The organism is Maribacter cobaltidurans (assembly GCF_002269385.1).
Taxonomy (GTDB): Bacteria; Bacteroidota; Bacteroidia; order Flavobacteriales; family Flavobacteriaceae; genus Maribacter; species Maribacter cobaltidurans.
This window is the reverse complement of record NZ_CP022957.1, coordinates 822,320-879,990: the sequence shown is the minus strand read 5'-3', so window position 1 is coordinate 879,990 and position 57,671 is coordinate 822,320. Positions and strand designations below refer to the sequence as shown.

At 39.5% G+C, this 57,671-nt stretch carries 51 protein-coding genes (1 of these 51 cut by a window edge); 29 read left to right on the top strand and 22 right to left on the bottom strand.

The window, feature by feature from the left end; all coding sequences use genetic code 11:
- Positions 1–84 precede the first annotated feature (84 nt).
- The 7 genes from CJ263_RS03875 to CJ263_RS03845 all read left to right on the top strand — a co-directional run bounded on the left by CJ263_RS03875 (position 85) and on the right by CJ263_RS03845 (position 7,395).
- Positions 85–741: a CBS domain-containing protein gene (locus CJ263_RS03875; protein ID WP_094996059.1), complete on the top strand. Its 657-nt coding sequence runs from the start codon at positions 85–87 to the stop codon at positions 739–741.
- Between the two features lie 89 nt (positions 742–830).
- Positions 831–1,712, top strand: coding sequence for an NAD kinase (locus tag CJ263_RS03870; protein ID WP_094996058.1), 882 nt, complete (start codon positions 831–833; stop codon positions 1,710–1,712).
- Positions 1,713–1,824: 112 nt separating this feature from the next.
- Complete coding sequence (porG, locus tag CJ263_RS03865) at positions 1,825–2,514, top strand: type IX secretion system protein PorG (protein WP_094996057.1); 690 nt, start codon at positions 1,825–1,827, stop codon at positions 2,512–2,514.
- Between the two features lie 6 nt (positions 2,515–2,520).
- Complete coding sequence (locus CJ263_RS03860; RefSeq protein ID WP_094999092.1) at positions 2,521–3,264, top strand: isoprenyl transferase; 744 nt, start codon at positions 2,521–2,523, stop codon at positions 3,262–3,264.
- 4 nt (positions 3,265–3,268) lie between these two features.
- Complete coding sequence (gene bamA / locus CJ263_RS03855; RefSeq protein ID WP_094996056.1) at positions 3,269–5,890, top strand: outer membrane protein assembly factor BamA; 2,622 nt, start codon at positions 3,269–3,271, stop codon at positions 5,888–5,890.
- A gap of 104 nt (positions 5,891–5,994) precedes the next feature.
- A complete protein-coding gene (locus CJ263_RS03850; protein ID WP_094996055.1) occupies positions 5,995–6,837 on the top strand; it encodes an OmpH family outer membrane protein in 843 nt (280 codons plus the stop codon).
- Positions 6,838–6,885: 48 nt separating this feature from the next.
- The gene (locus CJ263_RS03845; RefSeq protein ID WP_094996054.1) at positions 6,886–7,395 is read left to right on the top strand and encodes an OmpH family outer membrane protein; all 510 of its coding nucleotides are present in this window, start codon (positions 6,886–6,888) and stop codon (positions 7,393–7,395) included.
- 51 nt (positions 7,396–7,446) lie between these two features.
- Here the strand turns inward: CJ263_RS03845 and CJ263_RS03840 are convergent, their stop codons facing one another.
- The 4 genes from CJ263_RS03840 to gcvP all read right to left on the bottom strand — a co-directional run bounded on the left by CJ263_RS03840 (position 7,447) and on the right by gcvP (position 12,916).
- Positions 7,447–8,301, bottom strand: a complete 855-nt coding sequence (locus CJ263_RS03840; protein WP_094996053.1) for a glycosyltransferase — start codon at positions 8,299–8,301, stop codon at positions 7,447–7,449.
- Between the two features lie 9 nt (positions 8,302–8,310).
- Positions 8,311–8,841, bottom strand: a complete 531-nt coding sequence (locus tag CJ263_RS03835) for a class I SAM-dependent methyltransferase (protein WP_094996052.1) — start codon at positions 8,839–8,841, stop codon at positions 8,311–8,313.
- Between the two features lies 1 nt (position 8,842).
- Entirely contained in the window at positions 8,843–9,898 is a 1,056-nt protein-coding gene (locus CJ263_RS03830; protein ID WP_094996051.1) for a 3-oxoacyl-ACP synthase III family protein, read from the bottom strand.
- A gap of 168 nt (positions 9,899–10,066) precedes the next feature.
- Entirely contained in the window at positions 10,067–12,916 is a 2,850-nt protein-coding gene (gene gcvP / locus CJ263_RS03825; protein WP_094996050.1) for an aminomethyl-transferring glycine dehydrogenase, read from the bottom strand.
- Positions 12,917–13,042: 126 nt separating this feature from the next.
- Here gcvP and CJ263_RS03820 point away from each other — a divergent pair, with 126 nt between their 5' ends.
- Positions 13,043–13,867 carry a UbiA prenyltransferase family protein gene (locus tag CJ263_RS03820; RefSeq protein ID WP_094996049.1) on the top strand — a complete coding sequence of 275 codons (825 nt, stop codon included), beginning with the start codon at positions 13,043–13,045 and terminating at the stop codon, positions 13,865–13,867.
- A 220-nt stretch (positions 13,868–14,087) separates the two neighbouring features.
- Here the strand turns inward: CJ263_RS03820 and CJ263_RS03810 are convergent, their stop codons facing one another.
- A complete protein-coding gene (locus CJ263_RS03810; protein ID WP_094996047.1) occupies positions 14,088–14,648 on the bottom strand; it encodes a sigma-70 family RNA polymerase sigma factor in 561 nt (186 codons plus the stop codon).
- Between the two features lie 93 nt (positions 14,649–14,741).
- Between CJ263_RS03810 and CJ263_RS03805 the strand changes: the two genes are divergently transcribed.
- A complete protein-coding gene (locus CJ263_RS03805; protein WP_094996046.1) occupies positions 14,742–15,104 on the top strand; it encodes a rhodanese-like domain-containing protein in 363 nt (120 codons plus the stop codon).
- A gap of 50 nt (positions 15,105–15,154) precedes the next feature.
- Here CJ263_RS03805 and CJ263_RS03800 read toward each other — a convergent pair whose 3' ends face one another.
- From CJ263_RS03800 to CJ263_RS03790, 3 genes are all read right to left on the bottom strand, one after another.
- On the bottom strand, positions 15,155–17,176 hold the full coding sequence (locus CJ263_RS03800; RefSeq protein WP_094996045.1) for a M3 family metallopeptidase: 2,022 nt from the start codon (positions 17,174–17,176) through the stop codon (positions 15,155–15,157).
- Between the two features lie 63 nt (positions 17,177–17,239).
- Complete coding sequence (purE, locus tag CJ263_RS03795) at positions 17,240–17,728, bottom strand: 5-(carboxyamino)imidazole ribonucleotide mutase (RefSeq protein WP_094996044.1); 489 nt, start codon at positions 17,726–17,728, stop codon at positions 17,240–17,242.
- A 3-nt stretch (positions 17,729–17,731) separates the two neighbouring features.
- Positions 17,732–18,886: a 5-(carboxyamino)imidazole ribonucleotide synthase gene (locus tag CJ263_RS03790; RefSeq protein WP_094999091.1), complete on the bottom strand. Its 1,155-nt coding sequence runs from the start codon at positions 18,884–18,886 to the stop codon at positions 17,732–17,734.
- A gap of 102 nt (positions 18,887–18,988) precedes the next feature.
- Here CJ263_RS03790 and CJ263_RS03785 point away from each other — a divergent pair, with 102 nt between their 5' ends.
- The 8 genes from CJ263_RS03785 to CJ263_RS03750 all read left to right on the top strand — a co-directional run bounded on the left by CJ263_RS03785 (position 18,989) and on the right by CJ263_RS03750 (position 25,504).
- Complete coding sequence (locus CJ263_RS03785) at positions 18,989–20,095, top strand: adenylate kinase (protein ID WP_094996043.1); 1,107 nt, start codon at positions 18,989–18,991, stop codon at positions 20,093–20,095.
- Positions 20,096–20,367: 272 nt separating this feature from the next.
- The gene (obgE, locus tag CJ263_RS03780; RefSeq protein ID WP_094996042.1) at positions 20,368–21,369 is read left to right on the top strand and encodes a GTPase ObgE; all 1,002 of its coding nucleotides are present in this window, start codon (positions 20,368–20,370) and stop codon (positions 21,367–21,369) included.
- Between the two features lie 11 nt (positions 21,370–21,380).
- Positions 21,381–22,091 (top strand): ion transporter, encoded by a 711-nt coding sequence (locus CJ263_RS03775; RefSeq protein WP_094996041.1) that lies wholly within the window; start codon positions 21,381–21,383, stop codon positions 22,089–22,091.
- A gap of 31 nt (positions 22,092–22,122) precedes the next feature.
- On the top strand, positions 22,123–22,644 hold the full coding sequence (locus tag CJ263_RS03770; RefSeq protein WP_094996040.1) for a DUF4136 domain-containing protein: 522 nt from the start codon (positions 22,123–22,125) through the stop codon (positions 22,642–22,644).
- A 248-nt stretch (positions 22,645–22,892) separates the two neighbouring features.
- Positions 22,893–23,090 carry a hypothetical protein gene (locus CJ263_RS03765; protein WP_094996039.1) on the top strand — a complete coding sequence of 66 codons (198 nt, stop codon included), beginning with the start codon at positions 22,893–22,895 and terminating at the stop codon, positions 23,088–23,090.
- Positions 23,091–23,117: 27 nt separating this feature from the next.
- Positions 23,118–23,477, top strand: coding sequence for a hypothetical protein (locus CJ263_RS03760; protein WP_158657073.1), 360 nt, complete (start codon positions 23,118–23,120; stop codon positions 23,475–23,477).
- 225 nt (positions 23,478–23,702) lie between these two features.
- Complete coding sequence (locus tag CJ263_RS03755; protein WP_094996037.1) at positions 23,703–24,773, top strand: sensor histidine kinase; 1,071 nt, start codon at positions 23,703–23,705, stop codon at positions 24,771–24,773.
- Complete coding sequence (locus CJ263_RS03750; protein WP_094996036.1) at positions 24,770–25,504, top strand: LytR/AlgR family response regulator transcription factor; 735 nt, start codon at positions 24,770–24,772, stop codon at positions 25,502–25,504. The genes CJ263_RS03755 and CJ263_RS03750 overlap by 4 nt, the downstream gene beginning before the upstream one ends.
- A 1-nt stretch (position 25,505) precedes the next feature.
- On the opposite strand, the gene CJ263_RS03745 is transcribed toward CJ263_RS03750, so the two are convergent.
- From CJ263_RS03745 to CJ263_RS03725, 5 genes are all read right to left on the bottom strand, one after another.
- Positions 25,506–26,522, bottom strand: coding sequence for a transglutaminase domain-containing protein (locus CJ263_RS03745; protein ID WP_094996035.1), 1,017 nt, complete (start codon positions 26,520–26,522; stop codon positions 25,506–25,508).
- On the bottom strand, positions 26,522–27,250 hold the full coding sequence (locus CJ263_RS03740) for a carboxypeptidase-like regulatory domain-containing protein (RefSeq protein WP_094996034.1): 729 nt from the start codon (positions 27,248–27,250) through the stop codon (positions 26,522–26,524). The genes CJ263_RS03745 and CJ263_RS03740 overlap by 1 nt, the downstream gene beginning before the upstream one ends.
- Positions 27,251–27,362: 112 nt before the next feature.
- Complete coding sequence (locus CJ263_RS03735) at positions 27,363–33,464, bottom strand: alpha-2-macroglobulin family protein (RefSeq protein WP_094996033.1); 6,102 nt, start codon at positions 33,462–33,464, stop codon at positions 27,363–27,365.
- Positions 33,465–33,555: 91 nt separating this feature from the next.
- Complete coding sequence (locus CJ263_RS03730; protein WP_094996032.1) at positions 33,556–34,341, bottom strand: SDR family oxidoreductase; 786 nt, start codon at positions 34,339–34,341, stop codon at positions 33,556–33,558.
- A 13-nt stretch (positions 34,342–34,354) separates the two neighbouring features.
- Complete coding sequence (locus CJ263_RS03725; RefSeq protein WP_094996031.1) at positions 34,355–34,672, bottom strand: cupin domain-containing protein; 318 nt, start codon at positions 34,670–34,672, stop codon at positions 34,355–34,357.
- A gap of 100 nt (positions 34,673–34,772) precedes the next feature.
- Between CJ263_RS03725 and CJ263_RS03720 the strand changes: the two genes are divergently transcribed.
- The 8 genes from CJ263_RS03720 (at position 34,773) to CJ263_RS03685 (ending at position 42,115) form a co-directional block, all read left to right on the top strand.
- On the top strand, positions 34,773–36,131 hold the full coding sequence (locus tag CJ263_RS03720; RefSeq protein ID WP_094996030.1) for a UDP-N-acetylmuramate--L-alanine ligase: 1,359 nt from the start codon (positions 34,773–34,775) through the stop codon (positions 36,129–36,131).
- A 68-nt stretch (positions 36,132–36,199) separates the two neighbouring features.
- Positions 36,200–36,388: a hypothetical protein gene (locus CJ263_RS03715; protein ID WP_094996029.1), complete on the top strand. Its 189-nt coding sequence runs from the start codon at positions 36,200–36,202 to the stop codon at positions 36,386–36,388.
- Between the two features lie 70 nt (positions 36,389–36,458).
- Complete coding sequence (gene radC, locus CJ263_RS03710; protein WP_094996028.1) at positions 36,459–37,157, top strand: RadC family protein; 699 nt, start codon at positions 36,459–36,461, stop codon at positions 37,155–37,157.
- Positions 37,158–37,205: 48 nt separating this feature from the next.
- The gene (locus CJ263_RS03705; RefSeq protein WP_229702333.1) at positions 37,206–38,453 is read left to right on the top strand and encodes a polysaccharide deacetylase family protein; all 1,248 of its coding nucleotides are present in this window, start codon (positions 37,206–37,208) and stop codon (positions 38,451–38,453) included.
- Positions 38,446–39,135, top strand: coding sequence for a YjjG family noncanonical pyrimidine nucleotidase (locus tag CJ263_RS03700; RefSeq protein WP_094996026.1), 690 nt, complete (start codon positions 38,446–38,448; stop codon positions 39,133–39,135). Before CJ263_RS03705 ends, CJ263_RS03700 begins: the two co-directional genes overlap by 8 nt.
- 55 nt (positions 39,136–39,190) lie before the next feature.
- Positions 39,191–39,736 carry a hypothetical protein gene (locus CJ263_RS03695; RefSeq protein WP_094996025.1) on the top strand — a complete coding sequence of 182 codons (546 nt, stop codon included), beginning with the start codon at positions 39,191–39,193 and terminating at the stop codon, positions 39,734–39,736.
- Positions 39,733–41,166, top strand: coding sequence for a DUF5723 family protein (locus CJ263_RS03690; RefSeq protein WP_094996024.1), 1,434 nt, complete (start codon positions 39,733–39,735; stop codon positions 41,164–41,166). Before CJ263_RS03695 ends, CJ263_RS03690 begins: the two co-directional genes overlap by 4 nt.
- Before the next feature lie 58 nt (positions 41,167–41,224).
- Positions 41,225–42,115 (top strand): hypothetical protein, encoded by an 891-nt coding sequence (locus CJ263_RS03685; protein WP_158657072.1) that lies wholly within the window; start codon positions 41,225–41,227, stop codon positions 42,113–42,115.
- Here the strand turns inward: CJ263_RS03685 and CJ263_RS03680 are convergent.
- On the bottom strand, positions 42,112–43,389 hold the full coding sequence (locus CJ263_RS03680) for a replication-associated recombination protein A (RefSeq protein ID WP_094996022.1): 1,278 nt from the start codon (positions 43,387–43,389) through the stop codon (positions 42,112–42,114). The genes CJ263_RS03685 and CJ263_RS03680 overlap by 4 nt on opposite strands.
- A gap of 136 nt (positions 43,390–43,525) precedes the next feature.
- On the opposite strand from CJ263_RS03680, the gene CJ263_RS03675 reads away from it, so the two are divergent.
- Positions 43,526–44,278: a rhomboid family intramembrane serine protease gene (locus CJ263_RS03675; protein WP_094996021.1), complete on the top strand. Its 753-nt coding sequence runs from the start codon at positions 43,526–43,528 to the stop codon at positions 44,276–44,278.
- On the opposite strand, the gene rlmB is transcribed toward CJ263_RS03675, so the two are convergent.
- The 8 genes from rlmB to CJ263_RS03635 form a co-directional block, all read right to left on the bottom strand.
- The gene (gene rlmB, locus CJ263_RS03670; protein WP_094996020.1) at positions 44,275–45,015 is read right to left on the bottom strand and encodes a 23S rRNA (guanosine(2251)-2'-O)-methyltransferase RlmB; all 741 of its coding nucleotides are present in this window, start codon (positions 45,013–45,015) and stop codon (positions 44,275–44,277) included. The genes CJ263_RS03675 and rlmB overlap by 4 nt on opposite strands.
- 74 nt (positions 45,016–45,089) lie before the next feature.
- Positions 45,090–46,415: an aryl-sulfate sulfotransferase gene (locus tag CJ263_RS03665; protein ID WP_094999090.1), complete on the bottom strand. Its 1,326-nt coding sequence runs from the start codon at positions 46,413–46,415 to the stop codon at positions 45,090–45,092.
- Between the two features lie 41 nt (positions 46,416–46,456).
- Positions 46,457–47,677, bottom strand: coding sequence for a hypothetical protein (locus CJ263_RS03660; RefSeq protein WP_094996019.1), 1,221 nt, complete (start codon positions 47,675–47,677; stop codon positions 46,457–46,459).
- Between the two features lie 3 nt (positions 47,678–47,680).
- Positions 47,681–48,250 carry a redoxin domain-containing protein gene (locus CJ263_RS03655; protein WP_158657071.1) on the bottom strand — a complete coding sequence of 190 codons (570 nt, stop codon included), beginning with the start codon at positions 48,248–48,250 and terminating at the stop codon, positions 47,681–47,683.
- 286 nt (positions 48,251–48,536) lie between these two features.
- On the bottom strand, positions 48,537–49,277 hold the full coding sequence (locus CJ263_RS03650) for a hypothetical protein (RefSeq protein WP_094996017.1): 741 nt from the start codon (positions 49,275–49,277) through the stop codon (positions 48,537–48,539).
- Between the two features lie 178 nt (positions 49,278–49,455).
- Positions 49,456–50,412, bottom strand: a complete 957-nt coding sequence (locus CJ263_RS03645; RefSeq protein WP_094996016.1) for a hypothetical protein — start codon at positions 50,410–50,412, stop codon at positions 49,456–49,458.
- Between the two features lie 17 nt (positions 50,413–50,429).
- Entirely contained in the window at positions 50,430–52,175 is a 1,746-nt protein-coding gene (locus CJ263_RS03640; RefSeq protein ID WP_094996015.1) for a SusD/RagB family nutrient-binding outer membrane lipoprotein, read from the bottom strand.
- Positions 52,176–52,190: 15 nt separating this feature from the next.
- A complete protein-coding gene (locus CJ263_RS03635; protein ID WP_094996014.1) occupies positions 52,191–55,484 on the bottom strand; it encodes a SusC/RagA family TonB-linked outer membrane protein in 3,294 nt (1,097 codons plus the stop codon).
- Positions 55,485–55,885: 401 nt separating this feature from the next.
- On the opposite strand from CJ263_RS03635, the gene rpsL reads away from it, so the two are divergent.
- The 3 genes in view from rpsL to fusA are tightly spaced (at most 23 nt apart) and all read left to right on the top strand, a layout consistent with a single transcriptional unit that may run on beyond the window.
- A complete protein-coding gene (gene rpsL / locus CJ263_RS03630) occupies positions 55,886–56,260 on the top strand; it encodes a 30S ribosomal protein S12 (RefSeq protein WP_027078345.1) in 375 nt (124 codons plus the stop codon).
- A gap of 23 nt (positions 56,261–56,283) precedes the next feature.
- The gene (gene rpsG / locus CJ263_RS03625; RefSeq protein ID WP_047246278.1) at positions 56,284–56,760 is read left to right on the top strand and encodes a 30S ribosomal protein S7; all 477 of its coding nucleotides are present in this window, start codon (positions 56,284–56,286) and stop codon (positions 56,758–56,760) included.
- A 5-nt stretch (positions 56,761–56,765) separates the two neighbouring features.
- Positions 56,766–57,671, top strand: the beginning of a protein-coding gene (gene fusA, locus CJ263_RS03620) for an elongation factor G (protein WP_094996013.1). It continues 1,224 nt past the right edge of the window; 906 of the gene's 2,130 nt are visible here — the first part of the coding sequence; the start codon lies at positions 56,766–56,768; its stop codon lies beyond the right edge, outside the window.

Sequence of the window (57,671 nt, the reverse complement as noted above, 5' to 3'; positions counted from 1 at the left end):
TTGTACATTAAAAGGACTCCAAAAATACGAATTAGGCATGCCTTTTGATATTATTAATTGTTATTTTGCGTTATAATTTAGGCTATGAATATTCAACAACATATAATTTCCAATCTTCCTGTTTTTGATGTCAGTACCACTTGTGGGGAGATTATGGAATTTTTTAAGGAGAATACATATTCCCATATTGCCATCATGGAGAAGGATAGGTTTTTAGGTGTCTTTTCGGAAAATGATATGGATGTGGTTTCCTCCGATTCCAAAATGAACGAATACCGATATGACCTGGAAACATTTTTTGTGCGTAAGGAAACAAGTTGGTTGGACGTCTTGGAGGTGTTTGCTCGAAACGAGGCCAATCTTGTGCCCATTTTGGACGAAGTAGAAAGGGTAGAGGGATATTATGATTTGACGGATATCGTAGCTGTCTTCATCGACACCCCGTTCTTTACAGATCCAGGTAATATTCTAGTTGTCGCCACGGGGATTAAGAATTATTCCTTTAGCGAGATTTCACAGATTGTAGAAAGTAATAATGCCCGATTCTTAGGTGGTTTTATTACGGATATGCAAAATGATGTGGTACAGGTCACCATTAAAATCAGTACATCGAACTTTGACAAGGTCGTACAGACTTTTAGGCGTTACAATTACCAAATTATTTTTGGAAATAGCGATGACCAGTTTATAGAGGATTTAAAGAATAGATCAGACTATCTTGATAAGTACCTAAATGTCTAGTGAGAAATGAGCCATTGTAATCCTAAATACCCACCCGGATTTTGAATGGCGAATTACATCTGACCATTTAAAAAATAAAAATTGAACAGATGAAAGTTGCCATTTACGGCCAAACATACCAGGACAATGCCATAGAATATGTGCAGGAACTTTTGAATGAACTTCATAAGGCATCTGCAGAAGTTTTTGTGGAAGAGGAGTTTTATGCTCTGTATAAGGAGAAAAACGGTCCCGGTAATTATCCTACGTTCACTCCCGATTATGGTCTGGATGCTTCCTTCGATATGTTCGTGAGTTTTGGCGGAGACGGCACCATTTTAAGGGCTACCACTTTTGTTAGGGACTTAGGTATACCTATTGTAGGGGTAAATACGGGAAGACTTGGGTTTTTGTCCACTTTTAAGAAAGAAGAAGTTAAAAAGGTGGTTCAAGAATTTTTGAAAGGGGACTATACCATTGTGGAAAGGAGCTTGGTTCAAATTAGTGCCAAGGCATTGAACGCTGAATTTGGAGATTTGAATTTCGCCCTCAACGAAATTACCGTAAGTAGAAAGGATACGACTTCCATGATTACGGTAGAGACTTATTTAAACAATGAATATTTAACCTCCTACTGGGCCGATGGGTTAATTATTTCTACCCCAACGGGGTCTACCGGGTATTCATTGAGCTGTGGAGGACCTGTAATAGTGCCCACGGCAAAATCGTTGGTATTGACACCTATAGCACCACATAATTTAAATGCCAGGCCTTTGGTCATTTCAGATGATACAGAAATACGATTAAAGGTTTCTGGCCGGGAAGAAAACCATCTGGTTTCCTTGGATTCAAGAATTGCTTCTTTGGAGAATGGGCAGGAAATAACCATAAGTAAGGCGCCGTTTACCATAAGAATGATTGAGTATACCTCAGAAAGTTTTTTAAAGACCCTAAGGAACAAATTATTATGGGGCGAAGACAGAAGAAATTGAACTTTCCGTTAAACAATAATTACCATTAAAAACTGTTTACCTTGTGAGAATGAATGTGTAGGTTTGCACACTTTTTATGCGAGTCTTACATAGTTGTAAACGATTGTAATATATGATACGTAGCATATTTCTGCTGGCATTTTTTTCGGTTTCCATTGGTCTAAATGCCCAAACCTACGAAGTAGGTGTTTTTGCCGGTGGGGCGAATATGATAGGGGATGTTGGTAGAACCAATTACATTTTGCCATCGGGTTTGGCTTTTGGGGGCTTGTTCAAATGGAACAAGAGCAAAAGATATGCATGGAGGGGTAGCCTTACCTACGGTAAGTTTACCGCAGACGATAATAAATCCAGTACTACTGCTAGACAACAAAGGGGATATGTAGTGGATAACAAGGTTCTTGAAGCATCCGCTGGACTGGAGTTTAATTTTGTTGAATACAATCTACATAAATTAGGCCCTGCATTTACACCTTACCTGTATACGGGAGTGACCTATTTTAGGTATGATTACAGCTATTTCAATGGAGGGGTTTTACAGGATATTTCACAAACGGACGGATCTTTTGCCGTACCAATGACGGTAGGTTTTAAGTATCGTATCAACCAGTTTCTTATTTTTGGGGCAGAAATTGGGGCCAGATATACCTTTACGGATAATTTGGATGCCAGTAATCCCAAGGGTTCCAATTTTGAGGAATTTAAATTTGGAAATATTCTTAGCGATGATTGGTACGTTTTTTCCGGGGTTACCTTAACGTATACATTTGGAAGAAAACCATGCCGAGATTGCTTTCAATAATAAATGATGGATAGTAAGATAGAGGATATTGTAGACCAAAATTTGCCGCAGCACATGGCCATTATCATGGACGGTAACGGTAGGTGGGCCAAGGAACGTGGTAAATTGCGTGTTTTTGGCCACGAGAACGGTGTGCGAACCGTTAAGTCTACCGTAAAAAGTTGTGCCAAACTTGGTATAAAGTATCTTACCCTTTATACTTTTTCTACTGAAAATTGGAATAGGCCAAAGCTGGAAGTGGAGACCTTGATGCGACTTTTGGTTTCTTCCCTAAGAAAGGAATTGGCTACTTTTTGTGAGAATAATATCAAACTAAATACGATTGGAAATATTTCTGCATTACCAAACAAGGCCCATGAGGAGCTTTTGGAAGTAATGAAAAAAACAAAGGATAATACGGGCATGACACTTACCCTTGCCCTGAGTTATGGCTCTAGGGAAGAGCTTCAATCCGCAATGAAATCAATCGCATTCAAAGTTAAAAATAATATAATTTCGCCTGAAAATATTGACGAAACCATTATTAATAACCATCTTTACACGCAAAATTTGCCAGACGTAGACTTGCTAATCCGAACGAGTGGAGAACATCGGGTCAGCAATTTTTTATTATGGCAGATTGCATATGCCGAATTATATTTTATTGATGTATTTTGGCCCGATTTTAGTGAGCATCATTTGGTAGAGGCCATAAAAAATTACCAGAACAGAGAACGAAGATTTGGAAAAACTAGCGAACAACTCATTTAGCGATATGACCAGGTTCATATCCTTGAACCAATTACTAACATCCCTGCTCCTTTTTATTTTCTTTGCCAATGCCTACTCTCAGGAGCCTAGCCTGGATAGGGATAAAACCTATATCTTAGGAGGTATTGAGGTAACTGGCCTGGAAAGTTATAACGAGCAGACGGTCAAGACCTATACGGGTTTGAGAATAGGGCAGCCTATTACGCCTTCCAGTGAACAGTTAAGTGATGTAATCAAAAAATTATGGGGACTGGAGCTGTTTACCTCTATTGAATTCTTTGTTACCAATATTGAGGATAACAATATTTTTCTTGAACTCAATATTGTTGAACGGCCTACATTGACAGATGTAACCTTTAATGGGGTGAAACCGAGAAAGGTAGACGAATTAAGAGACGATACGGACCTAAAAAAGGGGAAAAAGATAACGGAGAGCCTTATTTCAAATACCAAGAACTACCTTACCAATAAGTACAAAAAACAAGGATATCTAAATACCAAAGTTAATATTATTACTGCTGTGGATACTTCTGAAACCAATGCCAGAAGAATGGTGGTAAATGTTAATAAGGGCGACAAGGTAAAAATCAAGGATATCATTTTTGAAGGAAATGAACAACTATCGGACAAAAAGCTTAGGAAATCATTGAAAAGTACCAAGCGAAAACGATTTGGCCGTTTCTGGAAAAAGTCCAAGTATATTCAGGACGATTATGAGGAGGATTTGGACTTATTGGTGGATAAGTACGCGGAGAACGGTTTTAGGGATGCCCGGGTAATTTCTGATACCATAGAGAAGTTGGACGAGAACAATATTCTCTTAAAAATTAAAGTCGAGGAAGGAAATAAATATTATTTTGGAGATATTGATTTTGTTGGGAATACCGTGTATACGGATCGCCAATTGCAACAGGTTTTGGGGATTAAAAAAGGAGCTACCTATAACGGTGTTTTGCTAAGGGAAAGAATTGCGGACAACTCCAAACCGGAGCCCAATGATATCACCAGTCTTTATCAAAACAACGGTTATTTGTTTTCTACTATCAATCCAGTTGAGGTTTCTGCGGCCAACGATACCATTAATTTTGAGATAAGAATTATAGAAGGAAAGGAAACCTTTTTAGACCATGTAACCGTTTCCGGAAATGATAGAACAAATGACCATGTGATTTTTAGGGAATTGCGTACGCGTCCAGGCCAAAAGTATAATAAGTCCGATATTATTAGAAGTATTAGGGAATTGGGGCAACTTGGATTTTTTGATGCAGAACAGATAAAACCAGATGTGTTAAATGCTAATCCGAACGAAGGAACGGTGGATTTGGCCTGGAGCCTAGTAGAATCCGGATCAAGTCAAATTGAACTGCAAGGCGGTTATGGAGGAGGAGGATTCATAGGTACTTTAGGTCTTTCCTTTAGCAATTTCTCCATTCAGAACCTGTTCAAAGGGGAAGCTTACAGGCCCGTACCTATGGGAGATGGGCAAACCTTTGCACTCCGGTTGCAGGCAAGCCGAACCTTTAGGGTATACAGTTTAAACTTCTCCGAACCTTGGATGGGGGGTAAAAAACCGGTTAGGTTCAATTTGAACGTTTCAAGAACACAACAGTTTGCGGCATCCTACACCAATAGGGGAATCAAGGTGAATAAAGATCAACAGTTTTCCATTACGGGGGTGAGTTTGGGATTGGCCAAAAGGGTACAATGGCCAGATGATTTCTTCACCATCTCACATTCCTTGGGATATCAATTATATGATTTTAGAAATTATAATATTGGTCTCTTTAATTTTGGTAACGGAAAGGCCAATTCTATAGCCTACACCTTAGGTATCAATAGAAATGCAACTTTGGGAGGCCGAATATTTCCTCGTGGAGGATCTAATTTTGAAATTACCGCCAAGTTTACACCACCCTATTCCCTGTTTAGTAACAAGGATTTTGGGGCCTTGAAAAATCGTAGTGAAGAATTGACTGAAAAGCGGTATACTACCCAAGAGGGTTTGACTGCCGCAGAAATTACAGAATTAGAGGACATAGACCAGGAGCGATTCAGGTTGTTGGAATATTATAAGATCAAGTTCAAGGGGGACTGGTATACCACTTTGGTAGGCAGTGCAGACAAGTCTTTGGTACTGAGGACAAATGCGGAGTTTGGATTCTTGGGCAATTACAATAGTGCTACTGGTGACGTACCCTTTGAACGGTTTTTTGTAGGTGGGGATGGTCTTAACAATTTTACATTGGATGGAAGGGATATTGTGCAGCTAAGGGGATATGAAAATCAATCCTTGACTCCAATAGACCCTATTACGAGGCAACAGGAGGGTGGATTGATCTACAATAAATTCTCCATGGAACTACGATATCCGCTTACCTTGAAACCTTCTGCCTCCATTTACGGACTCACCTTTTTGGAAGCAGGTAATTCGTTCAACAATTTTCAGCAGTTTAATCCGTTTCAATTAAAACGATCGGCCGGTGTGGGGCTTCGCATCTTTATGCCAGCGTTTGGTTTATTGGGAATCGATTTTGGTTATGGATTCGATGAGGATTTAAGACCACAATCCATAGGCAATGGTCCAAGCGGATGGCAAACGCACTTCATAATTGGTCAACAGTTCTAAATTTAAATTGAAATTACAGTATCTGTGCTTATGCTAACCCTTTCATTTTAAAAGTTTTAGTAATTTTGGCACGATATTTTCTATTAGATTAAACGATATCAAAAATGAAGTCAAAAGCAAAAGTTCTTTTATTTCTTGTTACCATCTTAATGGGATTGTATTCCATGGCCCAAAGAGGAGTTAGAATAGCCTATGTGGATATGGAATACATCTTGGAAAATGTTGAGGAATATAGGGATGCAAGTGAGCAATTGGATACTAAGGTCCAAAAATGGAAGGTGGAAATAGAACAAAAGCAAAGTGTTCTGGAACAGATGAAGAAGGATTTAATGGCGGAAAAGGTGTTGTTGACCCCTGAGCTCATAGAAGAGCGGGAAGAGGAGATTCAAATCCTTGAAAAGGAGATGATCGAGTACCAGCAGGATAGATTTGGTCCCCAAGGAGATTTGGTGCTGCAGAAAAGAAGGTTGATACAGCCTATACAAGATCAGGTCTTCAATGAGGTGCAAAAATTGGGAGCCAATAAAAAATATGATTTTATTTTTGATAAATCTGCGGATGTTGTAATGTTGTACTCCGAAAAAAGGCACGATATTAGCGACTTGGTTCTCAGGGGAATTGCAAGAACCAGAAAAATAAGCAAACCCAAGGGAGGAAAAGATACTAGAAGTAGATTGGAAGCTTTTGAAGGTGATGATGAAATTGAACAAGAAGAAGAGGTAAGCGAAGCCCTTCAGGAGCGAATCGACAGGGCCAAGGAAGCCCAGGAGGCAAGAGAGAAAACGGCAGCCGAAAAGCGGGAAGAGCAATTAAAATTGCGCGAGGAACGTAAGAAGGCCTACGAGGAAAGAAGAAAGAAACTCCTTGAAGAAAGGGAGGCTAAGCGAAAGGAAAAGGAGGCAGAGGGAAATAAGGATAATACGGAAAAGGATTCCGATAATAAATAGAAATCGAAACCATTAATTAATACTCAAATAAGAATTAAATTTTAACTCATGAAACAAGTAAAGAAAATTGCGGTAGCCTTAATGTTGTTCGTGGCGGCGACCAGTTTTGTAAATGCACAGAGTAAAGTGGCACATATAGATGTAACCCAGTTGCTATCTGCCATGCCGGAAATGAAAGCTGCGGAAGCTGAACTTAAAAAGCTACAGGAAACCTATGGTGCGGATATTCAAGCTTCCATGACAGAATTGCGTAATAAGTATACACAATATCAAAATGAAGCAGCTTCTAAGTCCAAGGAAGAGAATGAAAAGAGAGCGGTAGAACTTCAAGGTATGGAAAAAACGGTTGGGGAGTTCCAACAAAACGCCCAACAAGAGATTCAGAAGAAGCAGGCGGAATTGTTTGCCCCTATCTCAGAAAAGGCTAAAGCAGCTATAGAAAGAGTTGCTAATGCTCAAGGCTTCGATTATGTTATCGATGCGCAAGTCGGTAGTGGATTGATTGTTGCCAATGGAAAAGATCTTTTGGCCGACGTCAAAAAAGAATTGGGTATTTAATTCCCTAAACAAATAGAAAATAAAAGGCCATTCCAGTTGGAATGGCTTTTTTTATGGAATCAATTTAGATTTAATGTTGCTCCATCGCAACCGCCTAATAAATTTCCCTTCTTCTTCCGAAACTAAAAAATTTTCCTTATTCTTTTTGGCCTTAAAATAGCCAGATAGATTATCCTTAAATGCTTTTGGATTTTTAGTTTTTAGTGCCATTTTAATTGAGGCAATCAAAGTAATCCAGAGGCCGTATCGCATAGTGTACATTGCCTTTCCTTGAAGTAATCTTGATAGGGGACTGTAGGCGTTACCAGTGGGTCTAAGGTGTTTAACCTTCAAGGAATCATCGGTAAAAATTTTAAAACCATGATATTGTGCCAACAACTCATCCACAGTATCCCAGCCCATAGCACCTCTTAGACCTCCTATAGCTTTAAAACATGGTTTGGAATAAGCCTTAAAGGCACCCCGGACATGTTTTTTATCCATCGGGTGGTTTAATTTCCATTTTCCATTTTCGTCTTGCTCGTACGCAAATCCACCCGCAATACCAATACTGGGAGAATGATGAAAAACCTTTGATATATTTTCAAAATAATCCTTGGGTAAAACAGTATCGGCATCGAGCTTTACTATGAAATCATAATCGTCGTCCAAAACCTTCAGACCTTGTTCAAAAGCATTAATTACTTTGCTTCCGGGCATATGCTCCCTTGAGGACACGGTATTCACTTTTTGAATGTAGGGTACCGTTTTAGCGAATTCATCAATGATGATTTCGGTATTGTCAGTAGAATTGTCGTTGACAACGATTACTTTTTTAGGAGGCAGTGTCTGCAATAAAAGTGACTCCAGGGTCAAAGAAATAAAAGCTTCTTCGTTGTGGGCCGGTATGATGACATAATAATTCAAAGGAAGGATTTAACGACTTGTTTTTCGGGTAGCGTATACAATATAGTACCGGGGCGTAAAAAGCCTTAAAAAAGGTCTTAATCCGATTTTCTTTACGGGATGTGCCCATTTTCTTTTCTCCTGAATTTCCCAACCAGCTTTCTCCAATAACCAATCAAATTGCCAGTCTTCAAATTCGTGATAATGTCGGTCCCATGGATCTGATTTACTTTTATAGGCCGGAGAAAACCAAAGTCGGAGCGGTACACTTGCTACAAGTTTATCGGCTTTTATTTTGGACAGGACATGTAAAGGGGCCAACAGATGTTCAAATATCTCAAAAGCGGTTACTACCTCTGCATCGGATTGAAGCACTGATGTAAAATCAAAGTCCAAATCTTCACCTTTTGTATTTTCCACCGTAAAACCTTCTTGGACCATGATTTCGGAAAAGGGATTTGCAACACCCAAATCCAAAATAGTTTCCTTAGTGTCCACATACTTCCTTAGAAAGGCCAAAGTATGTTTGAACCGTTTGTTCGGATAAGTGTTCTCGTACATTTTAGAATTTGTAAACGATGGCGTTGATGTTCATCCCAGCGCCAACACTTGCAAATATAATAACATCGCCTGTGTGTAAATGGTGATTTTTTACTTTTCCTTTTAGGATTTGATCCAAAAGTGTAGGTATCGTAGCCACGGAACTATTTCCAAGTTTATCAATGGTCATGGGCATTATATGCTCCGGGACCTCCATATTGAAATGACCATAAAATCTGGAGACGATGGCCTCGTCCATTTTTTCATTAGCTTGATGAATCAGAATTTTTCTAACTTGTGCAACGTCAAAGCCACTTTTTCGGAGGCATTCTACCATGGCATTGGGTACATGGGTTACCGCAAATTCGTAAATTTTCCGCCCAAGCATTTTAATGTATTTGGTTTCATTCCCGGAGCTGTTATAGCTTTTTCCATAAAAAAGATAATGGGCCTCCTTTAAGGTATACGAGGCACTAATATGGGACATTATGCCCGTGTTGGCATCGGAAGCTTCCAGTACAACGGCTCCTGCTCCATCTGCATAGATCATGGAATCCCTATCATAGGGGTCAACTATTCTTGAAAGCGTCTCGGCGCCAATGACCAAACACCTTTTTGCGATTCCACTTTTTATGAACGCATTGGCTTGAATTACACCTTCTATCCAGCCAGGGCATCCAAAAAGCATATCATAGGCAACGCAATTGGGGTTTCGTATCTTTAGAAGATGTTTTACACGTGAGGCAAGACTGGGCAATGTGTCCCCTTGGGACTCACCTGCGGATACATCGCCAAAATTATGGGCAAAGATGATATAATCTAAATCTTCTTTATCTATACCGGAATCAAGAATCGCCCGTTCCGAAGCTAAAAAAGCAATGTCCGAAGTGTTCAAGTCTTCACTTACATAGCGCCTCTCCTCGATGCCCGTAATTCCCTTGAACTTTTCAATAATAATATTGTTGGTTTGCTGAAATGAACTGCCGTCACTGTTCAGAAATTCCTGCTTCGCAAATGCTTTGTTTTTTATTTGGTTTTCAGGTATATAACTTCCTGTACCTATAATACTGACACCCATATACCTTTCTTGAATTATTTTTCATAAGGTACTTTAAAACGTAAAGCTTATTATGCATGCATAATAAGCTTTACGACGTTCAGTGTTTCGGTATACTTTAATTGGACAAATAAAAAAATTATCTTTAAGTCCATATATGCCCTATTTTATTGACATGAGGCTTGAATTTTAAGCTTCGGCATAGGCTTCAATAGGAGCGCAGGTACAAATTAAATTACGGTCTCCATAGGCGTCGTCAACGCGTCGAACAGAGGGCCAGAATTTGTTTTCTGCAACGTAGGGCAACGGAAATGCCGCTTTTTGTCTTGAATACGGAAAATCCCAAGTATCGTTTGCGACCATTTGCAACGTGTGAGGTGCATTTTTTAAAACGTTGTCTGGATTATCCGACTCTGCTGCTTCTATCTCACCGTGAATGGAAAGCATGGCATCGCAAAAACGATCTAATTCCTCCAAACTTTCACTTTCTGTAGGTTCGATCATTAATGTGCCCGCTACTGGAAACGAAACCGTTGGTGCATGAAAGCCGTAGTCCATAAGCCTCTTGGCAATATCGGTTACTTCAATACCATTCTGTTTAAAGGACCTGCAATCGATAATCATTTCATGGGCCGCCCTTCCTTTTTCGCCGGTATAGAGAACATCGTATTTTCCGCTTAGTCGGTGTTTGATATAATTAGCGTTCAGTATGGCCATTTTCGTGGAATTGGTCAACCCTTCAGGCCCGAGCATCTTAATATATCCGTAGGAAATGAGACAAACCAGGGAACTGCCCCAAGGAGCTGCCGAAATCGCTGAAATAGCCTCTTCCCCTCCTGTTTTGATTACGGGGTTACCAGGTAAAAATGGAACCAATTGTGGTGCCACACAAATAGGGCCTACTCCTGGACCTCCACCACCGTGAGGTATTGCAAAAGTTTTATGCAAATTAAGATGGCAAACATCTGCGCCTATGGTAGCCGGATTGGTCAACCCTACTTGGGCGTTCATATTGGCACCGTCCATATAGACCTGGCCGCCATGGTCATGGATTAATTTTGTAATTTTTTTAATGGAGGATTCAAATACCCCGTGTGTGGAAGGGTAGGTGACCATCAGCGCAGAGAGATTGTCCGCATGCAGTTTTACCTTTTCCTCCAAATCCTCCATATCTATATTTCCTTTATCATCCGTTTTGGTTACCACGACTTTCATCCCTGCCATGACGGCGGAAGCCGGATTGGTACCGTGTGCCGAAGCAGGAATCAAACAAATATTTCGATGGCCCTCCCCATTGGATTCATGATAGGCCCTTATGACCATTAAACCTGCATATTCTCCTTGGGCGCCGGAATTTGGCTGCAATGAGGTATCGGCAAAGCCTGTAATGGTAGATAAATCCTTAGCCAATTCTTTTAAAACTATTTGATAGCCCTCAGCCTGTTCCAAGGGCACAAACGGATGCATATTGCCCCAGCTGGCACTGCTCAAAGGCAGCATTTCAGAAGCGGCATTCAATTTCATGGTACAACTTCCCAGAGATATCATACTGTGGTTAAGGGATAAATCCTTGCGCTCCAGTTTTTTGATATATCGCATCAGTTCCGTTTCGGAGTGATAGGTGTTAAAAACCTTGTTTTCTAGAAAAGGGGATGTTCTGCTTATATTTTGCGGAATAGATGATTTTTCCAATAGTTCAGTGACTACATTGGCCTCCTTTTCCTTTGCCTCTGAAAATATACCAATGATTTGATTGAGGTCTTTAATTGAGGTGGCTTCGTTAACGGCGATAACTACGGATTCCGAATTAGGATATAAAAAGTTCACTTCTTCTCTTTCGGCGATAGGACGTATAATGTTTGCATCGGCTTTTATGTGTATGGTATCGAAGAAAGCGCTATTACTTTGGAAATATCCCAATTTTTCCAATGCGTCCGTTAATGTATTTGCTGTTGAATGTACTTTTTTGGCAATATATTTTAGCCCTTTGGGACCATGATATACAGCATACATGCCCGCCATAACGGCCAAAAGAACTTGCGCCGTACAGATGTTGGAGGTTGCCTTGTCCCTTTTGATATGTTGTTCCCTAGTTTGTAGGGCCATTCTCAAGGCAGGTTTTTCGTCCCTGTCCTTGGTCACACCAATTATCCTTCCAGGTATGTTTCTTTTATACTCTTCTTTGGTCGCAAAAAAGGCCGCATGCGGACCACCATATCCCATGGGAATACCGAACCTTTGCGAAGTACCTACGACAACATCAACACCAAATTCACCAGGAGGGGTTAAGAGGATTAAACTTAATATATCTGCAGCGACCGCAACCTTAATGTCCTTTTCTTTAGCTTTTAAAACAAATTCCCGATAATCATACAGCTGTCCATATTTACCCGGATATTGAAGCAAGGCCCCATAAAAAGTATCGTCAAAATTAAATTCCTCATGGTTGCCAATAACCAATTCTATTCCCAATGGGTTGGCGCGTGTATGGAGTAGGGACAATGTCTGTGGAAGAACCTCTTCGGAAACAAAGAACTTTACAATGCCATTCTTTTTCTGCTCCCTGGTTCTGACCTCAAAAAGCATGGTCATTGCCTCGGCTGCGGCGGTACTTTCGTCCAACAAAGATGCATTGGCCAGTTCCATTCCGGTTAGGTCGGAAATCACCGTTTGAAAGTTTAAAAGGGCCTCAAGTCTACCTTGGGCAATTTCTGCTTGATATGGCGTATAAGCGGTATACCATCCTGGATTTTCAAGGATATTCCGTTTAATGACCGACGGTGTTAGGCTTTCATGATACCCCAAGCCGATATAAGAACGAAAAACCTTGTTCTTTTTTGAAAGTTCCTCTAAATGAGCCAAAAATTTATGTTCACTCATTGGCGCACCCAAATCCAGTGTTTTTTTAAGCCGAATATCATCGGGGATGGTCTCGTAAATTAATTGATCCAAACTATCCACGGATATAGTTTTAAGCATGTGATCAAGGTCTTCTTCTCGGATACCAATATGGCGGGATGCAAACACGTCAGTCTTCATGATTTGAATAAATTAGTCGTGCAAAATTAGGTATTAATTGGATTAAAATGCCTTTTGAAAGCGCTTCCTTGGGGAAAGTTTTTAACCATAAACAAGGGTTATAAACACTTTGGGTACATTTGTTCAATGGAAAAACTGCAACGCCTTTTTAATTTTTATATCAATGCAAGTATCCATGTCGCATTTGGTGTTTTTGCATTGACCCATGTTACGATAAAGACCTTCAGTATACAGCGGGACGAGCATTTGGCCTGGTTTCTTTTTTTTGGGACAATCGTCTGCTATAATTTTATAAAATATGGGGTAGAGGCAGAGAAGTATTTTATTGTGGCGAATCCTTACCAGAAGAATATTCAAATAGTTAGTTTTATTTCCTTTATATTAGGGTGCTATCATGCCTATTTTATAAGGGTTGAAGTATGGTTGGGCATCATGGCACTGGTATTTTTAACAGGCCTCTATGCCATACCTGTACTGCCGAATACCAAAAACTTAAGGAGCTTAGGAGGCCTAAAAATATTTATAGTGGCACTGGTCTGGGCGGGAGCCACCGTAATCTTACCGGTATTGGGTTCTTTTAAAATTCTCTTTTGGGACATTTGGGTGGAAGCGGTCCAAAGATTTTTTTTCGTACTACTATTGTTGATTCCGTTTGAAATAAGGGATCTTAAATATGATAATCCGGAATTAAGGACACTACCACAGCGATTTGGTGTAAGGGCCACCCAACTGATTGGAGCTTTACTTGCCTTTCTATTTTATTTGGTCACTTTTTTAAAGGACTCTCTATCTGGACCTGAGCTTATAGTAAAGACCATACTTTTTTTAGGACTGTTGGTGATGATGTTTTCTTTCGGTAAAAATCAAAAAAAGTATTTTGCTTCTTTTTGGGTGGAGGGTATCCCGGTAGTGTGGTATGTACTTTTGGTTCTTTGCCTTAAATGGTATTAGCCAAGTTTTCTGATAGTTTCCCTCATTTTCGCCTTTTCCTTTTCTGAAAGTGAACGGAGCCTGGCTTTGTTGCAAAGCGAGGTCAATTTTTTGTTTTGCTTGGTATATTCTGCACAAATTTTGCAAAAAATAATATGAAACCTCAATTTTAACTTCTCCATTGAGGTAGCTTCATTGTACTGAGCCCTAGTACATATATCCGCTGCTTTTTCGCAAGAAATCATGAGTTGAACCAATTTTTATTTAAACATTCCATTAACGCTGTTCTAGCTCTGTGAACCATAACCCATAAATTGGACGGGTTTATGTCCAATTCATTACAAATTTCTTCCGTACTTATACCTTGAATGGTCTTCATGGTGAAAACTTGTGATTGTTTGCGTGGCAATTTGTCGATGCAAACTTGCAAGGCAAGTCCTAATTCCTCGTTTTCTATGGAATCGCTTCCTAGGTTTCCATATGGGTCGGCTACTTTTTCCTCCAACCAATCACCTTGGTCTTCGGCATAGGAATTTGAGCTCATTCGAACTTCCGCTTTTCCTTTTTTGGAATTTGATTTGCGATAATAATCAATGACTTTTCTTTTCAGAATCGCTATTAGCCATGTACGTTCGGCAGCTTCGCCCTTGAAGTTTTTTGCTGATTTTAATCCGGCCAAAAAGGTTTCGGATACCAAATCTTTAGCGGTTTCTACGTCGCTAACTTTTCCAATGGCATAGTTGAAGAGGTAGTCTGCGTAATTGTCTACCCATGAATTTGGATTTAGTTGATTTTCAGCCATTGTACAATATTGCGGTAAAAATAGCGTAATTTTCTTTTTTTTAATTCAAATTCGATGTCATCATAATTTTTATTTTTACCAAAACATGAACTTATGAAATTTAGACTGATACTTTTTTTATCCATCCTTGCAAACCTATCCTGTGCACAAAATCCTTCCTCAAAAGCTATTACCAGTGTCACACAGAACGAACTCTCCGAGGTTATATTATTGGATGTAAGAACCCCCGAGGAATATAGCCAAGGTCATTTGGAAAATGCCTTGAATATCAACTGGTTCGATGCGGATTTTGATAAACAAGTTGAAAAAATTGATAAGGATGAGACTATCTATGTGTATTGTAAAGTTGGTGGGAGAAGTGCTAAGGCACAACAGAAATTACTCACGTTGGGGTATAAAAATGTAGTCAACCTAGATGGGGGCTATGATGCATGGAGGAGCAAAAACAATAAATAGTCCTTGATTATTGGCTTTTTGACATTTGCCATAAGTCAAACGTAGGAGTATTAGGATAAAAGTCCTGCCCTTTTTAGAAGAGCCTCCACTTTGGGCTCGGCGCCCCTAAATCGTTTGTAGAGGACCATAGGGTTTTCCGTTCCGCCCTTTGATAGGACATGCTCCCTAAATTTATTGGCCACTTCTTTATTGAAAATTCCTTTTTCCTTAAAGTAGGCAAACGCATCGGCATCGAGGACCTCGGCCCATTTGTAGCTGTAATAACCTGACGAATATCCGCCTTGAAAAATATGGGAGAACGATGTACTCATACAAGTTTCGGGCGTATCGGGGTACAATTTAGTGCCTTCAAAAGCCTCGTCTTCGTGTTTTTTTACATCCTTGATATGGGTAGGGTCAATTCCATGCCAGGACATATCCAGCAAACCAAAACTCAATTGTCTCAAGGTCTGCATTCCTTCCTGAAAGGTTGCGGATTCCTTTATTTTGGTGATAAGTTCCATGGGAATTACCTCCCCGGTTTCGTAATGTTTTGCAAATAGCTCCAAGGCTTCTTTTTCATAACACCAATTTTCCATGACTTGACTTGGAAGCTCTACAAAGTCCCAATAGACGGAGGTTCCGGAAAGGCTAGGATATTTAGTGTCTGCCAACATTCCGTGCAGACCATGCCCAAATTCATGAAACAAGGTCGTTACCTCATTGAATGTCAATAGGGAAGGTTTACTTTTGGTGGAAGGGGTAAAGTTGCACACATTACTTATGTGCGGACGTATATTTTTACCGTCCTTTTTCCATTGCGATTTACAGGAGGTCATCCAAGCGCCACCACGTTTTCCGGATCTGGGGTGAAAATCGGCATAGAACAGGGATAAAAATGCTCCATTAGCATCATAGACTCGATATGTTTTTACGTCTTCATGGTATTTGTCTATATCGAAGACTTCTTCAAATTTTAGGTCAAACAGTTTTTCAGCGACCGTAAAAACTCCGTCAATGACATTCTCTAGCTTAAAATAGGGCTTTAGTTTTTCATCATCTAGATCAAACAGCTTTTGCTTCAGTTTTTCGGAATAATAGCTTCCATCCCATTTTTCAAGTACACCGATGCCATCCAGTTCTTCAGCAAAATCTGCCAATTGTTTAAATTCCCTTTCGGCAGCAGGTTTTGCTTTTTCCAAAAGTTCCTTTAGGAAGCCATGTACCTTTTCAGGGCTTTCCGCCATTCTTTCCTCTAGGACAAAATCGGCATGGGTTTTATACCCTAAGAGTTGTGCCCTTTCAAATCTAAGAGAGGTAATTTTTAGCACATTTTCTTGGTTGTCCAGTTCATCATTGTGAAAGGCCTTGCTCCCAAAGGCTATGGCAAGTTCTTTTCGCAAGTCTCTATTCTTAGCGTATTTCATAAAGGGAATATAACTTGGATAATCTAGGGTGATCATCCATCCTTCGCCTTTTCCCTTTACAGTGGCCAATTGTGCAGCAGCTTCTTTTTCACCTTCCGGCAAGCCGTCCAAGTCATTCTCGTCAGTAAGATGCATTTGGTATTTGTTGGTTTCCGCCAACACATTTTCCCCAAATTTCAGTGTGAGCTTTGAAAGTTCCGCATCAATTTCTCTTAATCTTTTTTTCTTGCCTTCTGGTAGGTTGGCCCCATTTCGGCTAAAGTTTTTATATTTCTTTTCAAGGAGCATTTTTTGTTCCACATCCAGATTCAAAGAATCCGCTTTTTGATACACCTCTTTAATTCTTTTGAACAAATTTTCATTCAAGGTGATATCATTTCCAAATTCGGATAATAAAGGCGAAACCTCTTGCGCGATTTTTTGGATTTCCTCATTGGTTTCGGCGGAATTCAGATTGAAAAATACACTTGAAATTCTTTCCAATTGTTGACCCGAAAATTCCAAGGCCTCAATGGTATTTTCAAAGGTAGGTTCTTCTGAGTTGGCCGTAATAGCATCTATTTCTGCCTTGGCATCTTTTATGGCTTGAAGGAATGCGGGCTTAAAATGTTCATTTTTAATTTTTGAAAATGGTGCTGTGTCAAAGGGCTCTAAGAGTGGATTCATTCTTTATTTTACTGTTTTTCAATTTTGAATTTCTCTGACAGAAAGTTCATTCTTAACTAACAACTATTTATTCTTAACGGATTTGGCGCCATCAATAACTTTTTGCTTTAATCCTTCTTTATAAAGGATGATCTTGTCCAAAACGCATTTGTCCGAACTACCAATAATCTGGGCAGCCAGAATTCCTGCGTTTTTGGCCCCGTTCAAGGCTACCGTGGCTACGGGAACGCCACCAGGCATTTGAAGAATGGATAAAACGGAATCCCAACCATCTATTGAGTTGCTGCTTTTTACGGGCACACCTATGACCGGTAATGGAGACATGGAGGCTACCATGCCCGGTAAGTGGGCAGCTCCACCTGCACCCGCAATTATCACGGAGTAACCATTTTTGTGGGCATTTTTACTGAAGTCGAAAAGTTTTTCCGGAGTTCTGTGGGCGGAAACGATATCCACATCCACTTCTATATCAAAACCTTTTAGAATGTCTATGGCTTCCTGCATTACCGGAAGGTCGCTGGTACTTCCCATTACTACGGCTACTTTACTCATAACTTATTTACTGATTACTTTGATTGTTTCCTTTACTTGTTGCGCTGTTTTTCTGGCTTGGTCAATATCCGAGTTCACAATGGTCACATGGCCCATTTTACGGAAAGGCCTCGTTTGTTTTTTTCCATAGATGTGGGGAGTAACCCCTTCAAGCTTTAGGATTTTCTCCATATTTTCATACACCACATCACCTGTATGGCCTTCGGCACCTACCAAGTTCACCATAATACCTGCTACCTTACTTTCCGTACCGCCAAGGGGTAAATTGAGGATACAGCGAATGTGTTGTTCAAATTGATTGGTGTAACTTGCCTCAATACTATAGTGACCACTATTATGGGGTCTTGGGGCTACCTCGTTGACTAATATTTGGTCGTCCTTGGTTTGGAACATTTCCACGGCCAGCAGCCCGGTCAAACCAATTTTTTCGGCCACTTCAAGTGCAAGTTTTCTAGCTTTGGAAGCTACTTCGTAATCAATTCTAGCGGGACAGATGACATATTCCACTTGATTGGCTTCTGGATGAAATTCCATTTCTACTACAGGGTACGTCCTTGTTTCGCCATTTGAATTCCGTGCAACAATGACCGCCAATTCGTTTTTGAATGGAATCATCGTTTCGGCGATACACTCCCCAGAAGGCAGACCTTTAAGATCGGCAATCTCACGGACTACCTTTACCCCCTGCCCATCATAGCCAAACTGTGCGGCCTTCCAAACAAAGGGAAGTTTTAAACCGCCATTTTGGATACTGTCCTCTATTTCACTGAGATATGCAAAGCGTTGAAATTCTGCAGTTGGTATTCCATGGTCTACATAGAATAGTTTTTGCTTTGCCTTATTTTGAATAATGCGCAATGCCTTGGGTTGTGGAAACACCTTAAGGCCTTCCTTTTCCAATTGTTCAAGGGCATCAAGATTTACGTTTTCGATTTCTATGGTCAGTACATCCAAACCTTGACCAAAATTGTACACTGTATCATAGTCAAGCAATTCGCCTTGCATAAAATGGTTACATGAAATTTTACAGGGAGCTTCAGGGGAAGCGTCCAAAACCTTGGTCCAAACATCCCATTTTCGGGTTTCATAGAGCATCATTTTGCCCAATTGCCCACCGCCAAGGATTCCTAGTTTAAAATCAGAAGAAAAATAGTTCATATGTACCACAAAAATACGCTTAAATCTTAGAAACCTAATCCCCATAATTCAAAAACACTGGTCAAAAACCCTATATTTGCCAACCTTACTAATTTTTTAAAATTGATACGGTTACACGACAAATTGTTTAAACCTTTTCTTACGGAAAAGCAAATCTTGGAGGCCATCCAACGGATGGCACAGGAAATTGCCGTGGACTACAAGGACGAGAGCCCCATTTTTGTGGGTGTTCTAAATGGAGCCTTTATGTTTGTTTCAGATTTTTTAAAGGCATATCCACACCCTTGCGAGGTGTCTTTCGTGAAACTAAGCTCTTACCATGGGCTCACTTCTACGGGAATCGTTGAGACATTGTTGGATGTACCTGATAATATTGAGGGTCGCAGTATCATTATTCTTGAGGATATAATAGATACAGGACGAACGTTACAAAAGCTTGTCCATATTTTCAGGAATACCAAGGTAAAGGAATTTAAGATTGCCAGTCTTTTTTATAAATCCGAAGTCTACAATGGGGAATATGCCATTGACTATGTGGGGCTGGAAATACCGGATAAATTCATAGTAGGTTATGGACTGGATTACAAAGAATTAGGAAGGAATTTAAGGGAAGTATACCAATTAAACCAAAAACATATGATCAATCTTGTACTCTTTGGTAAACCAGGAGCTGGCAAGGGCACACAAGCTCAATTTTTAAAGGAAAAGTATAATTTAAAACATATTTCCACTGGCGATGTATTCCGTTATAACATAAAAAATGGAACGGAATTAGGGACCTTGGCAAAATCATATATAGATAAGGGCGATTTGGTGCCGGATGAGGTGACTATTAAAATGTTGGAGGACGAAGTGGATAAAAATCCAGATGCGGACGGATTCATTTTTGATGGATTCCCTAGAACAACTACCCAGGCCGAGGCCTTGGACAATTTTTTGGAATCCAAGGACATGAAAGTGGATGCGACCATAGCCTTGGAAGCCAATGATGAAATTTTAATAGAGCGTCTATTGGAAAGAGGTAAGGTAAGTGGAAGATCGGACGATCAAGATGTAACAAAAATCAGGAACCGTTTTGATGAGTACAATTCCAAGACGGCACCTTTAAAGGAATACTATGAAGATCGCAAAAAGTTTCATAGTGTCAATGGAATCGGTACAATTGAGGAAATTACCGAGCGCTTGACAAAGGTTATCGACTCCCTTTAGGCATACACTATATAACTATTGGGGTTATTAAGGGAAATAACGACCGAACTAACTTAAGGAATATCCCATGGCAGAAGAGGTAATCAGACCAAAGGATGCGTTAAAAAGCTGTTTTTTTATTGGTTGTGGTTCAATATTGACCCTAATACTCATTGCCATTGCCTATATGGTTTACCTCCATTATTTTTATGACCCTTTGTCATAAATCCCAAGGGTAGTCTTCCCTTATAATTACGTAGCTTTGTACCCAATTTTTAAATGCTTTATTAAAGATGACCGAAGGCAATTTTGTAGACTACGTTAAGGTTCACCTGGCCTCAGGAAACGGAGGAAAGGGATCTATGCACCTTCACCGTGAAAAATACGTAGCTAAAGGTGGCCCAGATGGTGGAGATGGGGGCCGTGGTGGTCATGTAATCATCAGGGGCAACCAGAATCTTTGGACTTTGGTGAATTTCAAGTTCAAAAAGCATTTCAAGGCCGGTCATGGAGAGCATGGAAGTAAAAACAGGAGTACCGGTGCAGATGGTACAGATGTATATTTGGACGTGCCCTTGGGAACTGTTGTAAAGGACCCAGAAACTGACGAGGTCCTGTTTGAGATAACGGAGCATGGAGAGGAAAAAATAGCATTGGAGGGAGGCATGGGCGGACTCGGAAACTGGCATTTTAAGACCTCCACAAATCAAACTCCAAGATATGCCCAGCCAGGGATTCCCGGGCAGGAGGGATATTTTCTATTGGAGTTAAAGATTCTGGCCGATGTAGGGCTTGTAGGTTTTCCCAATGCCGGAAAATCTACCTTACTTTCCGTGATAACTTCAGCAAAGCCCAAGATTGCCGATTATGAATTTACGACCCTAAAGCCCAACTTGGGAATCGTGGAATATAGGGATTTTCAAAGTTTTGTCATGGCGGATATCCCGGGTATAATCGAAGGGGCGGCCGAAGGAAAGGGTTTGGGCCATTATTTCTTGAGACATATAGAGCGAAATGCCACCTTATTGTTTTTGATTCCTGCCGATAGCAAGGACATTAGTCAGGAGTACGCTATCCTGTTGGATGAGCTAAAGCGTTATAACCCTGAGTTGTTGGACAAAGAACGTCTGATTGCCATTTCCAAATGTGATATGTTGGACGATGAATTGATGGATGAAATGAAAATAGAGCTGGATAAGGATTTCCAGGGAACTCCCTATATGTTTATATCGTCCGTGGCACAAATGGGAATAACCGAACTTAAGGACAAACTTTGGCAAATGTTGAATGACTAAAATATTATATAATGAAACGGTATCTAAAAAATATTGTTGAGTTAAATGATAATCCAAAGAGTAGGTTTTTTGCCTATTTTATTCAAATTTTAATTTTTGTTTCCATTGTCTCCTTTTCCTTTGAGACCGTTCCGGACTTAGAACCTAAAACGAGAAGTTTTCTTCGGGTAATAGAAATATTCTCTGTGATTGTATTTACTTTGGAATATTTGCTTCGCATTTATGTTGCGGATAATAGGGCCAAATTCATTTTTAGTTTCTACGGTATCATAGACTTTTTGGCCATCCTCCCCTTTTATCTATCCTTGGGCATTGATTTAAGGTCTTTACGGGCATTGCGATTTTTGCGACTTTTTAGAATGTTAAAGCTTATGCGCTATAATAGGGCCATTAAACATTTTACTAAGGCCATTGTGATGGCCAAAGAGGAAATCCTTTTATTTCTTTTCGTCACCCTTATTCTAATTTATTTTTCCGCAGTTGGCATCTATTATTTTGAAAACCAGGCACAACCGGAGCATTTCTCTTCCATTTTCGATAGTTTATGGTGGGCCATTATTACTTTGACAACCGTAGGTTATGGTGATGTTTATCCCATAACGGTAGGTGGAAGAATATTTACTTTCTTCATTTTAATGATCGGATTGGGAATTGTAGCGATTCCAACGGGTATCATTTCATCTGCCCTAACAAAAAGTGTGGATAAGAAAGAGGAGGAATGATTTTTTCTTAACTTGAAGTAAAATATTGATTATGAAATATTTGAAAATACTCTGGATCATTTTGCTTCTCTCTTCCTGTGGTACCATAAAGGTTGACTATGACTATGAAAAGGAAACAGATTTCACCGCTTACAATACATATAATTATATAGCAGATCTACAGACGGGTTTGAGCGAATTGGATGAAAACCGATTCTTTAGGGCTATGGATATAACACTGCAGGCCAAGGGATTAAAATTTTCTGAAGAACCGGATTTGCTTATTGATGTAAACAGTATGGTTTACGAAACCCAGTCGGGCAATACGGTAGGTGTTGGCCTTGGTGGAGGTGGAGGCGCAATAGGTGGCGGGGTATCCATTGGAATTCCCGTGGGTAGTCCAAAACTAACTAGGGAAATAGTGCTTGATTTCTTAGATGCCAAAAAGGATATTCTCGTTTGGCAGGCCATTGGAAAGGCTCCCTTTAGGGAAGGGGAACCACCTGCCGTGAAAGAGGAAAACTTGCAAGAAATGGTCAACAAAATATTTGAAAAATACCCTCCAAAATCTTAAGGTAAGCAGCGTTCAATATCTTTTTTTAAATACCCCTATTTTTTCCTAACACCCCTATTTATAGGGGCTCTATTGTCATTCCTGATGTATTATTTATTTTTAAATAACTGATATTCAATTAATTACATTTTAGTAAGAGAAAATTTCCGTTCGGTCACATTTTTCAACCGTTCATCATAATCCATTTATTTTTCCCATAAAGGCCCATTAGTTTTACAGCATATTACTAACAATTAAAAAACAAAGTCATGAAAACAATCGACAAAACAAAAGTAACTGTACTAGCTATTGGAACTGTAACCGTATTAGTATCCTTAATTGGAGCCGTAAGGGATTTAAACTTGGTAAACTACTTTTTTCCCTTATATGCGGGTTTAACCTTAATGGGAGTATCGCTATTGAATAAGGGAAACGTAAAAAAGGAAACCGAAAATGTTATAGGTTGATTCAAAAAGAACATTAAAGCAGTACCAATGAAAAATTTTTTAAAAGGACTATCATTAGTGATTATGATAGTCCTTACATCTTGTTCAGGGAACAATAAGGATATCGATGAGTTAAAGGCCAGTATCCAAAAGCAAAGCAATTGTTCCAACGTGGAGTTGAGCTTATCAAGTTTTGGTATTACGTTATCCAAGGATAGCCCTAATAGTTCCGGTGCACGCTATGAGTTTTTGGCAGGTGATTGCCCTAATAATGATTTTGATACCATTAAAGCTGCCTTGTTGGAGGATTTTGAAAAGAAAGGATTATGTAATGATGCATTCATTATCATCGATTTCGAAGGAGGTCAGCAAATTGCATTTTCAAACTGTAACGCGGTTAAAAACTAATCTTGGGGTCTGGAAAACCATTCACCAATACAATTTTACCGCTCTTCATAAATCGGTTTAAATTACAAAACACGAATTCTATTTTTATACCCATAAAAGAGTACACCAATGATAGCAATTATAAAGTTCATAATGGTTTTGGTAATTCAAATATTGTTTTAGTTTCGGCTTTTAGACAGAAACTAAAATCATTCGTTCCCCTATATTTACCCTTAAACATTAAAAATGACAGCCTTCATAAAAAAGCATAGATGGTCAATTTCATTTTGGTTGGTCCAAATCATGTCCTGGGGAGGATTGGTGTTCATTGCCTATGCTTTTACACCGGATGCCGATGGATATAAGGAATCATACACTTTTAAGTATGGTCTTTTGTCCACCTTTTTAATAGGCGTACTATCCACAAGTCTTTTACGGTTTTACCTTAAAAGAATCATCAATTTTGATTCCTTTGAGACTAGCCAGATTATTAAAATTCTTATTGGAATTGCAGTGGCGGCACTGATTTACTTTGGTTTGTCCTATGGTTCGGGATATTGTATGGGGAAATTTGGGGAAGAGGATGTGAAAGTGCCCGAAATGTATAAGGAATTTGGTTTGGGATTGATGTTGATTAATTCCTTTGTAACCATTTTTGGATGGACCATTTTTTATTTATCCGTAAAGATTGTAGCAAAGTTGAACGCAAATAGGGTAGAACGTGCCGAACTTAATGCCACGCTAAGACAAGCCCAATTGAACACTTTAAAAGGACAAATTAACCCACATTTCATGTTCAATAGCCTGAATAATATCCGTGGGCTGATGTTGGAGGACGTGGAGAGATCCCGGGATATGCTGACCAAACTTTCCGAGATGCTAAGATATTCGTTGACAAAGAATAATGTAAATGCCATAAGACTGGAGGAAGAATTGGAAATGGTGGAAAATTACATAGCGCTCTCCAAGATTCAATTTGAAGATAGATTGTCGTTTATTAAAGAAGTCAAAGAAGAAACGTTGGACATAAAGATTCCTCCAATGATCATTCAACTCTTGGTTGAGAATGCGGCTAAGCATGGAATTTCCAACCTCAAAGCTGGGGGAACCATAAAACTGATTACCGATGTTGACCGAGAAAATTTGATTATCCAGGTCATCAATACCGGAAGTCTACAAATTGCCCAGGATTCCACTCAATTAGGACTTAAGAACATACAACAACGGTTGCGATTGTTATATGGAAACCAGGCTTCTTTTGATATAAAGGAGGTGGATAATGAAGTTGTAGCCTCCATTAACATACCCTTGTCATGAGTCAAATAAAAGCAGTTATAGTAGAGGATTCCAGATTGGCTCGAAATGAGTTAAAGGAGCTTATTAAGGGCTATTCCCAGATAGAAATTATAGGCGAAGCCGAAAATGTAGATGATGGTTTTAAGTTAATAAACGAGAATAATCCGGATTTACTTTTTCTGGACATTAACATGCCCGAAAAGGATGGTTTTCAGTTGTTGGAAATGTTGGATGAGGTTCCCATTACCATTTTTACGACGGCCTTTGACGAATATGCCATTAAGTCTTTTGAGTATAATGCACTGGATTATCTGTTAAAACCCATTAGCCCAAAACGGTTTTCAGCTGCTATTGAAAAAGTAGAGGAAAAACTGGCTAAAGATAAAAACGAGGTTGCTTCAGAGAACAACCAAAGGCTAACCGGAAATAGTCAGATTTTTATTAAGGACGGCGAAAAGTGCTGGCTCATAAAAGTAGGGGACATTTCCCATTTTGAGATTGTGGGTAACTATACCCGCGTATTTTTTCAGGACGAAAAGCCCATGCTGTACAAGTCCTTGAACCAAGTTGAGGAGAAGTTGCCGGAGAAATATTTTTTCAGGGCCAATCGTCAGCAAATCATAAACACGAATTTTATTACCAATGTAGTGCCCTGGTTCAATGGAAAATTAAAGCTGACCATGGCCAATGGAGAAGAAGTAGAAGTTTCCAGAAGGCAATCCTATCTTTTTAAGGATAAGATGAGCTTATAGTTCATTTCCTTCTGACCCGAATCACATAAGTCGCAATAATGTTATCACCTACCTTAATATGCGTATCAAATAGACCTGTTCTCTCGAATGCATATTCCAGGAGTACCTTTTTGGCTGCCAGTGTAGTAATTTTAGGCTGAACCTCAAAATCCCGACCTCCATTGTTCAATGTCAACCTAAGGTTTTCAACTTCAAAATTGCCTGGGACCTCCAATTCGAATCCAATGTTTTCTTTACGAATGGCTTCCAAACGCATCTTTTGGGGTACGGTAGGGATAACACCATAGGAAAAGGCTTCCACATATAATACTGGACCTTCCATAAATTCATTCAAAGTTGGAACTTCTTCTAAAAGTGAAAGCTCCTTTTCCAACGGATAATGATTTTTTATGAACAGATTGGGATCGGGCAGAAAATAAACATCGTTGTAATCCGGTTCAAATCTTGGTCCAACATCATCCAGCATAACTTTTCCTGCGGACCAGGTAGCATCGCACAAATACCATTGGCCGTCCAATTTAATCGCGTTCCAGGAATGGTTGGGCGGATCGTCCAAATCCAAAAGTAGGGTAGGGGTCCTGCCATATCCGTTTATAATTTTGCTTTGAAACCCTGCCAGATTGGCCATCTCGTTAATAAGATAAGCATAACCGGTGCAAGCGGTTTTCCTTTCTGAAACCAATTTTTCAAATACCTTGGGTGTAAAGCGATTGTTCCACTGTAAAAAACCCTCCCTATCCTTCCGGATTTTATTTCTTTCTTTTCGGGTCCTTAGGTAAGACTGGTAATCGTTTTCAATATTGGTGCAGACCCACGTGAAAATGGCCCTGAACTTTTCTACATCGGTAGTTAGGTCTGCCGTCAACTCGTGGGTCAATACCGGTAAGTTTCCTAAACTTTTTCCTTTGTGTGCTAATGCGATGCTATCCGCCTTGGTAAAATCGAACTTTTTTACATCCGTAATTTGTCCTGAACTGATGGCACAAGAAAGAAAAAGAAAGAATAAGGTTAATCGCATTACTTAAAGAGTGCGATGAATTTCTGGAAGATGTTTCTTTTCGATTTATAGGCACCGCCCACGACAACATCGCCCATGAGCTCAATATCGGTAGCGTCAAAAACAATGGTGATATCTATGGTTTCGCTTGTACTTTCTTTTACCTTGTATTCTTTGGTGTCGTAACCAATATAACTGAATACCAATATATCGTTAACTTCCAATTTTCTTGGAAACTCAAATTTCCCATCATAATCGGTCGAAGTGCCTTCAGAGGTTCCCTTTAGAACGACGTTGACCCCCGGTATCGGTAAATTGCTTTCGTCCAATACGGTGCCGGTAACTGTATAGCTATCCACTTTGGCAACGGAATCACTTTTTAATTCTTTGGATATGGTTATTTCCATCACAGGATTTGCTTGGGCAATATCTTGTGCAAGTATAGGAGCTGTTGTACATAAAGCCAAAAGTGAAAAGCTGGCAATGCCTAAAGTTCTGGAGAATAGATTTGTGTTCATGTTATTTACGGAATCAAATTCATAATTCTTAAGTTGTGAAGTCCTAAAACGTCCACATGTTTTTCCATTATCATTTGTAAAGTGCCTTGCTATGTCCAAATCTGAAAATTGGGTAAAATCAATGACTTCTTTCTGACAACGGTTACAATGACCACCTAATTCAGTCTTTTTAAAATTAATGAAATTTTCTGAACAAGGCTGGTTTACGGAAATTCTAAATGCTTTTTTCATAATTCAGTGGTTTTAATGATTACCTCTAAACTATGTTAGTTTGATTGCTTTAAAAATGCAGTTTTAGGGAAAGGGCTATTTGAATGAGGGAACTTTCCAATACTGTATTTAATTAATCTACCTGTACACGTATACCTTCACTATGACTGCTAAATTCAGGAGCGTACATACTTTGAATCGTAGTAATGCCATTGCTAAAATCTCCTGCATTGTTTACCCTAACATCATATTCGAAAACATAAACGCCTTTAGGCAAGTAATCGAAAAAGAAATTAGTGCTAGCATCCTTGGTGCTTTCATAATAACCCAAACCATCTTGCCATTTGTATTGGGACAGGACATTGACGGGTTCAAAACCCGCGGCTCGCATGTCTTTCATATGAATGAATTCCATGTCTCTATCGGATTTTAGTTCGATACGAATCCGTACCAAGTCACCAACTTTTAAATCCGTTTGGGCGGTTATTTCACTGATTCTCTCTCCCGTATCGGTATTCTTCTTTAAAAAGAGCTTCTTTTTTAATTGAAGTGGAGTCTCTGCAAAGGTTATTTTATCCAAATCCTCAAAATATTGCCAGTAAAGTGCTCCCCACGCAATACCATCTCCTTTTTTGTTGAGTTGAATCTCGGACATTTTAGGACTGATCTCATTACCGTCCCAAGTGGTTTTATAGTAACCTGTACCGGCCTCAACTTTTACATGCTCCAAATTCGATGGATTTACTTTTTCCCCTCCTATCAGAACATCAACGGCATCCGTTACGGATACCCAATCACTACCTTGGAGTAAAAGGGCATATATGGCCTCAGTTGTAGCCTTAGTGGTTTTCCATTGGTTGGTCTGCTTATTTTTAAGCAACCAGATTTTTAGGTCGTCAACGGTGGTAGTATCCTTTTCAATTTCCGAAAAAGCTTCAATCAGTAAGGAATGGGTTTCAATAGGGGCCTGATACCAATACCAAGAACTTTTGTTTTCCTTCCAGTATATGCCTAGCTCTTCTGAATTAACACTGTTCTCTTTTAAGGCACGAAGTATTTTTTTTGCTGTTACCTCGTCCCCAGAACGATGGGCTATCAAGGCCAACATGCCTTTGGAATACAGATTTTTCTTCGTCCAATACTTCACTGCTTGGCCTAAATAATAATCCGTGATATCATCAACTTTTTTCGACGTTTTTATATCCTTGAAAAAGCTACGCATGTATAAATATTGGATCTGCATAGGAGTTAGGTGATCTTTTGACAAATCGTCCGAGTACTTTTTCATGCGCTCATACTCCGCTATAAATTCGTCATCCAAATAACTTATCCCTCTTTTGACAATTTGCTCCAGTTCTATATTTTCATCCCGCTCCGCTTTTGATTCTGGGTTTCCTATCGTACTTGAAGTAAGTTTTTGTAAATGGGCCAAGCCAGATATTATATGTTGTGTAATATATCGATTCTCCCTGCCGCCTTTAAACCAGGGCCAAGCACCCGAAGGCATTTGATTACTTTCCAATTTTCGCAAAGCAATTTGCTTTTCGTTTTGCATTTTGTTCATGTCGAACAATAGTGCAATACGTTTCTTCTGCTCTGTTTCAGATTGTGCGTCCCTAAGCCATGGGGTTTCTTGGATTAAAAGTGATTTCAGTTCCTCATTTTTCTCCAAATTACTAAGTAGTGCATCAGAATTTGCCCATAGATTAAACACTTCTCGGATTCTTGGATTGGAATTGGCGATATGACTTGCCAAGGAATTGGCATAAAATCGCGAAAAGGTCTGCTCATTGCACTCATATGGATACTCCATCAAATACGGCAGGGCTTGTACCGCGTACCATGCGGGGTTGGAGGTGATTTCCAAAGTAAGTTTGTGATTGCTAAGGGTCGTAGAAGTATTATCCCTCAGTTTTTCCAATGTAAATGTCTTTTTTTGATTGCTCCGTACCCACATTGGAAGGGTTTCCGTTACCAACATCCGATTGGTAAGCACCGGTAAAACATTTTGTTCGCCATCACTGAAATCTCCTGCTTTCGCCACAATTTTGTACTGTACGGCCTGTAAACCTTTAGGTATACGGATGCTCCAAGAGAGCTGTGTGTTCCCATTCGTTATAACAGAGAATTGCTGCGTCTTCATGGTATTTTCCAGAAGGGAGTCGATAGCTTTTCCTGTGAGCGCATCTTTAAGTTCCAATTGTCCAAAACCTTCCAGACTTTTATCCGATAGATTGGAAATTTTAGAACTAATGGTGACAACATCACCTTCGCGCAAAAATCTAGGAGGGTTTGGCAACACCATCAATTCTTTTTGGGTAACCGTGGATAAGCTATTGGTTACTTTTTTTAAATCTTTGGTATGTGCCAATAACTGCACGTTCCAACGTGTGAGTGCCTCCGGTGTGTTAAAAGTAAAAGAAACATTTCCATCGGAATCGGTCAATAACTTAGGGAGGAAGAAGGCTGTTTCCTGAAGGTTCTTTCGGATTTGTACCGCACTAAAATCAACGTTTTCATCTCTGACTGCGACTTCTTCTTTCGGTGCAAATGGAATGCTTACGCCTGCCACCTGTCCTTGAAGTTGATTTCCAAAAGCCGCGTCCATTTCCATCTCTTCCGCAACTATTTCTGTTTCAGCACCGGATTTTCTCATCATTCTGGAAACTTGAGGCCCGCTTGCATACCCCCTTATTCTTATGTTGGAGTTAAAACTTAACCCAAACCACTCCAACCGGTCAAAACTTGGGCTAGCTATCGCAGAACTAAATTTATAGGCATTGTAATTCCTAAAATTAACGTTCCCAAAACTTTGATTGGCATTTGTGTATATGGAGGAATAATAATAAGGCCTTTCCATGGGGTTAAAATACCAGGAATTAGTTGCAAATTGATCTAAGGAGGCGTCATACATGTTCGCCAGTAATTCCGCAGTAACCTTTTCTCCTTTTGGTCCTTTAATTTTAAAACTCCAGGTTTCTTCGGTTCCAGGTTGGAGTTTATTCCTGAAGGTTAAGGTTTCTATTTCCAAATCGGTAGTTGGATATGGAACGGAAATGGTCACATTTCCTGACTGAAAAGAATTGTAAACGGAATAGCTGTAATGCACCACAAATCCACCCTCATCATCTTTAGATACCGGAATACTGATGGATTTGCAACCTTCGTTCAGTTGTATTATTTCCGTCTGGATTATTTCCTTGTTTTTTTCAACGTTGACCGTTACGAAAATTTCTTCGGCGTTGCTGTAAAACGTAATTTCTGCTACGTCTCCAATTTCATAAGAGTTTTTATCTGTCTGTACATCAAATAGTTGGTTGTCCGCTAATTTTTTTTCGTTTTCACTATAGACATTGGTTCTGGATTTTGCCTGAACCTTTTGTCCAAAGCTATCTTCAGCCTCCAGTTCAAAAAGATATTGGCCGGATTCCCATTTTCTGATGTTCTTTAATGTTATTTCAGTACTTTTTTCAGTATCAAAGTCGGTCTCAAAAACCAATTCTCCCTTTTCCCAGGTATTGGGGTCATGTTCCGATTTATATGAATCATGAGGATAAAGTGCCTTGAAATCTTGCTTTGACCAATATTGATAGTCGGGAGCAGGCCAAGGTCTATCACGCATAACGTAGTCGGGGGATTTTAACTTGTAAACCTTTAAAACGCCTTTTGAAAAAACCTGCTGCCCGTTTAGGTTTTGTGTGCTTATGCTAACTGTTTGGTCTTTCTCGGACTTGTCCAGTTGCGAATCGACAACAATACTGGCAGTCATAGCATGGTAGCCTACGTTTACATTCGTAGATGTACTCCGAGTTTCTCCGTTAATATCGGTAACGTCAGCGGTTACTGTGTAATTAAAAATTGGAAGATTTTCCTTGTTGGCGGATAGGTCAGGAATGGCTTTGAAAACTATCTCGTACTCCCCATTATCATTTGTAATTACTTCTCCATGCGCAATTTCCTGTGGTTCCCCATAAAAATAAGATCTTCTCCAATAGAACCAAGGCGGGTAGTTTACATTGCGTTGTACCCTGTACGATACCTTGGCCCCGGAAATAGTACTTCCAGCCAAAGCCATGGCCGTACCTTTTACAGTTATACTGTCGTTTACTTTAAACGTTTCTGTTACGGGCTTAAAGGAAGTTTCAAACTTTGGCCTTTTGTATTCTTCCACCGAGAAATAAAAATCTTCGTCCACCAAACCGGATACACCGTAAACTTCAAGATAATGTTGGCCGGTAAGTCCGGAGCTTGGTAAGATAAATTCTCCAGTGAAGGAACCAAATTCATTGGTCTCCACATCCATTTCAGAAACTTTCTGTCCGTTTACATCATAAAGACCTACCGTTACCGATTCACCAGATACCACTTTTGAAAGTCCACCATCGTTCTCGATAAGAATTCCCTTAAAATAAAGCGGTTGGCCCGGTCGGTAGATGCCTCTGTCCTTGAACAGAAAGGTTTTATAGGAAATCCTTGGCCGTTTATCCTTCTGCTGTTTTTGATTGATATGGGTATTGCCAAAAAATGCAGTTTCATCAGCTGTATCAATCTTAATTTTGTTAACAGAAATTGAATTTCTGTCTAAATCTAGCTGTGCAAAACCCATTTTATCCGTCACAAAATTTTTGGAGAGCTCAGTGCCACGATAATTCCGTTGGTAGTAAAGGGTGATTTTAGCCCCAGATATGGGTTTGCCCGTATTTCTATCTACCACTTGAAAAATATGCTGGTCGGGCGCTCTGGTTTCCAAAAGTGCCAAGTTTGTTACTTGTATTGGGCTAAAGGCAAAACTTTTATCAGTAGCGTCCTCATTTTCTTCCGATGCCGGCATACCTAAAACTATGTATTGGCCATTGGGAAGTTGGGGCATAGGGATTTCCATGCTGTGTTGTTGATAATCACCTTCATTTTTAAGCTTTGCGGTCCAGCTCGTCTCAAGTTTCAATCCTTCAATATACCCCAGTTGCTTTTGTATGGGATACAGGTCTTGTAAATCCTCCAGTTGCTCTTGATTTATCCTGTATGCTGCGAGTTTTAATGCATCATGATTCTTGTAGGTAATCAATAACCGGGAAGCTTGTTTTATTGGAATATTCCGCTCTGCCCTGGTACCAAGGTTGGGGGCTAGTATTCGCGATTTTAAAACGGCACATTTTTCGGTACCTAGACTGTTTGGAAAATTTGCATAAACGGCATCACAAATGCTGATGGCCTCCTTTAGTTTCCATCTATTTTCTTCATTTTTTTCTACTACATACACATCTCCTTGGGTCTTTAATAGCGATGCTATTTCGTAGCGGTAAAGTGCAGACGTCTCATGATGTTTCAGGTTTTCCGCGGATTCTGTAAGTACACTCAAAAGAATTGCATCCTTATCTGGGAAAACAGCTTTTGAATAGGTATAATTTAACCGTTCTATATCCACCGTTACCAAAGGTTCCAAGTTTGGATTCGAAAAATGAAAAGCTACTAATCGCTGATAAAGCTTCAAGGCTTTTGCCTGCAAAGAGGTTTCGTCGGAATCTGGGATGGAGAGTTGCGTAAATGAATAAGCCTCGCAAAGAAATTCCGGATTGTCTATCTCAAATTTATCTGCAGGTCTGGTGATGCTATTTTCATCGGTCTTATAAAACTGTAAAGCGGCATGTGCCAATAAATCGAACAATGTTGGCCGATAAGTCTCCGAATCCTCCTGTGAATCGATTATCTCCTTAAAATCCTTTAGCTTTTCTTTTTGAAGGTCTTCGGGATTTTGGAGCGATTTTTCAAAATGGATGCTTATTTCATTGAAAAGCGTCGTCAAGTCCCAAGTTCTAAAATCAACCGTATCTACTTTTACTTCGGTAGCGGTCCTGTTGTAAAATTGATAGCGATTCTGTTGAAAATACTGCCAATACAAATTGGCAAGATAACTTTCCAGAATGTTGGAGACTGGAAAGTTTGCATTGGAAATTTCATTTTTTAAGTCGTTGACGACCTTCAGTTGAGCATTTTCTTCCAATATCAATGCATATTTGGAAGTAAAAAGAAGTGACTTTATAATCTGGCTGGAATTTTGTTCCTTTTTGGCCTTTGCCGAAATATTTTGGACCATTTCCAATGCGGATTTGGTCAAGGCGTCCTTTTCTAACTTATGTACTTTTGCCCAAAGTTCCGTATAGGAATCGCTAGATTCTTGGGAAGGAAGCAATTGTGAAAAAAGGACGAGAGTCAAAGTAGCTATCAATGTTTTCATCGTTATAAATTTACATAACAAATGTCAACAAAAGACGTACCAACCTAAAGTGCAAATTAGTGAAAGGGTCTTTTGAACAAGGGAAAGGGCGTTACAGACTTTTAAGCAATCCGCCATCAATAGGAATATTGGTACCTGTGATGAAAGAAGCTTTCTCCGAGGCCAAGAAGGTTGCCAAATAGCCATATTCCTTTGGGTCGCCAATACGTTGTAGGGGAACTTTCATTTCCATTTCCTTTCGAACCGCATCTTGGGGGATTCCCATTTGTTCTGCTTTTTTTGCATTTAGCTGTGCAATTCGGTCGGTATCAAAATACCCCGTCAGAATATTGTTTACAGTAATTTTATGCTTTCCAACATCTGTGGCCAAAGACTTTGCCCAAGTTACTACCGCAGCGCGAATACTATTGGAAAGTGCCAAATAGGAAAGTGGTTCCTTCACCGATACGGAGGCGACATTGATGATACGCCCCCAATTATTTTTCATCATAGCTTCCAAAGCCAATTCCGTGGTGAAAACAACTGTTTTGAATAATAAGTCGAAAGCTTTTTGATAGTCGGTAACCTTTTTTTCAAGAGCGCTCCCGGCACTGGGTCCTTGGGTATTGTTCACCAGAATATCGACCTGGTTTTGTTGGAAATACCCTTCAATTATTTTTTGGTAACTTTTAAAATCATTAAAATCAACTTTTAGATATTGATGTTCCTGACCTTGGTCTGTGGGTAAACCGGATATGATGTTCTTTAATTTATCTTCGCTTCTGGACATTAGGGTAACGCTGGCCCCACTTTCTGCCAGCTGTAACGCTATAGCTTTTCCTATACCGCCACTACTGCCACCAATCAATGCTTTTTTTCCTTTTAGGGATATGTTCATATGTCTATTGATTCTATTTGTATTCTTCCCTGACAGGACTGAACACGTCCATTAATCTACATGGGGTTAAGGCTTTGCCACTGTGTTTTTTGAATGGTGCTATAACAACAATGTCTCCGGGATGATAGGTTTTTGTTTCCCCATCAAGGGTAAATTCGAAATCACCATCCAGAACGTGCATAACTTGTTCGTGCATATGCGAATGTTCGGGGACCGCTGCATTCTTATCTACGTTCCAATAAGCAATACTCATAGTTTCTGCATGGATCAGTTTACCATGATAACCAGGCATTATTTCAACGGAATCTATTTTATCAAGGTTTAAGTTCATATTCAATGATTATTGTTCTAAGTTAAAAAGAATATTACTGTGTCTAAAATCATTTGTGCTGCAAAGGTCAATATGTATCTTTACCCCATAATTTGGTAGAATGAAAATACATTTTATTGCCATAGGTGGAAGTGCTATGCATAACCTCGCGTTGGCATTGCATCATAAAGGTGATCAGGTCACTGGTAGCGACGATGTCATTTTTGAGCCTTCTAAATCAAGACTAGAGGCGCAAAATTTGTTGCCTGAAGAATTTGGGTGGTTTCATGAAAAAATACATGAAGGATTGGATGCCATAGTTCTAGGAATGCATGCCAAGGCCGATAATCCTGAGCTTTTAAAGGCACAGGAACTTGGTTTGACCATTTATTCCTACCCCGAATTCCTTTATGAGCAATCCAAGGACAAGACCCGGGTGGTAATAGGGGGTAGTCATGGTAAAACAACAATTACCTCAATGATTTTACATGTGCTCAACTATCATGAAATAGGGGTAGATTATATGGTAGGGGCACAATTGGAAGGTTTCGACAGAATGGTGCATTTAACCAAGGAGAACGATTTTATCGTTTTGGAAGGCGATGAATATCTATCTTCCCCAATAGACAGGAGACCCAAATTTCATTTGTATAAACCCAACATCGCTTTGCTCAGTGGCATTGCCTGGGACCACATCAATGTCTTTCCCACCTTCGAGAATTACGTGGAACAGTTCAAGATTTTTGTTGATAGTATCGTCAAGGGTGGAAGCATTACCTATAACGAGGAGGATGCTGAGGTTAGGGAAGTGGTGGAATCTTCGGAAAATTCCATTCGGAAGTTGCCTTATCATACCCCTGATTATGAGGTTATTGATGGGGAAACCCTTCTTTCCACACCTGAGGGTCCCATGCCCATAGCCGTTTTTGGCAAACATAACTTGAGCAATCTTGCAGGTGCAAAATGGATCTGCCAGAATATGGGTGTGGATGAGGATGACTTTTATGAAGCTATCGCATCTTTTAAAGGAGCTTCAAAACGCCTGGAGAAAATCGCCGAGGGTCCCAATAGTATCGCCTTTAAGGATTTTGCCCATAGTCCGAGCAAAGTTAAGGCAACGGCTAATGCGGTGAAGGAACAGTATCCGGATAGAAAACTGGTGGCCTGTTTGGAACTTCATACGTATAGTAGCTTCAATCCAGAATTCCTAAAGGAATATAAAGGAGCATTGGATGCAGCGGACGAAGCGGTGATTTTCTTTTTGCCTGAATCCGTAGCGATAAAAAAATTAAAGGAAGTTACACCTGAGCAAGTTTCCGAAGCTTTTGGTAGGACCGATTTACGAATATTCAAAAAGGCAGAACCCTTTCATTCCTTTATTAAGAACAAAGAATATTCCAACACCACACTGCTTCTTATGAGTTCCGGTAATTATGGCGGTTTGGAATTTAGAGAAGTTAAAGGGATTATAGAACATTGAAAGACAAGTAATTAATGCCGTTTTGGCAGTAGGATTCAATTTGGTACACCTATTGACTTACGGCTATAATGCAGAGAAATTCAATTTGGCCAAAAACCTTTAGGAAGTACAGAGTGACTTTGGCCAAATTGCTGTACACCTTTTTGGCAGCTTTTATGTTGGGCATATCCAATGTTATTAATCAAGAGGATAGGACTATCCATGACACCCGATTTAAAATAGAGAAACGCCAGGACCAAACGGAGGAAGAGGATTAGATGGATAAATGGATTGAACCCTAATGCCAATAACCGAATGTTGAAATAATTAGTTCTGTATATTTGGGGAATGGAAGAAAAGCCTATTTCCTTATCGATCAAAAACTGGTCAGATGATGACAAGCCCAGGGAAAAGCTCCTGAACAAAGGGCGTACGGCCTTGTCCAATGCCGAGTTGATCGCTATTCTAATTGGTTCGGGAAGTAGGAACGAAAGTGCCGTGGAACTTTCAAAGAGAATTTTGGCCTCTGTAGATAATAACCTGAATGAATTGGGGAAACTTAGTATTCAGCAATTGATGAAGTTCAAGGGCATTGGAGAGGCAAAGGCCATTAGTATTGCGGCGGCCATGGAAATAGGTAGGCGCAGAAGGGGAGAGGATGCCCAAAAAATAGAGAAAATAGGAAGCAGTCAGGATGCCTATGAGGTTTTACAGCCTATTATGGGCGAGTTGGAACATGAGGAGTTTTGGATTTTGTACCTGAACAATTCCAATAAGATTTTGCATAAGGCACAGTTAAGCAAGGGCGGTATAACCGGAACTTTGGTAGATGTAAGATTGATAATGAAACAGGCCTTGGAATTGGGAGCGGTGGCCATTATTTTGGCACATAACCACCCCTCCGGCACTTTAAAACCGAGCAATGCGGATAAGGAGATTACCCAAAAAGTAAAAAATGCATCTGGGTCTTTGGACATTCGTGTACTGGACCATCTCATCATAACGCAAAAGGAATATTTTAGCTTTGCCGATAATCAGTTATTGTAAATGTTATTGATCTATACCCATAAAATTACGCCTCGCCTAACGTACACCATGAAGCAGGTATTCACCAAGATTCTGGGTATAGAAATTGGCTTCACCACCAAGGTCGAAGATTTCATTAAGCATAAGGAAGAAAAGATAACGTATACCAAACAGCCGTTACAGAATGAATTTTTTGTACGTAGCCATGAACTCCTTTTTGAACAAGGGGTCAACGATATTGAAATAAACGTCCAAAGCTGGGACAATGTGCCCTGTTTTTTCTTTGCAGGGGAAAGAAGCAATGTGCCCTTCGATATTTTTGCTGCATCCTTTTATTTGATCAGTAGATATGAGGAATATCTACCTCATGTAAAGGATGCCCATGGACGCTTTCCGGCAAAGGGAAGTTTGGCCTACGAGTATAAGTTCCTAGAGCGACCTGTGGTGGATATATGGGCTATGAAATTGTTCGTTCTGCTCAAGGAGCGATTCCCAACCTTGGTTCAGGGACCCAGAAAATATAGATTCATGTCGTTGATTGACGTGACTACTTCCCATTGCTATGCCAATAGGGGATTTATTAGGGGAACAGCAGGCTTTTTATTGGATTTGGGAACTTTCAGGATTAGAAGATTGGTGGAACGAATAGCGGTGGGGTTAAACATCAAAAAAGATCCTTACGATAATTTCGCCACCTTGATCGAATGGCACAAAAAACTCAACATAAAGAGTATTTTCTTTTTTCAGTTTGCCAACTATTCAAAATACGACAAGAACGTATCTACAAATAGCAATAACTTTAAATCCCTAATTAAATACATAGGTGATTATTCCAAAGTGGCCTTGGCCGCATCCTATAGTTCCTTTAATAATGTGGAACTATTGAAAGAAGAGAAACAAAATCTTGAGGACGTGATCAACAGGCCGGTAAACTTTTCCAGAATGCGCTATAATCGGGTCGATGTTCCGGAAACCTACAGAAATCTTATTGACGCAGAATTTTCAGATGATTTTACCATGGGCTATAGCCATCAGATAGGTTTTAGGGCAGGAACCTGTACGCCATTCCAGTTTTATGATATCCCTCTAGAGGTGCAACAACCCATTAAGGTGTTCCCCTTTGTTATGCATGATTATGCTCTAAGGGAAATTGACAAGAAGGTGGAACTGGAAAAAAGAATGGATGCCATTTACAATGAAGTAAAGTTGGTCAAGGGAACCTTTATCTCCGTATTTTCCAATGAATTATTAGGTTCCGAACATAAATTCGATTGGAAGGAAGTGTACTATAGGTTAATCAGTAAATACAATGTTTAAAAACTTGGTCACCGATATATTTTTTGATTTGGACCACACGTTATGGGACTTTGAAAAAAATTCGTCACTCACTTTTGAAAAAATACTGGTGGAACATCACATTGATATTTCCCTACAAACCTTTTTAGAGGTTTATGTCCCTACCAATCTCGCTTTTTGGAAATTATACAGGGAGGAAAGGATAACAAAGTCGGAACTTAGGTATCAGCGTTTAAAAACAGTTTTTGATCAGTTGGGGCGGAATATTTCCGATGAAGTTATCCATAGTTTATCCAACGAATATATCAATCATTTATCCTCTTATAATCATCTATTTCCGGATGCGATAACGATACTGGATTATCTTCGACCTAGGTACAGACTTCATATCATTACCAATGGATTTCAGGAAATTCAGGAAAAGAAACTAAGGAATTCCGGCATACATCATTATTTTGAGCACATTGTAGACTCTGAAATGGCCGGTGTAAAGAAACCTAATCCTATAATTTTTGAGTTGGCCCTGGAAAAGGCCAAGGTTCATCCCCAGAAATCGCTAATGATTGGGGACAGCTTGGAAGCAGATATTCTAGGAGCCAAATTCGTTGGACTCCATACCCTCCACTTTAATGCCCATGGAGATCCCGAACATGATCACGCTCCTATCATAAGGGAATTGAAGGAAATAAAAACCTATTTATAGAGTTATATCTTTAGGACGGGCCCCTATTTTAGGCCCTGAAATTATTCTCTGGAAAATGATCTTGGTAAGAAACCTATTTCTCTGCTTTGTGATGGCGTTGGTTTGCTTGTCCTGTTCGGAAAAGCAGGACTTTAGCCAATATAACGATCTTACGATTACTCCCACTTTTGAGACTAGTATTTTTTATGTAAAAACACAGGAATCCATTATCAATAGGGTAAGTGGAATAAGTTTCTTCTCACAGGATTTTAATTTTGATGCCTTTGAGGAGGAGGTTTTTGCCGAAAGGGTACTTGAGGGTTCCATAACTTATGAACTGGAAAATACCACAAGCAAGGATATCCAGATTTCAATAGAATTCCTCAACGAAAACGGAGATGTTTTGGATAGTGAGTTTTTCCAAATGGATGCTGCTCCAACAGCACTTCTAACACGGGTAGTCGCCTACGGGGGAGCCGATAAAAGCCTTGATATTTTACGGAATACTACCCAAATCAGGTTAAGCGCCAGAAACCTTGGGGACAATACCAGTACATCCAGTCTGCCCGATCCGGCCATTGTACTTAGTTCAAGCGCAAAATTCATGGTCCGGGTAAAATGAATCGGTTTAAATCAATTTCATTTTTTATACTGTTGGTATGCAACCTTCTTGGGGCGCAGAACAAACAGATATTGTACGATTTTAATGAAATTCCCCAATCCTTGATGTTGAATCCTGGAGTGGAAAGCGATTTTAAGTGGTATTCAGGTATCCCAATGATATCGGGTATTTCGGGGTATGTTGGTTCCAATGGTGTTTCCGTAAACGATATTTTTGCCGAAGATGGGCTGGATATTAACGACAAGGTCAGGGATAGAATGGTCTATGCGCTTCGCCCGAGGGACGAATTTAGTGGGAATGTGCAAATGGAGCTTCTTAACATCGGGTTTAGAAGTGGTAATCCCAATTTGTTCTTTAGCGGCGGTGCCTATTTGGAGTTTGATAATATTACCTATTGGCCTAGGGATTATGTTCAACTGATTTTTGATGGCAATGCCGATCAATTGGGTAGAAGATTCAGTTTAAGAGATTTAAAAACACGCGGCTCTTTAGTGACCGTGTATCATTTGGGCATCAATAAAAAGGTAGACAAAAACTTGACCGTTGGTGCTAGGGGAAAAATTTATTCTGGTATGGTTGATTATAATTCTACCAGAAATAGCGGATACTTGGTAAACACCGAAGGACAGAATAATATTCTCAACACCACCTTAAATGCCGATTTGGAATTGCGGACTTCTGGTTTTGGTCAATTGGACGATGCTTCGGATAACGGTACCCTATCAAACACGTTGATCAAAAGAGCCCTTTTTGGAGGTGATTTGGGTCTAGGACTGGATTTGGGCTTTTCCTACAGGTTTAACGAACAAACCTTATTTACGGCCAGTGTGTTGGATTTAGGATTTATGTATCACAGTGGCGATACGAAAAATTATAGTCTCGTGGGAAATGCGAGTTCAGAAGGTATTCAAATCAACGTATTGCGCGAATTGTCCAATCTGAACCGTGATTATTGGCAGGATTTGGTGGATGAAATTGAGGAACTCATACCTTTTGAAGAGACCAATTTAGCCTATATAACCTTCAGGCCTACCAAGGTAAATGCCTCACTTCGATATGATTTTGGTAAACCTACAGGTTCATCGGAAGATTGTGATTGTACAATAGATGCTTCCAGTGGCCGTCAACCTAGGGTTTCCTACCGGAATTCCGTAGGAGCACACCTTTTTTTGATCAATAGACCCCGTGGACCCCAAGCCGCGGTGACGGCATTTTATATGCGAAGATTAGGAAATATTCTAGCACTTAAAGCTACATACACAGCGGACAAATTCAGTTATACCAATGTTGGCTTTGGACTTAACCTTCAGGCAGGCCCGGTAAACTTGTATGCCATGGCAGACAACCTGCTATCGTATAGGAATATCGCGGCCAGTAATTATGCATCTTTCCAGTTAGGATTAAATATTATATCTTGGGGGAGAAAGTAACACCAAACATTTTGGCATACTTTTTTCATTAACCTTGATAAATTTAATACCCACAATTTTGAGAACCTTAATAGTAGTCCTAACGATTTCATTGAGTAATATGATATGCGCACAGGCAAATCTGAACGATTATAAGTATATCGTAGTGCCAAAGCGCTTTGAGGACTTTAAGAAAGTCAATCAATACCAGACCAGTACCTTGGTAAAGTATCTGTTTTCGGAAAATGGATTCAATGCGGTATATGATGATGAACTACCACCGGACCTTATGTCAGATAAATGTCTTGGCCTTTGGGCTTCCTTAAATGAAGATTCTTCCATGTTTACTACTAAAATTTCAGTGGTTCTGAAAGACTGTGGTGGGGCGGAGGTTTTTGTGACCCAGCAGGGTAAGAGTAAAGTAAAGGAGTACAAGGGCGCCTACCACGAATCCATTAGGGAGGCCATGGAAAGTTTTAACGCTTTCCAATATGCATATTCTGGTAAGAAGGAAGTAAAAGAGCCATTGACCCTAAATTTCAAGAATGATGTAAAAAGCTTGAAGGACAAGCAAATATCCGAAAAATTGGAGCCAAAGGGAATCAACACAGATAAGGTGGAACGTAAATCCCCTAAGAATGAAAACCCCATGGTAATCCAAGAGGCTACAACGGAAAATCAATCCTATAAAAGCATGGAACCCGTAACTTCGGATGTAGGTTCAAAAAAAGACAATAATGTCAAAACGAATGCTGAAATATGGTATGCCCAGGAAATATCCAATGGCTATCAATTAGTGGACAATACTCCAAAAGTTAGGATGAAACTATTCAAAAGCTCCAATGACAATGTGTATATGGCGCAAGCCGATGGCAAGAGCGGCATGGTCTACGAAAAAGAGGGCGAATGGATTTTTGAATATTATGAGAATGGTAGTTTGGTCCAAGAGGAGTTGAACATTAAGTTCTAAAAATCATACTTGTCCTTCCAACGCCTTTTTAAAAATTCGCTTAGAGTATTTTCCCTTTGGTTCTTTCCGGGCTTGTAAAATGCAGTGCCAGAGATTTCATCCGGCAGAAATTCTTCGTTTACGAAATTGTTTTCATAATCGTGTGCGTATTTATAGTCTTCACCATAACCTAGATCCTTCATGAGTTTGGTGGGGGCATTTCTTAAATGTAAAGGGACAGAAAGATTTCCTGTTTGTCGCACTGCTTGCTGAGCCTTGCCTATGGCCATATAACTTGCGTTACTTTTAGGTGATGTGGCCAAATAAACGGCACACTGGCTTAGGATGATGCGTGCTTCCGGATAGCCTATAGTGGTTACGGCTTGGAAAGTTGTATTTGCTATGACCAAGGCCGTAGGGTTTGCAAGTCCGATATCTTCAGAAGCGGAAATCAACATTCTTCTGGCAATGAATTTTACGTCTTCACCACCCTCGATCATTCGTGCCAGCCAGTATACCGCTCCGTTTGGATCACTACCACGTATGGATTTTATAAATGCCGAAATTATATCATAATGCTGTTCGCCGGTCTTGTCGTACAAAACGGTGTTTTTCTGGGCTTTGGACAAGACCAAGTCGTCCGTTATTGTAATCTCGTCCGTAGGTTCTGAATTAACGACAAGTTCGAATACGTTCAGAAGTTTTCTGCCATCACCGCCAGATAATCTAAGTAGGGCCTCTGTTTCCTGGAGCTTTATTTTTTTCTTTTTTAAAACAGGATCGTTGTTCATGGCCCGTTTTAAAAGAAGTTCCAAATCCTCTTTTCCGAAAGGATTTAAAACATAAACCTGACATCTGGATAATAACGCAGGAATCACCTCAAAGCTCGGGTTTTCGGTGGTTGCGCCTATCAAGGTGACCCACCCCTTTTCAACGGCAGCAAGAAGTGAGTCTTGTTGAGACTTGCTAAAACGATGAATCTCGTCTATAAATAAAATAGGGTTTTTTGCGGTGAACAATCCTCCTGACTGCTTTGCTTTGTCAATGACTTCCCTTATATCCCTGACCCCACTGTTAATGGCACTAAGCACATAAAAGGGTCGTTCGCTTTCCTTTGCAATTATATTGGCCAAGGTAGTTTTTCCGGTACCTGGTGGCCCCCAAAGAATTAATGAAGGTATTATTCCTTTTTTGATTTGGTTCGTCAATGAACCGCTTTCACCTACTAGATGGTTTTGACTAATATAATCTTCAAGACTTTGTGGGCGTACTCGCTCCGCTAGAGGTTCGTTCATATTATAAAAATAGGATAAAGTTGCCGAAATACATTTAGAGGCATTTCAATAAAAAATTGGATTTAACAATTACTTTTGGTAGAATGACAATTTAACCGATTCTTATTTTTGGCTAACTAGTTGCTATTTCACTATTATGTCAGATTCAGATCATTTTAAGTTTTCCAATGCCGTACTGCTGGCTCCACTGTTCGGAGTATTGGCTATTTGGTCTACCTTTTGGTTGGAATTATTGAATAAAACCAATTTCAACGAGTTTGGTATTTATCCTAGAACTTTGTCAGGACTTAAGGGAGTCATTTTAAGTCCCTTTATTCATGGTTCCCTGGAACATCTTTATAACAATACTATACCGTTGGCAATATTGTTGGCGGCACTTTTCTATTTCTATAGAAGTATCGCCGTTAAAGTCATCCTTTTGGGTTTGCTTCTGTCAGGATTGATTACATGGGGAATTGGCAGGCCTTCATTTCATATCGGTGCGAGTGGTCTTATTTATCTTTTGGCTAGTTTTATATTTTTTAAGGGGATTTTTACAAAACATTTTCGCTTGGTTGCCCTTTCCTTGATAGTTGTGTTTATCTACGGAAGTTTGTTATGGTATATATTCCCGGTCAAGGACGGTATTTCATGGGAAGGACATTTGGGCGGATTTCTCACCGGATTGATATTTGCCCTGATTTTTGAAGCCAAAGTTCCAAAACCGAAAAAATATGATTGGGAGCGGGACGATTTTAACGAGGATGAAGATCCATTCCTAAAACATTTTGATGCCGATGGAAACTTTATAGAATCTGTTGAAACGGAAGATATGGAGAAAGAAGAGGTTATTTCTATCAAGTATCACTACAAGAAGAATAAGGGTGAAAACTCCACGGATGCTGATTAAGCCAGAATTCGTTGGCGAACGGCCTCATATAAGAAAACAGCACAGGCCACTGACACATTAAGCGATTCAATTTCCCCCAATAAAGGTAGTTTGGCACAATAATCGGAAGCTTTAAGGATTGAAGGGGATATACCTTGATCTTCAGCACCCATTACTATACCGATGGGTTCCTTGAGGGAAATATCGTAAATGGAGTCATTGGTTTTCTCTGTGGCCGATACGATTTTTATCCCCGAAGCTTGTAAATAGAAGATAGCGTCCTTAATGTGGTCCACTTTCGCAATAGGAACTTTAAAGGCGGCTCCAGCAGATGTCTTAATAGTATCTGCGGTTACCGGGGCGGCCCCTTTTTTTTGTATGATGATACCATCTACGCCCGTGCATTCTGCTGTTCTGATAATCGCACCAAAATTACGAACGTCCGAAAGTTGGTCCAACAGTAAAAATAGGGGAGGAGTGGATTTTTCAGATGCTTTATCTACCAATTCCTCAATAGTATAGAATGTAATGGGTGATATGTTGGCGACAGCACCTTGATGGTTGTTTTTGGTGAGTCGGTTAAGTTTTTCTATCGGGACGTATACCGCATTAATTTCATTCTTTCTAAGAAGGCTTTCCAGCTGTCTCATTAAGTCGCCCTTAAGTCCTTTTTGAAGAAAGACCTTATCTATTTCCTCGTTAGAATTTATGGCTTCTATAATGGCCCTTATGCCATAGATTTGGGTAGTTTTTTCCATGCGACAAATGTATACAAATTAGGTGCTTCATGAAATTGAAAACCAGTAAACATTTAAAGATACATCCGGCTTCATTACAAGCCCAATGATTGTATTGCAGGGTCATCCTTGGAATAATGGTAGGCTCTCCAAAAGAACCCTTCACCAGAAAATTTCCAAACTACTTTTCCAGTATCTGTTACCTCCCAGATTCCATAATCTCCTTCGGTTATCAAGGTATTTCCATTGGGTAACCTAACGGCTCCGGACACTTTTGGCGAGTATAGTTCCGAATCCGTAAAACTCCAAAGAATCTCTGGAAATGTAAGATCAGGTATGGTTTGTTGGGTGAGTTCTTCAGGTAATCTTAACTCATAAACCGTGGACCTTCCCAAATCACCACCATTTGTGAAAATCAACATTTTGGATGGTTCAAATAGATTAGGAAAATGGTTATTAACAAAGATACGCTCGGAAGTCTCGCCATTCTGGGTGGTAGGGTTACCAAACCTATAAATTAAATCCCCTCCGCGCCCAAAATTACCTCCTGAATGGCTTGAGGCTTCTTCCCTTGACGTGGAATGGTCAACTACCCATACTTCACTATAAAAATTTACGCTTAGGTAAATCAGGTCGTTTAGTGAATCATATCCTATGCCATTTATGTGCATTATGTTACCGTCATCGGTCTCATTATAATTTAAGTTGATTAGTTGTGGATTTTCTTCAACGGCCCCAAAGTTCAATTTAGTTTCGTCAAAATCTTGAATTAAGTGATTTTTCGCATGCCATTCCCATACAATTTCATTAGTATTAGGGTTAATTTCAATTACAGATTCCGGAAATAAGTCGGTATCATGTTTCGACCCATTTTCGACTGCTGCCACTTTTTCCATTCTTTCCCAAGCGATTGCTAAAACGTTACCGTTGGGCAATAATTCAACATCATGGTGTAATCTATGCTCGTTATTGGAGTATGTATAGTCCCATAAAATATCCCCATTTTTTGCTATGTATTGGATTTTCCCTCCAAAACCACCAAAGAGTATTTCAGTACTATCCTCATCTTGCAATGAAGCTAATAAAGTGCCATTTTCAAGTAAGACTACATCATTTCCTATTTTTCTATCACCCAATGGCCACTCATAAACAATATCCGCATTTTTATCCATAAGATAAACCCTATTGCTCATAGCGTCGTTTACGAGAATATAATGGTCTTCAACAAGATTTTTGTCATAAAAGGTAGCAGTGCCCATATCACCGTCAATAGTTTCAACAATAGGAGTTATTGGGGGTTCTTCCTTTTGTTCTTCTGCTATTTTTTCTGGGTCGTAATCATCTCCAGTACATGAATGTATTATAATCAATAAAAAACAGTACAGACATTTTCTTATTATATGGGATAAAGTATTTTTCATGTAAGGGCAATTTTTGGTTCTATAATTAAGGTCAAAAATCATTAAAAGTAATAAAAAACCAAATTCATCATTTCATCTGTTGAATTCCACCCATATCCTACATTTTTAGCTGGAAAATTTGGGTTTGAAGGATTTCCCGAGGTATTGTCATACGTTGCTGAAACTAAAATAATTGACCCTTTGGGAATAAATAGTGGTTCTTCATAAAGGTAGGTGCTTTGCCAATTAAAATCCCATTTATTTATCTTAATTAATGGTATTTCCAATCCATCAGGGGTAAGGGCTAATGACTCAAAACTTTGTCCTAAATAATGCATATGAGGCATAATAGATACTATGTTCATATCGTTATTTATTCTATACTTAACGTAAAATGTTGGTTTTGTTTCCTTCCTTAGAAAAAAGGGTTGATTTGCGATGTGATTTTCTCGTATGGCAAGCACCTTGATTTCATGTTCTACATTTTTTTTGGAAAAGTAAAGTTTTATTTTAGACTTGTCTGTCTGAGTTACAGATGCAGGGGCATAATGAATGTTCAAAAGTAGGTCAGTGTCTGCATACATTTTTTTTCCGGTTCCTTCTGGGTACAAAATAGGAAGATTACCTGGGACCCATCCGTATAGAAATTCATCAGCGAGTGGTTTTTTTTGAAATTCGAGGACTTTTGGGTCATATTCCGAAAGCCCATTTATACCTCTAATTTGATTGGTTGTATCGGCCATGATTCTACTGTGATGAACCTGTCTTTTATTTCCAGGAACATATTCAATAGATTCGATGTACTTATCTTCTTTAAGATTGGTTGGCAGATTGAAAAATCTATAGTCTTCTATGCCTTCATTGGAAATGATATATGAATCTTTCATTTCCAAAACCAAATCCGGTTTGCGATTATTCAGGAGGTCTGGGATTTTTGGGCGTTCACCAACTTTTTTGCCTTCCTTCATTCCTTGGGAGACCCATTCATTTATTTTCTCGATTTCCTCCTTTTTGAGTACCCTTTGATTTTTAAAAGTTCTGTATTCAGGGTCTGCCTTCCAAGGGGGCATGTATTTGATTTTTGTCACATGGGCTATAAAAGTGCCTTTTTTCTTGACTTCTTCATAAGTAGTTAATGGAAAAGGTCCATAACCGTTTTTTTTATGACAACTGGCGCAGTTATTAATGATGATTTTTTCAATATCCTCATAGTAAGTTAATTCTTGAGCAAATAATTGAGAAAGGAAGCCCGTAAATAGAAGAGTGACAAAAATCTTATGCATGTACTAATCTTTATATTCTATAAAGCACCCAATGGCTTGGGTGTAAGTTACTTTTACGGGAGTCCCTTGTAATACTGATTTAATGGCATTCTCCAAGTAGTGTTTGGTAACTTGTCTTCTATTTTTGCCCAATGCATAAAACCAGTTGTCGATAGCACCTTGATACAAAACTTTTCCGGAAGGATTTATTAGATAGGTTTGAGGAGTATGGGAAGCTTTCAATTGCTTGGCTAATTCGTTGTTTTTGTCACTTATAAGGTCAAATTCTATTTGATAAATTTTCTTGAAGTCTATTATTTCGCTGTCTTTAAAATTTTCTGGAAAAATTCCATAGAAATTTACAGAATCTTTATAAAGCGCATAAAGATTTCTAATCGTATTACCATATTTCTGGGAAATAGGGCAATCACTTCCAAGAAAAATCAATACCATAGGCTTATCGATATTATTTTCTTTTAGAATACTAAAATCTTCTCGATTTACTTGCTGAACTCTGTTGATTGAATCATTAATGTCAGAAGCGGGGTGTACGGGAGACGTTGGACTGAAATGCATGGAATGTAACGAATCCATTGAAGATTTTTCTTGCGAATGGCACAGTGTATTAATAAACAACAATATTAAAAGAACTCTTGACATTATGGTAAATAAAGTTTTTTTAACAGAATATAAATTTACAAAATGAATGGTGATCTTGGCTAATTTCCTATTTCAAACCGGCTGCTAATCATTTTATTAAAACGATTACAAAAATTTCAATTTTGAATTTATAAATTGTTGGTTATAACTCCTTGGTTAATAATTCGGAATTTTAAAATAAACATAAATGTAAGCTTCTTTAAATGGAGAAAGGACAAGTTTAGCTTGCCAATTGATGGTTGTAAAACTTTACCAACGTGACCAAGTCTTCTTCCGTTTTCATTTTCAATTTATTTTCTTTTATAAAATCCTGTACTTCGTCTTGGAACTTTGGAAAAGTCTTCAGGATTTTATTTTTATTTAATGAGATGGGTTGTAGTTTACCATCCATAAACCTTAAGAAGTATTTTTTGGTAGAGACTACTGTTGTTTTTGTGTCTTCATGATAGCTGTCCTTGGCTGGTTTTCCTTTTTTTAATTTTTTTTCGTGTTTTATAAAGATACTGCAGTTGGAATTGAAAATGGGTGAAGTAAAATATCCCTTTACTAGATTACCGTTTTCGTCCACATATTCTAGTACATGGTAATCAACTTTTTCTAGCGTAACCTTGCCAAGCTGATCTTTGTAAAAAATAATCTTTGTGGGGGAGGAGGCTTTATTTGCTTCCATTTCATCACGGTACACATTATATCTCATTAGATATTCCCCAATCATTTCATTTTTTTGATTAAACAACTGTCCTTGTTTGTAAAGAAAATTTTCATACTGTTCGTTTTCCGGGAAGCCTTCATCTTCTTCGATTTTTGTACTCATCTTTCCTAACAGACTAAAATCCATACCTAGAATAGGTACACTATTTTTTGGGTCAAATTCTGGATTTCCAGTTGTTTGGGCTATCAAGCCATTGGAGGTAAGAAATAATATTATTGCAAAAAATAATTTAGTCGTATTGGAAAGCATAATCAAATTTTTGATTTATAGCAAGTTAGTAAAATAATCAATAGTATTTTTTAAGATATTTACAATATAGGCTTCTAAGTCTGTGTGTTTTTAAAACTATGATATTGTTATATAAAAGAAAAGAGCTTTCATTATAATGAAAGCTCTTTTTGGTTTATAATTTAATAAGAAGGTATCTCTACTCTAAACACAAATCCAATGTCAATTCTCCTTCTGCTGGTGGTGTTACGGTACCGTCCGCACTAGCAATAACATTGCCTTTTGGGGAGGTAATAGTAAATATTACTTCACTATCGTAATCACCACTAACAAATCCAAATGTTAAGGTTGAGGTTCCATCGGGTACAGTAACAGTATATGTGTCTGAAAATCCATCATCAATTGTATAATCTGTAGCTACACCATCTACAATAACTTGGAGCGCTGCTCCGTTCCAACCATCTCCATAGTCATCTTCAAGTGAAAGAACGTAATCTCCTGGAGGATTGGCTATAGTCTCCGCACAGACAATGGTCCAGTTAATAGAACAATTAGCCTCTGGAAATTCTGTACATACAGAGGGAGACCAAGAATCGAACACTCTACCGTCGTCTGTATACAAAATCCATTTCATTGAGAAAGTATCGCCTGGAATAAATGGTCTGGTATCCGCATCTCGCTCAGGTGCATCAGGGTTGGCATAAACAGGAACCTCACCATTACCATTTTCATAGTCGTAAGTAGCTCCGGAATATAATTGATAAACCTCGTCCTGAGTTATGGTAAAATTTGTAAACTCAGCATTTGTGGGCACATCTCCGCCTTCAAGGGTGGCCCAAAGGATTCCTTCATCACCTCCATGTGCGGCAGTTTTAGGGTTTCCATCTAAATCAATGTAGGGTTCATTGAACAATACATATAACTCGATTTTATTTACAGTATTCTCCTTATCAATAGATTTCCACTTCATATTAAAAGTAATAGGAATATCTGTTTCCTGATCTTTAAAGTCTGAAGCAGATCCATCCGCGACAATGGTATAGGCATGTACACCACTTTCCCATTCAGGAAGGATTACCAAATCCTCATCCTTACAGGCGTTGAATAAAACCATCAACCCGGCTAATGTTAGTATATATAAATTATATTTTTTCATTTTATTATTTTTTTTAATTAAAACTGAAATTTCAGAGTATCCCAAAAGATTGCTCCACTACTTGGGCTATCATATACTTTGTCGGGTGTATTGCTGTTTAGGTTTAACTCATCCTGCGCGTAAGGTAGGGATAATGCAAAGTTACGTGGCAATTGTAATGGTGCCTGGATATCGGAAGGGAAACCAGTTCTTCTAAATGCGTTATATCCTTCATAACCATTTCCAAAGTTAGCATACCATGCTTGTTTAAGTACATAGTTCAAGCGCTGTGCACTAGTTCCTCCAGTAGGGTAGGCAGCAATAACGTCGCCAATATAGTCCTCTTCGTTCTTGTAAGTTATCGGCCAATCATAAGTTTCTGGCCAAGTATCGATATCCGCAGAAGCTGCAGGGTCTGCCGCTGTTCCAACCGCTATTACCTTTTCAAATTGTTCTTCCAAGGCCGCTTCAAGAAGATCGGCTTCCGTAGAACCAGTGGAAACGCCTAACGTAATTTGGGCTTCCAACAGGTAAAATTTAACCATCCATGAAGTAATGATCGGAAAAATTCCGTCTCCAGTACCAAATTGGTTACCTCCTGTAGTAGAGGCCGAAACATCAAATAGACCTGCAGCAGGATAAGCACCTACGGTAGTTCTCAAAGGGTTATCGTTAGGTATACCAGATGGGTCAGAGCGGTCACGACCAAAGAATCCACCTAGATACTCTCTTTCATCATCAGTAAGATCTTCAGGAGCTTTACCAAAAACACCTTGAGTTACAACAGGGCTATATGGAAAATAGGCATAAATACAATCATCCCTTTGTGAACAAGGTATGGTCTGCTTGTCCGTGGTATCGTCTGGATTTAAAAGAGACGATGTCTGACGCTTAAAGTAAAATGGTGTTCTAGGGTCTCTTTTGGAAAGCATCTCGAACATCAACTGAGAACCAAAATAGGAATAGCCAGCTTCACCGCCTGCATATCCATCAATATACATTGGGTGTCTATTATCTGGGTTTTTTAGTGCAGAAAAGCGTAATTGAAAATCATCTGCCGCTGTTTGGATGTAATTGTCACCGTCTACTATGGCTTGTATGGCGGCAGCGTTATCCTGAACGTTTTTGGTTTGGATAAGCAAACGCAACTTTAATGAATTGGCCGCCTTTATCCATTTGGAAGTAGAACCTCCATAGATAATGTCTCCATCCAACGATGTAGCTTGGTCCTTACCAAGATTTGCAATACCCGCATCTATCAGTGCAAAGGCATCAGCATAGATGTTAGCGCCACCATCATAAACGGGCTCCAAAATGGGTTCGCTGTAATTTCCGGCAAAAGCTTCAGTATACGGAACATCGCCCCATAAATCTACCATAGTAGTAAAATAATAGGCTTTTAAGACCTGTGCTACTCCTAAATAATTAGGACTAAGCTCTGGATCGGCCGCGCGTATCATCTCTTCCAAATCCTTTAGGGGTACACTGTACAAATAGTTCCATGTGCCATTCCAGGAGGAATTGGTGAAATTGAAATCGTCACTGCTTGTATTGATTGCCTGAAAACCCATTTGGGAATTATTTAGGCCACCTGCAAAGGTATTTAAGCCATTAAACTGGGCACTCGTCAATAACAGGTCCAAAGAGACTTCGGAAGCCGTGTTGGGATCTGTGTTAATATCCAGTTCCTGAAATTCACAACCGACTGTCGCCATGGTAAGAGCCATGGTAAAAACAGCAGTTTTTATATATCTTCTTAGATTTATTTTCATCTTTTTCATCATTAAGTATTGTTTAGTTTAGAATGACAAGGATAGGTTGAAACTATACGTTTTAGTCGTTGGTGTAGCTCCATATTCAAAACCTTGAACGTTGGATGCCGCCGTTTCAGCCAATACCTCTGGGTCTAAGTTTAGACCTTCTAGCACATTAGGTGCCTTCCACCATAGGTTTCTTCCGCTTAAAGAGAAAGTCAATGAGCCAAATGGGGTGTTTTCCAAGAATTTTTCAGGTAATGAATAGCTAAGCCCCAATTCCCTAAGTCTAATGGTTGTTCCATCATATATGTTTACTTCGTCCTGTCCATAGGCTCCCCAACCATCAGTAAAGTGAGAGTCAAAGGCAGTTATTGGAGTAGTGTTTTGTACCGTATTACCGTTACCGTCCAAAACAGGTTCAAAGGTCTGTACATTTCCATAGACACCAGGTACTACCCTTAGTGCTTCACGATCTACCGAATTCGCTAATTGACCACGTAACATCAAGGAAGCAGCGGTAAAGGAGTAAAAGTCTCCACCTTGTTTCCAATCGATCAACGCCCTCAATGTAAAGTTTTTATAGGTAAAACTATTTGTAACACCTAACGTGAAGTCAGGGTTAGGGTCACCGATAATATCTGAGGTTGCAGATGCAAATGGCAAACCGGTTTCCTTATTTATCAATAAGTTCCCTTCGGCATCCCTTGCATTTTTGGTTCCGAAGATTTGCCCGTAAGGGAAGCCGTTTCTATGAATGGTACCCAAGGAAGTTCCAGGACCACCAATAAAAATTTCACCAGTAGGACCTGCATCCACTACTAAGGATTTAACCTTGGAGAACGCGGTGTACATATTCCATTTAAAATTTTCGTTGGATACTGGATAAACATCCAATCCAATTTCCCATCCTTTGTTGGAAAGTTCACCAACGTTTACGATTCTGTCCGCAAAACCAGAAGAACGTGCAACGGAAGCCCTGGCAATTTGTTCGGTGGATGTCCTGTCAAAGTAGGTTACATCCAAGCTCAATCTACTATTGAACATAACAGCCGAAAGACCCGCCTCAAACTCCGTTGTAAACTCTGGCTTTAATTGGGCATTACCTAAAAGATTATCTCTGGAGGCAATATTGTTCAAACCATATACTGGAGAAGTAAAAGGTGTAGCAATAAAGTAGTTCGTAGATGTTCTGTAAGGATCAGCATCATTACCCACTTTGGTGTTCGCCGCCCTTACTTTTAATGAGTTTATAAATCCTGGCATAGGAATTACCTCACTTAGCATCATGGAAATACTGGCACCTGGATAGAAATAGCTATTTGCCCCCTGTGGCAATGTTGAAGACCAATCGTTTCTACCTACTACGTTTAGGAATAACCAGTCGTTGTAGCCAAAATTGATATCCGCAAACACACCATACAATCTTCTCAATCTGGAGTAGTCCCTGGTTGGAATTAGTGTGGCCGTTGCATCAAATCTATTGAGACCGGTAGAAATTATTTGGTTACCTACAACACCTCTTTCAGTATATTCCCTTTGGTTTCCGTTCATACCGATAACCGCTGTCATATTGAATTTCTCACCGAAATCTTTATTGATATTGAATAGCAGGTTAATATCCTTTTCAGTGTTATCCAAGTCTGTGGTTCTTACATAACCATCAGGATTAGCAATACCTCCAGGTCTTTCGTTTCTTCTACGTTTCTCATGATAGGTGTTTACACCTCCCTTAAGGGTAACGTTCAACCAGTCATTTATATCATAGCCTACAGATACGTTACCGTAAACACGGTTTACTTCACTTTTATATAGGTTGTTGTTGGCAATCCAGATTGGGTTGTCCAATGCCCTATAGAAGATATTGGAACCATCAGCAGGGTTTTCCCATGGAAGACCGTTTAGATCAAAGTTTCTGGGAAGATAAAACAACCTAGAATAAATGGAACCTCCGCCACCACCAAAATAATCGTTGAAGGCACTTGCTCCTGACGATGGTGATTTTTGGGTGGTATTAACATAGTTTATTGTACCGGAAACAGTTAGCCCATTATCCAATCTAGCGTTACCACCGGCATAAAGGTTTGTTCTTCCGGCACCTTGATTGGGAACTATACCAGATTGATTCATATTGGAAAAACCAACATTGAGATTGGATTTTTCACCTCCGGCACTTACACTAACAGAATGATCAGAAGTAATACCTTGTCTAAAGAACCCTCCAATAATATCGTGAGGTTCAATTTTATAAGGAGCGGATACTGATACCACAGATCCATCGGGCATTACATAATCCTGCATTAGTTCTGGAAAAACTCCCGGAAATCTATTGCTTACCGGGTTGGAAGCGGTTCCAGCCGGATAATTGGAACCATCAGGATATAAAGAATAAAAAGGAGTATAGTTTGTCCCATATTCTTCGTTGATACTATCTACATATTCAGGAAAAGGAGAACCCCAGTTTCCAATGAAACCTCCATTGTAAAGCTGGTTGGAACCCTGTGTATATACATCTTGATAATCAGGAATTCCAGAAATTTGGGTCATCGCTAAAGAGGAATTGTAGCGAACCTCCATTCCCTTTCTTGAGGCTTGTCTGGCACCTTTCGTGGTAATAAGTACCACGCCGTTCGTGGCCCTAGAACCATATAGGGCAGATGCTGCGGCTCCTTTAAGTACGGAAATGCTCTCAATGGAATTAGGGTCTAAATCAAATGCCCTACTGGAGAATACCGTGTTTTGGGCAGCCCCTTGATCGCTGTTAACACTGTTGTCAAAGGGAACACCGTCCACAACAAAAAGAGGTTGGGTGTTTCCTGTTAAGGAAGACATACCACGTATGTTTATTTTTGTGGATTGTCCAGGTGCACCACCGGCACCTACAATGTTTACACCAGGCATTTTACCTTGCATGGCCCTAACGGCATCCGTTTCCGCCCTTTGGGCAATTTGATCACCGTCTACCTTGGCGACCGAATAACCTAATGATCTGGATTCCCTTTTTAGACCTAGGGAAGTTACAACAACTTCCTCAAGAGCCGTGGCGTCATCCTCCATTTGAACATTGATGGTGTTGTCAGATCCAACTACCATTGAAACAGTTTTTTGACCTATATAGGTAAAAACAAGTGTTTCGCCTTGCGAAGCTGAAATGTTGTAATTTCCATCAAAATCGGTTTGTGTACCGGTGGTAGTACCTTTGACTAAAATGTTCACACCTGGTAGGGGTAGACCACTTTGGTCGGTAACTGTACCGGAAACCGTTTTTTCCTGTGCATAGGATATATGCACAATCAACGCCAACAAGAGCGTTAACAATCCATTTAGTTTTGTTCTCATTTTTTAATTATTTGAATTAGCTAGCAGCAAAAATCACAAAATAGTGTTAATAATCCAAGTGAATATTAATAAAACTTTAAGATATCAAAGGATTCTTAGGAGTTATAGATTAAACACTATTTGTATTTTACTATGTGTAATATAACAGCTTAAATATTGAGAATTTCGTAAAAATAGTCAACGCCCGTTAGTTGGGAAATGTGTGTTTTTTTGAAAAAACTTCCATAATTTTTAAACTAATGAAACGTAATTGAAGTTTTTTTGGCTGCTGCTGGTCACATTAAATTAGCTGGTAAAAAAAGTTTCTAAAATATTTATGGATAGGTTTGATTTATATTGAAATATCACTACATTTGCCGACCCTAAAACAAAGGGTAAATTTTTATACATATTTATATAGTATGCCAACAATTTCACAATTAGTACGAACAGGAAGGGCCACAATTACCAAGAAGAGTAAATCGGCTGCTTTGGATTCGTGTCCTCAAAGAAGGGGTGTATGTACTCGTGTATATACTACAACTCCTAAAAAACCAAACTCTGCAATGAGAAAAGTTGCCAGGGTAAGGTTGACGAACGGGAAAGAGGTTAACGCCTATATTCCTGGTGAGGGTCACAACTTGCAAGAGCACTCGATAGTATTGGTAAGAGGCGGAAGAGTAAAGGACTTGCCAGGAGTTAGATATCATATCGTTCGTGGGGCATTGGACACAGCAGGTGTGGCCGGTAGAACACAACGTAGGTCTAAATATGGTGCTAAACGTCCCAAGAAGTAAATAACACTTTTTAAAAAGAAGTAATGAGAAAAAGACAGGCAAAGAAAAGACCACTTTTACCAGATCCAAGGTTTAATGACCAGTTGGTGACAAGATTTGTCAATATGATGATGTGGGACGGTAAAAAGTCAGTAGCGTTTAGTGTTTTTTATGATGCCATCGATATTGTCGAGGCAAAAAAGACAGATGAAGAGAAAACTGCTTTAGAGCTATGGAAGGATGCATTGAGTAATGTAATGCCCCACGTAGAGGTAAGGAGTAGAAGAGTTGGTGGTGCAACCTTTCAAATACCCATGCAAATTAGACCTGACAGAAAAATTTCTACGGCTATGAAATGGTTGATAAGTTATGCTAGAAAGCGTAACGAGAAAGGAATGTCCCAAAAATTGGCTGCCGAGATTTTGGCTGCGGCTAAGGAAGAAGGTGCTGCTGTTAAAAAGAGGGTCGATACCCATAAGATGGCAGAAGCGAATAAAGCATTTTCCCACTTTAGATTCTAATCAAAATGGCAAGAGATTTAAGATTAACAAGAAATATTGGAATTGCCGCGCATATTGATGCCGGTAAAACAACGACTACTGAACGTATACTTTTTTATACCGGGGTTAGTCATAAAATAGGTGAGGTTCATGATGGTGCTGCCACTATGGACTGGATGGAGCAAGAGCAAGAACGTGGAATCACTATTACTTCGGCAGCTACTACATGTGAATGGGTTTTTCCTAGAGTAAATGGTGAGCCTACCGAAGATGCCAATAGTTATCACTTTAATATTATAGATACTCCGGGTCACGTTGACTTTACCGTTGAGGTGAACAGGTCATTACGTGTACTTGATGGATTGGTCTTTTTGTTCAGTGCAGTTGATGGTGTTGAGCCTCAGTCCGAAACTAACTGGAGGTTGGCAGATAACTATAAGGTGCCTAGAATTGGTTTTGTGAACAAAATGGACCGTCAGGGCTCTAATTTCCTAGCTGTTTGTAATCAGGTGAAGGAAATGTTGGGTTCAAATGCTGTTCCAATTGTTTTACCGATCGGTGATGAAGCGGACTTTAAAGGAATTGTCGATTTGGCCAAGAATAGGGCTATCGTATGGCATGAGGATAATTTCGGTTCTACTTTTGATGTAATCGATATTCCTGAAGAGATGAAGGCGGAAGTTAAGGAGTACAGAGCTGCCTTGATAGAAGCTGTTGCGGAATATGACGAGGAGTTGATGGAGAAATTCTTTGAGGATGAAGAATCGATTACTGAAGAAGAGGTACACGCTGCATTGAGAGCTGCGGTAATGGACAGGGCAATCATACCAATGATCTGTGGTTCTTCTTTTAAGAATAAAGGAGTTCAGTTTTTATTGGATGCCGTATGTAGATATTTGCCATCTCCTTTGGATAAGGATGCAATCGAGGGT

Bases quoted from the DNA above. Each gene is read 5' to 3' on its own strand.
- CJ263_RS03875 (WP_094996059.1), top strand. From the start codon at position 85: ATGAATATTCAACAACATATAATTTCCAATCTTCCTGTTTTTGATGTC.
- CJ263_RS03870 (WP_094996058.1), top strand. From the start codon at position 831: ATGAAAGTTGCCATTTACGGCCAAACATACCAGGACAATGCCATAGAA.
- porG (WP_094996057.1), top strand. From the start codon at position 1,825: ATGATACGTAGCATATTTCTGCTGGCATTTTTTTCGGTTTCCATTGGT.
- CJ263_RS03860 (WP_094999092.1), top strand. From the start codon at position 2,521: ATGGATAGTAAGATAGAGGATATTGTAGACCAAAATTTGCCGCAGCAC.
- bamA (WP_094996056.1), top strand. From the start codon at position 3,269: ATGACCAGGTTCATATCCTTGAACCAATTACTAACATCCCTGCTCCTT.
- CJ263_RS03850 (WP_094996055.1), top strand. From the start codon at position 5,995: ATGAAGTCAAAAGCAAAAGTTCTTTTATTTCTTGTTACCATCTTAATG.
- CJ263_RS03845 (WP_094996054.1), top strand. From the start codon at position 6,886: ATGAAACAAGTAAAGAAAATTGCGGTAGCCTTAATGTTGTTCGTGGCG.
- CJ263_RS03835 (WP_094996052.1), bottom strand. From the start codon at position 8,841: ATGTACGAGAACACTTATCCGAACAAACGGTTCAAACATACTTTGGCC.
- CJ263_RS03830 (WP_094996051.1), bottom strand. From the start codon at position 9,898: ATGGGTGTCAGTATTATAGGTACAGGAAGTTATATACCTGAAAACCAA.
- gcvP (WP_094996050.1), bottom strand. From the start codon at position 12,916: ATGAAGACTGACGTGTTTGCATCCCGCCATATTGGTATCCGAGAAGAA.
- CJ263_RS03820 (WP_094996049.1), top strand. From the start codon at position 13,043: ATGGAAAAACTGCAACGCCTTTTTAATTTTTATATCAATGCAAGTATC.
- CJ263_RS03810 (WP_094996047.1), bottom strand. From the start codon at position 14,648: ATGGCTGAAAATCAACTAAATCCAAATTCATGGGTAGACAATTACGCA.
- CJ263_RS03805 (WP_094996046.1), top strand. From the start codon at position 14,742: ATGAAATTTAGACTGATACTTTTTTTATCCATCCTTGCAAACCTATCC.
- CJ263_RS03800 (WP_094996045.1), bottom strand. From the start codon at position 17,176: ATGAATCCACTCTTAGAGCCCTTTGACACAGCACCATTTTCAAAAATT.
- purE (WP_094996044.1), bottom strand. From the start codon at position 17,728: ATGAGTAAAGTAGCCGTAGTAATGGGAAGTACCAGCGACCTTCCGGTA.
- CJ263_RS03790 (WP_094999091.1), bottom strand. From the start codon at position 18,886: ATGAACTATTTTTCTTCTGATTTTAAACTAGGAATCCTTGGCGGTGGG.
- obgE (WP_094996042.1), top strand. From the start codon at position 20,368: ATGACCGAAGGCAATTTTGTAGACTACGTTAAGGTTCACCTGGCCTCA.
- CJ263_RS03775 (WP_094996041.1), top strand. From the start codon at position 21,381: ATGAAACGGTATCTAAAAAATATTGTTGAGTTAAATGATAATCCAAAG.
- CJ263_RS03770 (WP_094996040.1), top strand. From the start codon at position 22,123: ATGAAATATTTGAAAATACTCTGGATCATTTTGCTTCTCTCTTCCTGT.
- CJ263_RS03765 (WP_094996039.1), top strand. From the start codon at position 22,893: ATGAAAACAATCGACAAAACAAAAGTAACTGTACTAGCTATTGGAACT.
- CJ263_RS03760 (WP_158657073.1), top strand. From the start codon at position 23,118: ATGAAAAATTTTTTAAAAGGACTATCATTAGTGATTATGATAGTCCTT.
- CJ263_RS03755 (WP_094996037.1), top strand. From the start codon at position 23,703: ATGACAGCCTTCATAAAAAAGCATAGATGGTCAATTTCATTTTGGTTG.
- CJ263_RS03750 (WP_094996036.1), top strand. From the start codon at position 24,770: ATGAGTCAAATAAAAGCAGTTATAGTAGAGGATTCCAGATTGGCTCGA.
- CJ263_RS03745 (WP_094996035.1), bottom strand. From the start codon at position 26,522: ATGCGATTAACCTTATTCTTTCTTTTTCTTTCTTGTGCCATCAGTTCA.
- CJ263_RS03740 (WP_094996034.1), bottom strand. From the start codon at position 27,250: ATGAAAAAAGCATTTAGAATTTCCGTAAACCAGCCTTGTTCAGAAAAT.
- CJ263_RS03735 (WP_094996033.1), bottom strand. From the start codon at position 33,464: ATGAAAACATTGATAGCTACTTTGACTCTCGTCCTTTTTTCACAATTG.
- CJ263_RS03730 (WP_094996032.1), bottom strand. From the start codon at position 34,341: ATGAACATATCCCTAAAAGGAAAAAAAGCATTGATTGGTGGCAGTAGT.
- CJ263_RS03725 (WP_094996031.1), bottom strand. From the start codon at position 34,672: ATGAACTTAAACCTTGATAAAATAGATTCCGTTGAAATAATGCCTGGT.
- CJ263_RS03720 (WP_094996030.1), top strand. From the start codon at position 34,773: ATGAAAATACATTTTATTGCCATAGGTGGAAGTGCTATGCATAACCTC.
- CJ263_RS03715 (WP_094996029.1), top strand. From the start codon at position 36,200: ATGCAGAGAAATTCAATTTGGCCAAAAACCTTTAGGAAGTACAGAGTG.
- radC (WP_094996028.1), top strand. From the start codon at position 36,459: ATGGAAGAAAAGCCTATTTCCTTATCGATCAAAAACTGGTCAGATGAT.
- CJ263_RS03705 (WP_229702333.1), top strand. From the start codon at position 37,206: ATGAAGCAGGTATTCACCAAGATTCTGGGTATAGAAATTGGCTTCACC.
- CJ263_RS03700 (WP_094996026.1), top strand. From the start codon at position 38,446: ATGTTTAAAAACTTGGTCACCGATATATTTTTTGATTTGGACCACACG.
- CJ263_RS03695 (WP_094996025.1), top strand. From the start codon at position 39,191: ATGATCTTGGTAAGAAACCTATTTCTCTGCTTTGTGATGGCGTTGGTT.
- CJ263_RS03690 (WP_094996024.1), top strand. From the start codon at position 39,733: ATGAATCGGTTTAAATCAATTTCATTTTTTATACTGTTGGTATGCAAC.
- CJ263_RS03680 (WP_094996022.1), bottom strand. From the start codon at position 43,389: ATGAACGAACCTCTAGCGGAGCGAGTACGCCCACAAAGTCTTGAAGAT.
- CJ263_RS03675 (WP_094996021.1), top strand. From the start codon at position 43,526: ATGTCAGATTCAGATCATTTTAAGTTTTCCAATGCCGTACTGCTGGCT.
- rlmB (WP_094996020.1), bottom strand. From the start codon at position 45,015: ATGGAAAAAACTACCCAAATCTATGGCATAAGGGCCATTATAGAAGCC.
- CJ263_RS03665 (WP_094999090.1), bottom strand. From the start codon at position 46,415: ATGAAAAATACTTTATCCCATATAATAAGAAAATGTCTGTACTGTTTT.
- CJ263_RS03660 (WP_094996019.1), bottom strand. From the start codon at position 47,677: ATGCATAAGATTTTTGTCACTCTTCTATTTACGGGCTTCCTTTCTCAA.
- CJ263_RS03655 (WP_158657071.1), bottom strand. From the start codon at position 48,250: ATGGATTCGTTACATTCCATGCATTTCAGTCCAACGTCTCCCGTACAC.
- CJ263_RS03650 (WP_094996017.1), bottom strand. From the start codon at position 49,277: ATGCTTTCCAATACGACTAAATTATTTTTTGCAATAATATTATTTCTT.
- CJ263_RS03645 (WP_094996016.1), bottom strand. From the start codon at position 50,412: ATGAAAAAATATAATTTATATATACTAACATTAGCCGGGTTGATGGTT.
- CJ263_RS03640 (WP_094996015.1), bottom strand. From the start codon at position 52,175: ATGATGAAAAAGATGAAAATAAATCTAAGAAGATATATAAAAACTGCT.
- CJ263_RS03635 (WP_094996014.1), bottom strand. From the start codon at position 55,484: ATGAGAACAAAACTAAATGGATTGTTAACGCTCTTGTTGGCGTTGATT.
- rpsL (WP_027078345.1), top strand. From the start codon at position 55,886: ATGCCAACAATTTCACAATTAGTACGAACAGGAAGGGCCACAATTACC.
- rpsG (WP_047246278.1), top strand. From the start codon at position 56,284: ATGAGAAAAAGACAGGCAAAGAAAAGACCACTTTTACCAGATCCAAGG.